General features: G+C 72.0%; 50 protein-coding genes. 30 read left to right on the top strand and 20 right to left on the bottom strand.

The features are described from left to right. Positions 1-61: 61 nt before the first annotated feature. On the top strand, positions 62-940 hold the full coding sequence (locus ACFYS8_RS35525; RefSeq protein ID WP_387649521.1) for a hypothetical protein: 879 nt from the start codon (positions 62-64) through the stop codon (positions 938-940). Positions 941-1,065: 125 nt separating this feature from the next. On the opposite strand, the gene ACFYS8_RS35520 is transcribed toward ACFYS8_RS35525, so the two are convergent. Continuing rightward, positions 1,066-2,499: a DUF2252 domain-containing protein gene (locus ACFYS8_RS35520; RefSeq protein ID WP_387649518.1), complete on the bottom strand. Its 1,434-nt coding sequence runs from the start codon at positions 2,497-2,499 to the stop codon at positions 1,066-1,068. Positions 2,500-2,645: 146 nt separating this feature from the next. On the opposite strand from ACFYS8_RS35520, the gene ACFYS8_RS35515 reads away from it, so the two are divergent. Next, the gene (locus ACFYS8_RS35515; RefSeq protein ID WP_387649515.1) at positions 2,646-3,047 is read left to right on the top strand and encodes a pyridoxamine 5'-phosphate oxidase family protein; all 402 of its coding nucleotides are present in this window, start codon (positions 2,646-2,648) and stop codon (positions 3,045-3,047) included. Positions 3,048-3,054: 7 nt separating this feature from the next. Here the strand turns inward: ACFYS8_RS35515 and ACFYS8_RS35510 are convergent, their stop codons facing one another. Beyond that, on the bottom strand, positions 3,055-3,831 hold the full coding sequence (locus tag ACFYS8_RS35510) for a methyltransferase domain-containing protein (protein WP_387649513.1): 777 nt from the start codon (positions 3,829-3,831) through the stop codon (positions 3,055-3,057). Between the two features lie 177 nt (positions 3,832-4,008). Further along, complete coding sequence (locus ACFYS8_RS35505; RefSeq protein WP_387649510.1) at positions 4,009-4,551, bottom strand: 2'-5' RNA ligase family protein; 543 nt, start codon at positions 4,549-4,551, stop codon at positions 4,009-4,011. Between the two features lie 137 nt (positions 4,552-4,688). Here ACFYS8_RS35505 and ACFYS8_RS35500 point away from each other — a divergent pair, with 137 nt between their 5' ends. Continuing rightward, on the top strand, positions 4,689-5,090 hold the full coding sequence (locus tag ACFYS8_RS35500; RefSeq protein WP_387649507.1) for a DUF2809 domain-containing protein: 402 nt from the start codon (positions 4,689-4,691) through the stop codon (positions 5,088-5,090). A gap of 167 nt (positions 5,091-5,257) precedes the next feature. Continuing rightward, a complete protein-coding gene (locus tag ACFYS8_RS35495) occupies positions 5,258-6,364 on the top strand; it encodes a chemotaxis protein (protein ID WP_387649505.1) in 1,107 nt (368 codons plus the stop codon). Positions 6,365-6,484: 120 nt separating this feature from the next. On the opposite strand, the gene ACFYS8_RS35490 is transcribed toward ACFYS8_RS35495, so the two are convergent. The 3 genes from ACFYS8_RS35490 to ACFYS8_RS35480 form a co-directional block, all read right to left on the bottom strand. Then, positions 6,485-7,213 (bottom strand): VIT family protein, encoded by a 729-nt coding sequence (locus ACFYS8_RS35490; RefSeq protein ID WP_387649502.1) that lies wholly within the window; start codon positions 7,211-7,213, stop codon positions 6,485-6,487. 122 nt (positions 7,214-7,335) lie between these two features. Continuing rightward, positions 7,336-7,956 (bottom strand): Clp protease N-terminal domain-containing protein, encoded by a 621-nt coding sequence (locus ACFYS8_RS35485; RefSeq protein ID WP_387649499.1) that lies wholly within the window; start codon positions 7,954-7,956, stop codon positions 7,336-7,338. A gap of 85 nt (positions 7,957-8,041) precedes the next feature. Then, a complete protein-coding gene (locus tag ACFYS8_RS35480; protein WP_387649496.1) occupies positions 8,042-8,620 on the bottom strand; it encodes an EF-hand domain-containing protein in 579 nt (192 codons plus the stop codon). Positions 8,621-8,758: 138 nt separating this feature from the next. Here ACFYS8_RS35480 and ACFYS8_RS35475 point away from each other — a divergent pair, with 138 nt between their 5' ends. Further along, positions 8,759-9,214, top strand: a complete 456-nt coding sequence (locus ACFYS8_RS35475) for a MarR family winged helix-turn-helix transcriptional regulator (protein WP_387649493.1) — start codon at positions 8,759-8,761, stop codon at positions 9,212-9,214. Between the two features lie 77 nt (positions 9,215-9,291). Continuing rightward, positions 9,292-10,350, top strand: a complete 1,059-nt coding sequence (locus ACFYS8_RS35470; protein WP_387649490.1) for a protein kinase family protein — start codon at positions 9,292-9,294, stop codon at positions 10,348-10,350. Positions 10,351-10,356: 6 nt separating this feature from the next. Here ACFYS8_RS35470 and ACFYS8_RS35465 read toward each other — a convergent pair whose 3' ends face one another. Continuing rightward, entirely contained in the window at positions 10,357-11,025 is a 669-nt protein-coding gene (locus ACFYS8_RS35465; protein ID WP_387649488.1) for a transglycosylase SLT domain-containing protein, read from the bottom strand. A gap of 549 nt (positions 11,026-11,574) precedes the next feature. Here ACFYS8_RS35465 and ACFYS8_RS35460 point away from each other — a divergent pair. Both ACFYS8_RS35460 and ACFYS8_RS35455 read left to right on the top strand, forming a co-directional pair. Further along, positions 11,575-11,937 (top strand): DUF6542 domain-containing protein, encoded by a 363-nt coding sequence (locus ACFYS8_RS35460; protein ID WP_387649485.1) that lies wholly within the window; start codon positions 11,575-11,577, stop codon positions 11,935-11,937. After that, positions 11,930-13,498: an LCP family protein gene (locus ACFYS8_RS35455; RefSeq protein ID WP_387649483.1), complete on the top strand. Its 1,569-nt coding sequence runs from the start codon at positions 11,930-11,932 to the stop codon at positions 13,496-13,498. Before ACFYS8_RS35460 ends, ACFYS8_RS35455 begins: the two co-directional genes overlap by 8 nt. 68 nt (positions 13,499-13,566) lie before the next feature. On the opposite strand, the gene ACFYS8_RS35450 is transcribed toward ACFYS8_RS35455, so the two are convergent. Both ACFYS8_RS35450 and ACFYS8_RS35445 read right to left on the bottom strand, forming a co-directional pair. Next, entirely contained in the window at positions 13,567-14,499 is a 933-nt protein-coding gene (locus ACFYS8_RS35450) for a M56 family metallopeptidase (RefSeq protein ID WP_387649481.1), read from the bottom strand. Between the two features lie 3 nt (positions 14,500-14,502). After that, positions 14,503-14,952, bottom strand: coding sequence for a BlaI/MecI/CopY family transcriptional regulator (locus tag ACFYS8_RS35445; protein ID WP_387649478.1), 450 nt, complete (start codon positions 14,950-14,952; stop codon positions 14,503-14,505). Positions 14,953-15,151: 199 nt separating this feature from the next. Here ACFYS8_RS35445 and ACFYS8_RS35440 point away from each other — a divergent pair, with 199 nt between their 5' ends. The 8 genes from ACFYS8_RS35440 (at position 15,152) to ACFYS8_RS35405 (ending at position 20,802) form a co-directional block, all read left to right on the top strand. Further along, complete coding sequence (locus ACFYS8_RS35440) at positions 15,152-16,216, top strand: glycoside hydrolase domain-containing protein (RefSeq protein ID WP_387649475.1); 1,065 nt, start codon at positions 15,152-15,154, stop codon at positions 16,214-16,216. A 56-nt stretch (positions 16,217-16,272) separates the two neighbouring features. Next, complete coding sequence (locus ACFYS8_RS35435) at positions 16,273-16,971, top strand: class I SAM-dependent methyltransferase (protein ID WP_387649472.1); 699 nt, start codon at positions 16,273-16,275, stop codon at positions 16,969-16,971. 101 nt (positions 16,972-17,072) lie between these two features. Next, positions 17,073-17,357, top strand: a complete 285-nt coding sequence (locus tag ACFYS8_RS35430; RefSeq protein WP_387649467.1) for a hypothetical protein — start codon at positions 17,073-17,075, stop codon at positions 17,355-17,357. A gap of 149 nt (positions 17,358-17,506) precedes the next feature. Next, the gene (locus ACFYS8_RS35425; protein ID WP_387649464.1) at positions 17,507-19,291 is read left to right on the top strand and encodes a hypothetical protein; all 1,785 of its coding nucleotides are present in this window, start codon (positions 17,507-17,509) and stop codon (positions 19,289-19,291) included. A 102-nt stretch (positions 19,292-19,393) separates the two neighbouring features. Next, positions 19,394-19,687, top strand: coding sequence for a hypothetical protein (locus ACFYS8_RS35420; protein ID WP_387649461.1), 294 nt, complete (start codon positions 19,394-19,396; stop codon positions 19,685-19,687). A 170-nt stretch (positions 19,688-19,857) separates the two neighbouring features. Further along, positions 19,858-20,019, top strand: coding sequence for a hypothetical protein (locus ACFYS8_RS35415; RefSeq protein WP_387649458.1), 162 nt, complete (start codon positions 19,858-19,860; stop codon positions 20,017-20,019). Further along, positions 20,016-20,324, top strand: coding sequence for a hypothetical protein (locus ACFYS8_RS35410; protein WP_387649456.1), 309 nt, complete (start codon positions 20,016-20,018; stop codon positions 20,322-20,324). Before ACFYS8_RS35415 ends, ACFYS8_RS35410 begins: the two co-directional genes overlap by 4 nt. A 64-nt stretch (positions 20,325-20,388) precedes the next feature. Then, a complete protein-coding gene (locus ACFYS8_RS35405) occupies positions 20,389-20,802 on the top strand; it encodes a hypothetical protein (RefSeq protein WP_387649454.1) in 414 nt (137 codons plus the stop codon). 28 nt (positions 20,803-20,830) lie between these two features. Here ACFYS8_RS35405 and ACFYS8_RS35400 read toward each other — a convergent pair whose 3' ends face one another. Further along, positions 20,831-21,385, bottom strand: a complete 555-nt coding sequence (locus ACFYS8_RS35400) for a hypothetical protein (protein WP_387649451.1) — start codon at positions 21,383-21,385, stop codon at positions 20,831-20,833. A 63-nt stretch (positions 21,386-21,448) separates the two neighbouring features. Then, on the bottom strand, positions 21,449-21,670 hold the full coding sequence (locus ACFYS8_RS35395; RefSeq protein ID WP_387649448.1) for a hypothetical protein: 222 nt from the start codon (positions 21,668-21,670) through the stop codon (positions 21,449-21,451). 82 nt (positions 21,671-21,752) lie between these two features. On the opposite strand from ACFYS8_RS35395, the gene ACFYS8_RS35390 reads away from it, so the two are divergent. Beyond that, a complete protein-coding gene (locus ACFYS8_RS35390) occupies positions 21,753-22,676 on the top strand; it encodes an AraC family transcriptional regulator (protein ID WP_387649447.1) in 924 nt (307 codons plus the stop codon). Positions 22,677-22,683: 7 nt separating this feature from the next. On the opposite strand, the gene ACFYS8_RS35385 is transcribed toward ACFYS8_RS35390, so the two are convergent. Further along, positions 22,684-23,085, bottom strand: a complete 402-nt coding sequence (locus tag ACFYS8_RS35385; RefSeq protein ID WP_387649444.1) for an NTP pyrophosphohydrolase — start codon at positions 23,083-23,085, stop codon at positions 22,684-22,686. A 288-nt stretch (positions 23,086-23,373) separates the two neighbouring features. On the opposite strand from ACFYS8_RS35385, the gene ACFYS8_RS35380 reads away from it, so the two are divergent. Further along, positions 23,374-24,051 (top strand): MHYT domain-containing protein, encoded by a 678-nt coding sequence (locus ACFYS8_RS35380; protein ID WP_387649441.1) that lies wholly within the window; start codon positions 23,374-23,376, stop codon positions 24,049-24,051. Positions 24,052-24,182: 131 nt separating this feature from the next. Here ACFYS8_RS35380 and ACFYS8_RS35375 read toward each other — a convergent pair whose 3' ends face one another. From ACFYS8_RS35375 to ACFYS8_RS35365, 3 genes are all read right to left on the bottom strand, one after another. Beyond that, positions 24,183-24,407: a GntR family transcriptional regulator gene (locus ACFYS8_RS35375; protein ID WP_387649438.1), complete on the bottom strand. Its 225-nt coding sequence runs from the start codon at positions 24,405-24,407 to the stop codon at positions 24,183-24,185. Positions 24,408-24,555: 148 nt separating this feature from the next. Next, on the bottom strand, positions 24,556-25,911 hold the full coding sequence (locus ACFYS8_RS35370; RefSeq protein ID WP_387649436.1) for an MFS transporter: 1,356 nt from the start codon (positions 25,909-25,911) through the stop codon (positions 24,556-24,558). A gap of 216 nt (positions 25,912-26,127) precedes the next feature. Continuing rightward, on the bottom strand, positions 26,128-27,894 hold the full coding sequence (locus ACFYS8_RS35365) for an oleate hydratase (RefSeq protein ID WP_387649434.1): 1,767 nt from the start codon (positions 27,892-27,894) through the stop codon (positions 26,128-26,130). A 219-nt stretch (positions 27,895-28,113) separates the two neighbouring features. Here ACFYS8_RS35365 and ACFYS8_RS35360 point away from each other — a divergent pair, with 219 nt between their 5' ends. Further along, positions 28,114-29,004, top strand: coding sequence for an NUDIX domain-containing protein (locus ACFYS8_RS35360; RefSeq protein ID WP_387649432.1), 891 nt, complete (start codon positions 28,114-28,116; stop codon positions 29,002-29,004). Between the two features lie 7 nt (positions 29,005-29,011). Here the strand turns inward: ACFYS8_RS35360 and ACFYS8_RS35355 are convergent, their stop codons facing one another. Further along, complete coding sequence (locus ACFYS8_RS35355) at positions 29,012-29,602, bottom strand: hypothetical protein (protein WP_387649429.1); 591 nt, start codon at positions 29,600-29,602, stop codon at positions 29,012-29,014. Positions 29,603-29,782: 180 nt separating this feature from the next. Here ACFYS8_RS35355 and ACFYS8_RS35350 point away from each other — a divergent pair, with 180 nt between their 5' ends. Beyond that, entirely contained in the window at positions 29,783-30,364 is a 582-nt protein-coding gene (locus ACFYS8_RS35350) for a hypothetical protein (RefSeq protein WP_387649426.1), read from the top strand. Here the strand turns inward: ACFYS8_RS35350 and ACFYS8_RS35345 are convergent. Then, positions 30,343-34,107, bottom strand: coding sequence for a helix-turn-helix domain-containing protein (locus ACFYS8_RS35345; RefSeq protein WP_387649423.1), 3,765 nt, complete (start codon positions 34,105-34,107; stop codon positions 30,343-30,345). The two genes, ACFYS8_RS35350 and ACFYS8_RS35345, sit on opposite strands and share 22 nt — an antisense overlap. A 246-nt stretch (positions 34,108-34,353) precedes the next feature. Between ACFYS8_RS35345 and ACFYS8_RS35340 the strand changes: the two genes are divergently transcribed. The 4 genes from ACFYS8_RS35340 (at position 34,354) to ACFYS8_RS35325 (ending at position 38,686) form a co-directional block, all read left to right on the top strand. Next, positions 34,354-35,097 carry a glycoside hydrolase family 25 protein gene (locus ACFYS8_RS35340; protein WP_387649420.1) on the top strand — a complete coding sequence of 248 codons (744 nt, stop codon included), beginning with the start codon at positions 34,354-34,356 and terminating at the stop codon, positions 35,095-35,097. A gap of 39 nt (positions 35,098-35,136) precedes the next feature. Next, positions 35,137-35,688: a hypothetical protein gene (locus tag ACFYS8_RS35335; RefSeq protein ID WP_387649417.1), complete on the top strand. Its 552-nt coding sequence runs from the start codon at positions 35,137-35,139 to the stop codon at positions 35,686-35,688. Positions 35,689-36,117: 429 nt separating this feature from the next. Further along, on the top strand, positions 36,118-38,082 hold the full coding sequence (locus ACFYS8_RS35330; RefSeq protein WP_387649414.1) for a putative Ig domain-containing protein: 1,965 nt from the start codon (positions 36,118-36,120) through the stop codon (positions 38,080-38,082). Positions 38,083-38,227: 145 nt separating this feature from the next. After that, positions 38,228-38,686, top strand: coding sequence for a hypothetical protein (locus ACFYS8_RS35325; protein ID WP_387649412.1), 459 nt, complete (start codon positions 38,228-38,230; stop codon positions 38,684-38,686). Positions 38,687-38,930: 244 nt separating this feature from the next. Here the strand turns inward: ACFYS8_RS35325 and ACFYS8_RS35320 are convergent, their stop codons facing one another. After that, complete coding sequence (locus ACFYS8_RS35320; RefSeq protein ID WP_387649409.1) at positions 38,931-40,334, bottom strand: amidase; 1,404 nt, start codon at positions 40,332-40,334, stop codon at positions 38,931-38,933. Between the two features lie 120 nt (positions 40,335-40,454). On the opposite strand from ACFYS8_RS35320, the gene ACFYS8_RS35315 reads away from it, so the two are divergent. The 3 genes from ACFYS8_RS35315 to ACFYS8_RS35305 all read left to right on the top strand — a co-directional run bounded on the left by ACFYS8_RS35315 (position 40,455) and on the right by ACFYS8_RS35305 (position 42,784). After that, positions 40,455-41,042 carry a TetR/AcrR family transcriptional regulator gene (locus ACFYS8_RS35315; RefSeq protein ID WP_387649408.1) on the top strand — a complete coding sequence of 196 codons (588 nt, stop codon included), beginning with the start codon at positions 40,455-40,457 and terminating at the stop codon, positions 41,040-41,042. A gap of 104 nt (positions 41,043-41,146) precedes the next feature. Beyond that, the gene (locus tag ACFYS8_RS35310; protein WP_387649406.1) at positions 41,147-41,476 is read left to right on the top strand and encodes a hypothetical protein; all 330 of its coding nucleotides are present in this window, start codon (positions 41,147-41,149) and stop codon (positions 41,474-41,476) included. 141 nt (positions 41,477-41,617) lie between these two features. Beyond that, the gene (locus tag ACFYS8_RS35305) at positions 41,618-42,784 is read left to right on the top strand and encodes a serine hydrolase domain-containing protein (RefSeq protein WP_387649404.1); all 1,167 of its coding nucleotides are present in this window, start codon (positions 41,618-41,620) and stop codon (positions 42,782-42,784) included. 180 nt (positions 42,785-42,964) lie between these two features. Here the strand turns inward: ACFYS8_RS35305 and ACFYS8_RS35300 are convergent, their stop codons facing one another. Further along, positions 42,965-43,237: a hypothetical protein gene (locus tag ACFYS8_RS35300; RefSeq protein WP_387649402.1), complete on the bottom strand. Its 273-nt coding sequence runs from the start codon at positions 43,235-43,237 to the stop codon at positions 42,965-42,967. A gap of 422 nt (positions 43,238-43,659) precedes the next feature. On the opposite strand from ACFYS8_RS35300, the gene ACFYS8_RS35295 reads away from it, so the two are divergent. Beyond that, a complete protein-coding gene (locus ACFYS8_RS35295; protein WP_387649399.1) occupies positions 43,660-52,893 on the top strand; it encodes a hypothetical protein in 9,234 nt (3,077 codons plus the stop codon). A 1,048-nt stretch (positions 52,894-53,941) separates the two neighbouring features. On the opposite strand, the gene ACFYS8_RS35290 is transcribed toward ACFYS8_RS35295, so the two are convergent. Further along, on the bottom strand, positions 53,942-54,400 hold the full coding sequence (locus tag ACFYS8_RS35290) for a MarR family winged helix-turn-helix transcriptional regulator (protein WP_387649397.1): 459 nt from the start codon (positions 54,398-54,400) through the stop codon (positions 53,942-53,944). Positions 54,401-54,462: 62 nt separating this feature from the next. Between ACFYS8_RS35290 and ACFYS8_RS35285 the strand changes: the two genes are divergently transcribed. Both ACFYS8_RS35285 and ACFYS8_RS35280 read left to right on the top strand, forming a co-directional pair. Then, entirely contained in the window at positions 54,463-54,831 is a 369-nt protein-coding gene (locus tag ACFYS8_RS35285; RefSeq protein WP_387649394.1) for a VOC family protein, read from the top strand. Between the two features lie 604 nt (positions 54,832-55,435). Then, complete coding sequence (locus ACFYS8_RS35280) at positions 55,436-56,080, top strand: hypothetical protein (protein ID WP_387649392.1); 645 nt, start codon at positions 55,436-55,438, stop codon at positions 56,078-56,080. Positions 56,081-56,327: the final 247 nt, after the last annotated feature.

Raw genomic sequence — 56,327 nt, 5'->3', positions numbered from 1 at the left:
GGGCAAATGCTGTGGCGGCGGGCCCGTGTGGAGCCCTACGCTGCCCGCCATGATCGACGGGGTGGATGCACGCCAACTGTACGAATCACTGATGTCCCGCGAGGGCGGGCGAACGACCCGAGACGTGCTCGACCGGTGGCTGGCGCGTGCCCAGGGCGGCTACCGCGGCGCCGTGGCGCGGGCGGGCGAGCACGCCACCCGCTGGTGGGAGGACGAGGAGTCCGTGCCCTCCGGGCAGTACCTTGTCTGGGAGTTGTACGCCCTCAGCCGGGTCAGCGACCTCCTGGTGTTCGACCACCAGCCGCCGTGCACCGACGGCAGGGAGGTCGAGCCGTGGCTGCACCTGCCGGTCTCCGCCTGCCGCGAGTTCTTCACCGGGCTCGGCATGACAGGCTTCGACGGCGACGGCGCGTTCGACCCGTTCCTGCACGAGATCGTCGAGGTCGAGCAGGCCGCCGACCCCGACGCGCCGATCGAGATCACCGAGGTGTGCTGGCCCGGCCTGATGCTCGGCCAGCTCCTGTTCGTCCGTGCGGGCGTGCGGATCCGGGCCGGCGCCCGCCACGCGCAGGCCGGCGTCGCCGACAGGTTCCCGCTGTACTGGACGTACCGCCGCCGCGGCCGCCGCGTCCACGACCGGTCGCACGGCTGGGGCTCCAACTCCCAGTGGCGCACCGACTTCCGCCTCGACTACCGCACCCCGGACGGCGACCACCTCAACGTCCAGGGCGACCGCCCGATCGACGGAGACCCCGAACTCGCCACCGACCACCCGCTGAACCTCAGTCCCGAGGAACGCGCCCTCACACCCGGCGAACGCCGCGACCTGCTCCGCAACCGCACCCTGCTGCGCGTACCCGAGGCCATTGACGTACTCGGCGAACCGAGCCGCTGGGAGGACGACCTCATCGTGTTCGAGTGGCGGCTGCCGGAGGCGTAACAGGCCTCACCGGAGCCCTGGCTCAGCCGACCCGGAGGCAGACGACGCCGGCGAGAGCGTCGCGGCCGGACGCTGGACCGGGACGAATCGCAGGTCACCGGGCCCGCCCCTGCCGCTCCCGGCGGTCAGCTCTCGGCTGGGAGGCGGCCGGTGCGGATCGCCGTGAGAAGGGCGGCGTGGTCGGCTTCGGACTGGTCGGCGTAGGTGATGGCGAAGGCGGTCAGGGCCTCGTCGAGGCGGTCGTCCTTGCCGCAGTAGCCGGCGATCAGGGCGGCGTCGGCGGTGTGGGCGTGGGCGCGGGCGAGGAGGGCGGCGGTGAGGCGGGCGTAGTCGTCGAGTTGGGCGGGGGTCAGGGCGGCCGGGTCGACGCTGCCCTTGCGGTTGCGGAACTGGCGTACCTGGTACGGGAGTCCGGCGACGGTGGTCCAGCCCATCAGCGGGTCCGACACCACCTGCATGCGCTTCTGGCCGAGCACCACCCGGCGGCCCTCGTGGCCGCCCTCCGCGGGTATCGGGAACCCGGCCCGCACCAGGTGCGGCAGCAGCACCGACGGGCGGGCTTCCTTCACCTGGAGCACCAGCGGCCCGCCCCGGCGGTCGGTCAGCAGCACCACGTACGAGCGGGTGCCGACACTGCCGGTGCCCACCACCCGGAACGCCACGTCCTGGACCTGGAACCGGCCCAGCAGCGGGTGCAGTTCCGCCGGCACGGTGTCGCGGTAGGAGGCCAACGCGCCTGCCACCAGGGAAGCTTGACGGTCCGTCACATCGGTCAGGATCGGCGGCGCCGGAACGAACCGCCAACCCCCGTCCTCCGTAAGGACGGTGGAGCGCGCCGCGAACTTCGCGCCGGTGTTGCGCAGCGCCTTCGCCGACACCGCCGCCAGCACCTCGCTCAGCTCGTGCGCGTCCGCGAACTCCACCAACTGGTGCTCGGCGATGGCGTCCCAGGCGTTCCACGCGTCCAGCGCCGGCAGCTTGGCCAGCCGCCGCACCGTCCGCCGGTAGGTCGCCGCCGCGTCGAACGCGGCCTGCCGGCAGGCGAGTTCGTCCGCGCCCAGCTGGCGACCGGCCAGGACGAGGCTCGCCACCAGCCGCTTCAGGTCCCACTCCCACGGGCCGACGACCGTCTCGTCGAAGTCGTTCAGGTCCAGCGCCAGCCGGCCCCGGGCGTCCCCGTACAGGCCGAAGTTCGCCGCGTGCGCGTCCCCGCACAGCTGCGCGGTGACGCCGCTCACCGGGGTGGTCGCCAGGTCGTGCGCCATCAGGCCGGCCGAACCGCGCAGGAACGCGAACGGCGACGCCGCCATCCGCCCGACCCGCAGCGGCACCAGGTGCGGCAGCCGGCCGACGTTCGCCGACTCCACCGCGGCCAGCACGTCGGGCCGGGACGCCGACAGCACCAGCCCGGCGTGCGACTCCAGCGGCACCCGCTCCCTCAGCAGCTTCCCGCGCCGCTTCGGGCCCTCCGGGTCCGGGGCCGAGGCGAACCCGTCCACCGTGAACCGCCGAGCGGAGAAAGACAGTTGCCCGCCCTCCCGGACCTCCACCGTCGCCACCCCGGACTCCCTCCGCCACCGCGCCGCACTCCGGCAGGGACCGCCCCCACCAGCGGTGACGCTACCCGGCCCGGCCCGCACCCCAGCGGGCGGGTCCGCCCCGGGCCGCCACGGAGCCGCCCGGGGGCCCGCCGTACCATGCGGGCATGGCACACGACATCCACAACCTCGACCCGGCCTACCTCGCGTTCTGGCGCGAGTACCAGCTGTGCACCCTCACCACGCTGCGCCCCGACGGCACCCCGCACGTGGTGCCCGTCGGCGCGACCTTCGACCCCGAGACCGGGATCGCCCGGGTGATCAGCAGCCGGGAGAGCCGAAAGGTCCGCAACGTGCTGGCCGCCGGCGAGGCCGGGCAGCGGGTCGCCATCTGCCAGGTGGACCGGGCGCGTTGGGCCACCCTGGAGGGCCGTGCCGTGATCCGGCAGGACGCCGCGTCCGTCGCCGACGCCGAACGCCGCTACGCCGAGCGCTACCGCCAGCCGCGCGAGAACCCGGAGCGGGTGGTCATCGAGATCACCGTGGACCGGGCCCTCGGCCGCGCCTGAGCGGTGTTCAGGCGCGCGCCGTGACGACGTGGAAGGTGACGGTGGCCAGGAACGGGCCGGTGGCGAGGTGCGCGAGCCAGCGGTCGGCGTCGGCGGGGGAGAGGTAGCCCGCGGCGACGGCGCGCCGGGTGACCCGCTGGAGGCCGAGGACCCGGTCGGCGGAGGCCACCTCGCGGAAGACCGGCGTCAGCGGGTGGACGTCGACCACCTCGAGACCGGCCTCGGCGGCCAGCCGCGGCAGTTGACTGCCGATCCGGGCGTTGCGCACCGCGTGGTCGGTGACGTACCGGGTGTACGCGGCGGTCAGCGACGGCTCCGGGTGGTCGATCGTCAGGGTGCCCCAGTCCGGTTCGCCCAGCACCAGCAGGCCGCCGGGACGCAGTACCCGGCGGGCCTCGCGCAGCGCGAGCGCCGGATCCGCGACGTGCTGCAGCACCCGGTCGGTGCGCGCCCGGTCGCAACTGGCGTCCGCCAGCGGCAGGTCGTGCACATCGGCGAGCCGCACCGCGACCTGGAACAGGTGCGCCGTCCGGTCGGTGGCCGCGTCGGCCGCCTCCCGGTCGTGGTCCACCCCGTACACGGTGCCCTCCGCGCCGACCGCCTCGGCCAGCGCCGCCAGGTCCGTGCCCGGGCCGCACCCCAGGTCCACCACGGTGTGGCCGCGCTCGGCGGCGAGCGCTGTGAGCATCGTCGCCTTGTAGGCGAGACCGAGATCCGAGACGGCCAGTCGATCCAGGTAGGCGATCGGGTGGGGCGGCACGGTCTCGAACACAGGGGAGGTCATGACCGGAAGTCAATCAAACCCGGACTCGCCAGGGAAGCGTCTTTCGCCAGGACAAGGGGCGTACGCCGGGGAGGTCAGGGGGAGCGGCAGCGCGTTCGACGGGGGAGCCGTGGCGCATTCCCGACCCTGCGCCGGACCGGTCGTCATCGGCTCCGCGGAGCCACCGGCGGTAGCGCGTCAGTGGCTTCGCGGAGCCACCGGCGTCAGCGGGACGGTGAGTTGGGTCTCGGAGTCGAACGTCCGCGCCGCGTCGAAGGTTCCGGTCAGGTCCGGGTGGCGGCCCAGCAGGTCGTGGGCCTGCGCGAGGGCGTCCGGTTCGAGGCGACGGGTCAGGCCAAGGTGCGGCATCCAACGGCCCGGCAGATACAGCGGATTGGGGTCGGGGGCGGCGGCCAGCAGCCGCCACACCTCGCGGTGCAGCTCCACCAGCTCCGGGCTCGGCACCACGCCCCAGGCCAGCACCCGCCGCCGGCTGCGCGCGCTGAACGACAGCAGACCGGTGAACCGGACCTCCAACGGCAGTGCGGCGGCCAGGAGTTCACCCAGCTCCGCGAGCTGCTCCGGTTCGACCGCCCCGCACGCCGCCAGCGTCAGGTGCGGCCGGTGCGCCGGGTGCGGATTGTCCGCCAGCGAGTCCACCCCGCCGTCGGCCAACTGCCGCCACACCGTCCGCACCGCCCGGTCCAGCGCCGGGGCGCAGGTCAACTCGATGGTTCGCATGCCCCCACCGTAGGGCCCGCCCCGGGCGCACCCGCGACCGACCCGTGTGATGGGCTGTGCGGATGCGCACCAGCGACCCGCACCCGCCACGCCCACCGCACCCGTCCGAGCCCCACCGTCCGCTGCTGGAAAGGACATTGACGTCCAGTCAGATGCGCAGCCGCGCCCGCTGGCTGCTGGCCGCCGCGGCCGTCGTCGCACTCGGCCTGGTCGCCCCCGGCCTGCTGCCGTCCGCCGCCGGTGCGCTGCTCGGCGGGGCGCTCTACACCGCGCTGCTGCACACGCTGCTGATGGCCGCCGCGCCCCGCCTGCGGCCGTGGACCGCCGGTGCCGCCGCGCTCGCCACCAGCTTCGCCGTCGAGACGTTCCAGCTCACCGGCGTCCCCGAGACGCTCGCCGCACACAGCCGCCTGGCCCGGCTCGCCCTCGGCACCACCTTCGACCCGTCCGACCTGCTCGGCTACACCCTCGGCGCACTCGCCGCCGTCGCCGCCCACCTCGCCGCCCGCCGCCTCGCCGGGGGGCGCGGCCGGCAGTAGGCGGGGGAACAGCCGAACACGGCGTGTCGGCCGGGCCGGCGGGGGGACGCGCCGCAGGGCAGATGGGTACATTTGGGACATTCTGGAGCAGAGCACAGGCTTCGCGCGTCCACGCACAGCAGGCCGAACCGCCACAGAAGGCCGAACCGCCTTCGGAAAGGGTCTCCATGCACCCCGCCCTCAGCCCCGCCGTCCTCGCCGAGCTGCGCCGGCCGCGCCCGTACCCGGCGGTGTCGATCCTGATGCCCACGCACCGGCGGGAGCCGGACAACGCGCAGGACCCGGTCCGGCTGCGCAATCTGGTGGCCGAGGCGAAGGAGCGGGTCCAGGCCGATCCCCAGGTCGACCGCGCCGTCCGGATCGACGTGCTGGGGCAGCTCGACCAGGCCCTCAAGGAGGTCGACCTGGTGCACGCCGAGGACGGCCTGGCGATCCTCGCCGCGCCCGGCGAGCACCAGGTGTGGTCACTCGGCCGTACCGCCGCCGCCCGGGTGGTCCTGTCCGACACCTTCCTGACCCGCAACCTGGTCGCCGCGCAGATCGCCGAGCGCCCGCACTGGGTGCTCGCCGTCGCCGCCGACCGGGTGGTGCTGTGGGGCGGCATCGACGAGCGGGTGACGGAGGAGACCGGCTACGGCTTCCCGCTGATCCGGGAGTACGAGAAGCACGAAAACCCCGACCCGGAACGCCAGGAGCAGATCGGCGACACCCCCAGCACCTTCCGCGACGAGGAGACCAAGACCTTCCTGCGGCAGGCCGACACCGAGATCGCCAAGGTGCTGGCCGCCGACCCCCGCCCGCTGTTCGTGTTCGGCGACGCCCCCGCGCTCGCGCTGCTGGACGCCGTCGGCCCGATGGCCAAGGAATCCGCCGCGCAGGTCCCGCACGGCGGCCTCGCCCAGCTTGGCGCCGAGAAGGTCCGCCAGGTGGTCGAACCCGCCGTCCGGGCCCACGCCGACCAGGAGATCTCCGACGCGCTCGCCCAGCTCGACAAGGCCCGCGGCCGCAAGGCTTTCGCGGCCGGACTGGACGAGGTCTGGCAGACCGTCGGTGAGGGCCGGATCGCACTGCTGGTGGTCGAGGAGAACTTCCGCACCACCGTCCGCGACGACGGCGACCACCTGGTGCCCGCGCAGGCCGACGAGCCCGGCGCCCGCGAGGACATCGTCGACGAGGTCATCGAACGCGCCCTCGACGCCGGTGCCACGGTCCGCTTCGTCCCTGACGGCACGCTCTCCGACGCCGGACGGATCGCCGCCGACCTGCGCTACTGAACGTCCGTCAGGGGCCCGCACCGCGGCAGCACGCGCGGGACGGGCCCCTGACGCACGTCCGGGCTCACTCGGTGGACGCGCCCAGCACGCGCGGTACGGGCTCCTGACGCACGCCCGGGCTCACTCGGTGGACGCGCCCAGAATCGTGCCGACCGCGTACGTCACACCCATGGCGATGGCGCCGCCCACCACGTTGCGCAGTACCGCCCGGCGCGGATCCGCGTCACCCAGCCGGGCGCTCTTCCAGCCCGTGAACACCAGCGCGGCCAGCACCGCCACCACGGTGATCCAGATCCGGTACGAGGGCGGCGGCAGCACGATCGCCAGCAGCGGCAGCAGCGCACCCACCGTGAACGCCGCGAAGGACGCCCACGCGGCGTGCCACGGATTGGTCAACTCGTTCGGGTCGATGCCGAGTTCGGCCTCCGCGTGGGCGCCGAGCGCATCGTGCGCGGTGAGCTGCACCGCCACCTGGTGCGCCAGCTGCGGATCCAGGCCCTTCGCCTCGTACAGGCCGGCCAGCTCCACCAGCTCGGCCTCCGGCGTGTGCCGCAGCTCGTGCCGCTCCTTCGTCAGCGCCGCCTGCTCGGTGTCCCGCTGGGTGCTCACCGACACGTACTCGCCCGCCGCCATCGACAGCGAACCCGCCAGCAGGCCCGCCAGACCTGCCGTCAGCAGCTGCGTCGAGGTGGCGTTCGCGCCGGCCACGCCCACCACCAGGCCCGCCGTCGACAGCACACCGTCGTTCGCGCCGAGCACCGCCGCGCGCAGCCAGTTCAGCCGCCCGCCCAGCCCCGGGTCGTGCGCCTCGTCGTGATCGGCCGGGCCGAGCCCGTGAGAAGCGGTCATGCCCCCAGTCTGCCCGCCGATCCCCGGGCGGACCCGTAGCGGCCGCCGGACAGCGGAGAACGCGTCGCCGGCGGGCGGGCGGGCGGCTCAGGCGGTGGCCGGGCGGAGGCTCAGGCGGTGGCTCAGGCGGTGGCCAGGCGGCGGGTCAGCTCGCGGTGCACCTGCCGGGAGGTCAGGCCCAGCGTGTGCAGGGCGATCCGGCCCGGGCCCTGGTGGTCCTGCTCCAGGACGCTCAGCAGCAGCCGCTCCGTCAGCAGACCCGCCCCGGCCGACGGGTCGGTGAGCCGGCGGTACACCCCCTCCGTACTCGAGGCGAACGGCGGGAACTCGCCGTCCGGCACCGGGAACCGCCACCACTTGTGGCCCTCCCACGCCTGCGCGATCGCCGACTCCAGGGCCTCCTGCGAGACCCCCAGCCCCGCGAGCACCGCCGCCGCCGTGTCGTCCACGGCCGTCAGCGCCAGCAGCAGGTGGCCGGTGTTGGTCTCCCGGTGCCCCAGCTGCCGGGCCCGTTGCAGGGCCCCGTCCAGCAGCGCGTCCGATTCGTCCTCCGCCGCCTGCGCCTCCTCGCAGCAGGCCTCGGTCGGGTCCGCCGCCGCGAGGTAGTGCTCCACCAGGCGGTGGCCCAGCTCGGTCAACTGCCTTGCCAGGCGCTGTGCGTGCGCGATCCGCTGCATGTCCCCGGCGCCCGCCGTCTCGGCGTCGACCCGGGCCACCCACCCCGCAAGATCCAGATCTGTCATGTCCACCAGGCTGCCCGGGGCCCGCCGCCCGGTCAAATCCGCCCGAGGAATGGTCAACGGCGCCCGAGAGCCGTGCTGTTGGAGGTCAGAGCGTGGTCGGGTCCGGGTGGCCCTGCGGGCTGCCGGTCCACCAGTTCCCCGGCGCCTCGGGGTCGCGGCTGCTCCAGTACTCGACGATCGCGGTGACGAACTCCTCGGCGGACAGGGCGCCGTCGCCGTCCCGGTCCAGATGCGCGAACGCGGAGTCCGCGTCGATGCGCCGCAGCTGCGGGAAGTGGCCGTGCTGGAAGGCGAAGAACTCGTCCGCGTCCAACTGCCCGTCGCCGTCCGCGTCGGCGATCGCCAGGAACGCCCGCGCCAGACCGCCGAGCACCGCCTCGGCCGCCGCCGGATCGTCCGCCAGCGCCGCCGTGGACTCCAGGAACTGCGCCCGCCCGATCGCTCTTACGCCGGCGGGCAGTTGGGGCAGATGTACCTCGCGCCAGATCGCCAGGTACGCGTCCACGATCCGCTGCTCCTGCGGCGATCCGGCCGGGTGCCCGAGCGAACGTGCCACCGACCGGCCCATCAGGACGTGGTCCTGCTCGGTCAGCAGGCCGTCGCCGTCCGCGTCGAGGTGGTCGAAACCGTGGGCGATCTTGGCGATGAGCAGGTCTTCGGACATTGATGACCCTCCGCTGGCCGGAAATTGACGGAGAGTCAGTTTAGGTGATGGGGTGGGGGCGGGGCTTGACCTCAAGCGCGCTTGAACTTTTAGGGTCGGACGTACCGCAGTGATCGACGAGACGGGGAGGGCCCGGCCATGGAGTACTCGCACAGCGACGCCGAACTGATCAAGCAGCCCATCGGCTACTGGAGTTGGGCGGCCTACAATGCGGTCGTCAGCCGAACCCGGGGCGCGCTGGCCGAACTCGGGCTCACCCAGCCGCAGTGGTGGGTGCTCGCCCAGCTGAACAACCCCGACGGGCCGCGCGTCCGCACCGAGGTGACCGACCTGCTGCACGGCTACCTCGACGCCGGACGGGAGGTCATGGAGGCCGAGATCGAGGGGACCGTCGAACGCGGCTGGACCACCGAGTCCGACGGCCGGCTCGCCCTGACCCCCGAAGGCCTGGCCGTGTTCACCAAGGGCGCCGCTCTCCAGGACGAACTGTGGGCGGAGCGCCACGCCGGCATCTCCGACGAGGAGTACCTGACCACGATCAAGGCCCTGCAGCGGTTCATCCACAACACCGGCGGCCAGGCCTGGCACCACTGACCGGCCGGCTCCTGCGCCGTTCCGGCACCCTGGCGGTAGGCTCGGCCGAACGAGGGTGCCGGACGGGGGAGTTGTCGATGCGTGACGCAGAGGATCCGGCGACGGACGCGCGGATCAGGGCCTACGGGACGGCCGCCACCGCGCTCGCGCTGCTCGGCGACCGGCAGCTCGGCGAACTGCTCGCCGCCGCAGGGGAGTCGGCGCCCGGTGGGTCCGGAGTCGGCGGGCGGACCGGCGCGCTGGAGATCGACGGGATCCGGGTGTTCGTCAAACGGGTGCCGCTCACCGACCTGGAACTCGCGGCGGGCAACGTCCGCAGCACCGCCAACCACTTCGAACTGCCCGGGTTCTACCAGTACGGGATCGGCTCCACCGGCTTCGGCGCCTGGCGCGAACTCGCCGCGCACACCCTCACCACCCACTGGGTGCTCGATCGCGCCCACGAAGGCTTCCCGCTGATGTACCACTGGCGTGTTCTGCCCGACACCCCGGCCGACGGCTTCCTGGACCAGTTCGGCGGACTCGACGCAACTGTTGCCCACTGGGACGGGCACCCGGCCGTGCGCAGGCGGCTGGAGGCGCTCGCCGGCGCCACGCACAGCCTGGTGCTCTTCCTCGAACACTTCCCGCACACCCTCGCCGACTGGCTGCACCACCACCCCGACCGCACCGGCGCCCCGCACCACTGGGCGGCGGGCGAACTCGCCCGCGGCGCACGGTTCATGAACGAACGCGGCTTCCTGCACTTCGACGCGCACTTCACGAACGTGCTCACCGACGGCCGCCTGATCGCCTTCGCCGACTTCGGCCTCGCGCTCAGCGAACGCTTCGACCTCACCCCCGCCGAGCGCCGCTTCCTCGCCGGACATCGCGGCTACGACCGCCACTACACCGCAAACCACCTGCTCCAGCACCACCTGCTCGACCGCTACCGCGGCGACACCGCCCGGACCGACTTCCTGCGCGACTGGCTCGCCGGACACCGCCCCGCCACCGTCCCCGCACCCGCCGCCGACCTGCTCGACCGGCACGCCCCGACCGCCGTGGTGCTGGACGGCTTTCACCGCCGCCTGCGGGCCGAGAGCAAACTGACGCCCTACCCGCTCGCCGAACTGGAGCGGGCCTACACCCCCTGACGCGCGTCAAGAAGCAATCGCGGCAGCCGACTTGTCCCAGTTGTCGTGCAGCCGGTCCAGGTACGACCGGGCCTCCGGGCCCGGGTGCGCGCCGCGCGCGAACGCCAGCATGTTGCCGGCACCCGTGTTGTAGCCGAGCGCCATCAACTCGTTGCGGTTGTACGAGGCCGACCACTTCGCGGGCAGCTGCGCCGAGAGGTCGTGCAGGTGCCAGGCGGCCGCCCGGACCGCCAGCGCCGGGTCGTCCGGCAGGTCCTCCCACGGCCGGTCGGCGAACGGGCGGCCCTGGCGGGTGTCCTCGTACGCGGCGCGGTGCATGTTGGCGACGCCGAACGAGGCCTCCGGCTTCATCTTCTGCCAGGCCCGCTCGACGTCCGGCCCGTGCGGCTTGTACGACTCGTTGAACAGGATCGCCATCAGCAACTGGGGGTCGATGCCCGCCTCGGCGGCGTACTTGCGCACCTCCGGGGCGAACCGCGGCGGCGCGTAGTCGGCCGAGCCGCGCGGTGTGGACGAGGAGTCCGGCGAGGGGTCCTGCGAGGCCGGGCCACTGGCCGAGGCCGCGGGCGGGGTGGCGGACGGGGACGCGGAGTCGTCGCCGCGTTCGTACACCCAGATCGCGAGGACCGCCAGGGCCAGCACCGCCCACGGCCATTTCGCGCCGCGCTCCGCCACCGCCGGGCCTCCTTCTGTTCCGGGCCGCTGCCCGGCCGCCGGTCCGTCGCCGACCGGCGACCGTGTCCTGCCGACGGCCTGCCGCGTTCTGCCAGGTGTCGCCCACGGCGGGTGGCCCGCCGCGACGACCTGGGGGTGAGCTTACGTACCCGGACGGGATTTGTATGCTTCGCTCCAACCTCTACATGCGTGTAGAGGAACCGAACGGCGTCCGGTGCGCGTCTGTCAGGCCGAACCGGCCGAACGTCGCGCCGACGACGCGGCAGTGGACAAGGGGTGACCATGACGGGGCGAAGGCCAGCGGGCTCGCGCAGCGGAACGCCGCTGTGGCGGGACGAGAACGGGCAGCGGGCGGCTGCGCCGACCCCCGAACCGAGCGGGCGCCGGGCGAGCGAGCGTCCGGTACCGGGCCAGCGTGCCGCGCGGCGCACCGCGGAGCAGCGGCGCCCGGCCGGCGGACGACCGGCTGGCGGACGACCGGCCGGCGGGCGCGGGGCGGCCCCCCGGCGGGCCGACGGCCGCCGGGAGACGGCCGCCGCGCCGAACCGGATGCCCGCGGTGCTGCCGGCGCTCGGCCTGCCCGTACTCGGGGCGCTCGCCGACGAGATGTTCGGCGACGGCCTCGGCTGGCTGTACGCGACGTGCGCGGTGGTCGGTGCGGCGATGGCCGCGCTGGTCGCGACCCGGCGCGGCTGGTGGTGGATCGTCAGCGGGGCGCCGGTCGTCACGCTCACGGTGGCCTGCGCCGTCGACTACCTGGCGCACGGCGACCACTACCAGGGCGCCGGACTCGCCACCCAGGGCCTGAAGCTGGTCAGCGGCCAGTTCTGGCCGATGATCGCCGCCCTGGTCGCGGCGTTGCTGGCCGCCGCCGTCCGCACCCGCCGCACCCGGAAGGTCCACCATGGCTGAGCAGCGCAGCACCCGGCGGACCGGCACCCGCCTGTCCCGCACCGCCCCGCTGGTGATCGCCGGCCGCACCGTCGCCTGCGGCGTCTCGCTGGCCGTGCTCGCCGTCAGCGGCTTCGCCTGGTACACCGTCAACAACCTGAACGGCGTCACGCGCTCGCACGCGCTCGACGAGGCGAAGAAGAACGCCCCCAAGCACCTCGACAAGTCCATCAACATCCTGCTGATCGGCCTGGACAGCCGGAAGGACATGGACGGCAACGACCTGCCCAAGGAGTTCGTCCAGGACGAACTGCACGCCGGCTCCAGCGAGATCGGCGGCTACAACACCAACTCGCTGATCGTGCTGCACATCCCGCCCAGCGGAAAGGTTCAGGCGGTGTCCATCCCGCGCGACGACTGGGTGCAGACCTACGGCGCCGACGGCAAGATGCACAAGGTCAAGGAGGCGTACGGGTACGCCAAGGACGCCGCCGAGCAGCAGCTGCGCGCCAAGGGCGTCAAGGGCGCCGACCTGGAGCACCAGAGCCGGGAGGCCGGGCGCTCCGCCACCATCCAGACCGTTCAGAAGCTGCTAGACGTCCCGATCGACCACTTCGCCGAGGTCAACCTGCTCGGCTTCTACGACATCGCCAAGGCACTCCAGCCGATCACCGTCTGCCTGAACAAGCCCGTCAACGACCCGATCGTCTCCCGGGTCACCGACAGCAAGGGCAACGTGATCAAGCCCGGCGGCGGCACCGGCCTGCAACTGCCCGCCGGCGAGAGCCAGTTGGACGCCGCCCAGGCGCTGTCCTTCGTCCGCCAGCGGCACAACCTCACCAACGGCGACCTCGACCGCACCCACCGCCAGCAGGCGTTCATCGCCTCCGTCGAATACAAGCTCAAGCAGCAGGGCGTGATGGACGACCTGGGCAAGATGCAGTCGCTGCTCGACGTGGTCAAGAAGGACATCGTGATAGACGACGACTGGCAGATCCTCGACTTCGCCCAGCAAGCCCCCAACCTCACCGGCGGGAACGTCGAGTTCAACACCCTGCCGATCGACAAGTTCGCGAACATCGGCGGCCAGGAGGTCAACCAGGTCGACCCGGTCAAGCTGCGGCGCATCGTCAAGCAGCTGTTCGGCCAGGCCACCGACCCCGCGCCCGCACCCGCCGCCACCAGCGACGCGCCCACCACCGCGCCGCCCGCCGACGCCGCCAACACCACCGTGGACGTCCTCAACGCCTCGTCCGTCACCGGCGCGGCCGGGGACGAGTCCAAGGCGCTGGTCGCGCTCGGCTACCGGGCCGGGAAGGCCGCCACCGCCGACGCCAAGCCCAAGACCACCACCGTCAAGTACGGCGCCGGGTCCAAGGACGCCGCCGAACAGATCGCCGCCCGCTACGGCGTCACCGCCACCGCCGGGACCGGCATCGCCGCCGGCCACGTCCAGGTCACCCTCGGCACCGAGTACACCGCCCCCGGCGGAACGGGCACCCCTGCCGACCCCAGCCCCAGCGCGACGCTCCAGATGCAGGGCCCGCCGGTCAAGGCCGGGGGAGTGCCCTGCGTGGACTGACACCCCACCCGAACAGAAGAACGGCCCCCGCCAAGTGGCGGGGGCCGTTCTCGCAGGTCGACCGCCGTCTACCAGGGCGTGGCGGCCTTCACCAGGAGGAGCAGGGCCACCGCCGCGTTCAGGGCGAAGACCGCCGAGGCGGCCGTTCCCGCCGCCGCGACCATCGCGGCCAGCCCGGCCGGGCTGGCCGGCGGCGGCCAGGACAGGCCGAGCGCCGGGCTCAGCAGCGCCGTCACCCGGCGCGGGACCGGGCCCGGCGCGGCAAAGGCCGCGAACGACGGCGACGGACCGGCGGACCGGGTGACGAGGGCCGCCCGGGCCACCGCGCGGGCCGTCAGCCGGCGGTCACCCACCGATCCCGCCGCCTCCTCGTCCGCCCACCGCTCCGTCGCATAGCTGATCGCCTTCTGCAACGGACGCAGGAACGGATTCACACAACTCGCCAACTGCGCCGCCAGAAGGTAGCGGTGATGCCGGTTCGCCAGGTGCGAGCGCTCGTGCGCCAGCAGCGCCCGCTGCTCGTCCAGGTCCAGCGAATCCATCATCGCCGTCGACACCACCACCCGGCCGGGCACCCCCGGCACCGCGTACGCGTACGGCTCGGCGTCCGGCAGCACCACCAGATCCGAATCCAGCGGCATCGGCGCCAGCGCCCGCTGAGCCCGCGCCCGGATCCGCAGATGACGGCGCAACGAACGCGAACACGCCGTCAACACCGTCACCAGACCGACCACCGCGGCCGTACCCACCTCCTCGTGGAACGGCACCGCCGTACGGATCTCAGGATCCGACCAGTTGTCCGGCAGCGGGTTGCCCGGAATCTGCGCGGTGCCCACCACGAACAGCAACCCCAGCGCCAGCGTGCTGCACACCGCCATCGACACGCCGATCCAGCTCAGCAGCCGCACCGCGTTGCGCGGATGCAGATGATGCTCGGCCAGCCGCGCGATCGGCCACGACGTCAACGGCAGCACCAGCGGAAGGAAGACGAAGAAGCCCATCGATCACCGCCCGCTGCCCGGGCCCGCGCCGTCCTGCGGCGGGTCCGTCGCGTTCAGCAACGAGCGCAGCAGCTGCTCGTCCTCCGGCGTCAGCGCCGTCACGAAACTCGCCAGCACCGCGTCCCGGTCCGGCTCGGTGTCGAGCAGCCGGCGCATCCGCCGGGCCGTCAGCCCCGCCGCGTCCGCCGCCGCCGACCACACGTACGCCCGGCCCACCCGGCTGCGCGACACCGCCTGCTTCGCCAGCAGCCGCGACAGGATCGTCATCACCGTGGTGTACGCCAGCTCGCCGCCCAGCTGCTCCTGCACCCAGGACGCCGTCACCGGCCCCGGCGCGCCGTGCAGCACCGTCAGCACCTCGGTCGCCAGCTCGCCCTGCCCGCGGCGCCGACGGCCGCCCTCCTCGCCGTCACCGGACTCGCCGCTCTCCGGATCGAGGCCCGCCAACTCCATCGGAGACTCCCTCCGCCGCGGCCGCCCCGCGCTCGACATGGACTTCATCACCCCCATCCTAGGGGCCGCCCGTTCCCGCCCGAGGGTTGGGAAAGGATTGGGAAAGCGTTTACCGGCGACCGGTTAGGGTGTGCGCCACCCGTGGTGATCGTTTACCGCCGCGCCCCACCCCCCACCCCGTTCCACCAGGAGAGATCCCGTGTCGCACCGCCGCGCCCGCACCTCACCCCGCCGCCCCCGCGGCCGACGCGCCGTCCTGCTCTCCGCCGCCACTGTCCTGGTCATCGGCAGCGGCGTCGCCGCCCTCGCCGCCACCAGCAAGGACCACCCCGCCCCGCACGCCGCCGAACCCGCCGCGAGCACCCCCACCGGCACCGACACCATGCCCGCGCCCGGCGACAGCGCCTCCGCCTCCCCCTCGGCGTCCGCGTCCGCGTCCGGATCGGCCTCCCCCTCGGCCTCACCGGCGCCCTCCGGATCCGCCGCGGCCTCCGCCAGCGGCTCCGCCCCCGCGCCCACCCGCAACGCCGCACCCGCCGCCAAGCCCGGCACCGCACCCGCCACCTTCACCGGACTCGCCTTCGACACCTGCACCGCCCCCGCCCTCGCCACCATGACCGCCTGGCACGGCACCTCCCCGTACGGCGCCGCCGCCGTCTACATCGGCGGAAAGAACCGCGGCTGCGCCCAGCCCCAGCTCACCGCCGGCTGGGTCAGCTCGGTCAACTCCATCGGCTGGAAGCTCGTCCCGCTGTACGTCGGCGCACAGCCCCCGTGCCAGACCGGCAGCAGCCCCGAGAAGATCACCGCCGACACCGCCACCACACTCGGCACCAGCGACGGCAACGACGCCGTGGCCAAGGCCGCCGCCCTCGGCATGCGGGCCGGCAGCACCCTCTACCTCGACATCGAGGCGTACAACACCGCCGACACCGGCTGCGCCGACGCCGTCCTCGCCTACACCCAGTCCTGGAACCGCGCCGTGCACAACTCCGGCTACTGGGCCGGGTTCTACGGCTTCGCCTCGTCCAGCGCCGCCGGCATCGCGCAGGCCGCCGGCGCCCCCGACCTGCCCGACGCCCTCTGGTACGCCCGCTACGACGGCGCCGCCGACACCACCGGCAGCTTCCCGTTCGCCGCCGGCCTCTACACCGGCCACCGCCGCGCCCACCAGTACCAGGTCAACCAGAAGGAGAGCTACGGCGGCGCCGCCCTCACCGTGGACCGCAACGCCTGGGACGCGCCCGTCGCCGTCGTCGGATGAGCCTGCGGGGACGGTGAGTTGACGGCACGTCCGGCGCCGTGGACTACCGTCCCCGTATGCACAGTGACACCACGGACCCCGGCCTGCGGGCGATGGACAGCACCGCCGGATACGCCGACGCCGCCGAAGCCCTGGTCGAACAGTACGAGAGCGTGAGCTTCGCGGAAGTCCACCGCGAAACGCTCCACCTGTACCCGGCCGGGCCCGCCGCCGTCCTCGACATCGGAGCCGGCAGCGGACGCGACGCCGCCGCCCTCGCCGCCGCCGGCCACCGCGTCACCGCCGTCGAACCCACCGCCCCCATGCGCGAACTCGGCCGGGCCCGGCACGCCCGGCACCCCATCGACTGGGTCGACGACGCCCTCCCGCACCTGCCCGGCCTCACCGCCCGCGCCGACCGCTACGACCTGATCCTGCTCACCGCCGTCTGGATGCACCTCGACGCCGAACAGCGCGCCACCGCCATGGCCACCCTGGCCGGCCTGCTCGCCGACGACGGCCGGATCGTCCTGTCGCTGCGCCACGGCCCCGTCCCGCCCGGCCGCCGGATGTTCCCGGTCGACGCGTCCGAGACCGTCGCCCTCGCCCGCGCGAACGGGCTCGCGCCGCTGCACCTCGCCCGGCGCGAGGACCCGCACGCCAGGGCGGGCGTCAGCTGGACCTACCTCGCGCTGCACGCCGACCGGACGTCAAGTGCCGCCCCCGGGAGGCAGGGTGCGCCGGGCCTGGACGAGGACGGTGTCAGCAGGTCGTAAGGTGGAGACGCCCGGCGCCCGGCGGGTCGGCCGCGCGGCGTCGGCACCCATCACCGGCACGGCCACAACGGCCGAGCACCGAGGGAAGGACGACCTGCGCCATGGCAGCTGACATCCGGGTGGAGTTCCTGGGGGACCGCGAGTACCTGGTCCGGGTCGAGGAGGGGGCGGCCCAGGCCTCCACCCAGATCCGGGTCACCGACACCGTGCTCGAGCGGACCGGACTCCCCGAGGCCGACGAGCGCCGGGTGGTGCATGAGACCGTGGCGTTCCTGATCGAGCGCCAGCCCGTCATCGACATCCCCCCGATGATCGACCTGGACGACCTCGCCGACGCCTACGGCGACAGCTACCTGGAGGAGCTGGAGCGCCGCCTCGGCCGCTGACCGGGAGGAGAGGGCGGCCGGAGCCTTCGGGCCCGGCCGTCCGACTTGGGCGGGTATCCGACGAAGCGTCGGAAAATGGTTCGACAGGGGGCCGGGCGGGCTGGCAGGCTGCGGGCCATGAGCTACCGAATCGAGCCTTCCGTTACCCGGTGAGCGCCACCGACCAGCGCCCGCCGGCCGTCCTTCACGACCACGCCCGGCTGCTGCTGAGCGATGCCCTCCCACCCCGGGGCGGCCACGCCCTGCCCGGCCCCGCGGCCGACAACGACCGGTCGCGGCTCACCAGGGACGAGGCCGAGCACGCCGTCCGCGCCGCCCTCACCCCGCTGCCGGGCGACGCCGGCACCGTGCACCACCGCCTCGCCGAGCTCCGGCTCGCCGCCCGTCACTTGCCCGCCATCATGACGGTCGTCGACCAACTGTTGTTCGACGATGCGGCGGCAGCCCGTGAGCTGGGGCGACAACTGGTGCGCACCGCCACGAGCGTGCCCGCAGCCGCCGTCGGCATCACTCTGCTCGGCCGCCTCGGCGACGCCACGGACGTGTCCGGCGTGCGCGCGCTCGGCACCCTCCGCCCGCTCGGAGGTCCGGCCGTCCGTGCCCTCGACCGGCTCGACCGCCCCACCGCCGCCGCTCTCTCGCTCGCCCTCGACAAGCACCCGGAGGACGTGCAGCCGCTGGTCGACGCGCTCTGGACGGGCGACCGACCCGCCGTCCGCACCGCCCTCCGCGCCCTGCCCGCCACCGTCCCGCTCTCCGCCGGCACCGCCCGCCGGATCACCGAAGCCACCCACCTGCCCGACCTGCTCGACCGTCACCCCGACGACAGCGAACTGCTGGCCGTCGCCGCTCACCTGCTGGTCCGGCTCGCCCACTCGCACGACGACCCCACCGAACTGCTCGCCCACCCCGACGCGCCGCGCCTCTACGAAACCGTCATCGCCCGCGCCGCCGAGCTGCCGCACACCCTCGACACCGCGGCCACCCTGCTCTCCCTCGCCCTCGACCTGTCCAGCGGCACCGCCGTCCTGCTCGACTGGCCCCCCGGCCGGCGCGCCGAACTGCTCACCGCACTCGACGCGTTGACCGCCGCGTCCGCCCACGTCGCGTACCGCCGGGAGCGCGACCGCGTACAGCGGCGGCGCGCCATGTGGATCCGCCGCACCGGCCGCCACCCGTTCGAACACCCCGCCGCCCCCGAGCCGATCCGGATCGAAGTGGTGGCCACCGACCCGGTCGAACGGCTGAGCCTCGAGACCCGGGTGCTCATCGACGGCCGCCCGATCGTCCCCGCCCTGTTCCGGGACGGCCCCGCGCTCACCCCCGCCCTGCTGCTCGACGAGGGCCGGCTGCGCGCCCGACCCGAGCCGCACGAAGTCCAACTCGCCGAAGCCACCTGCACCGGAGGCTGCTGCGGCGAACTCTTCGTCACCATCCGGCGGGACGGCGAACACGTGGTGTGGGAGAACTGGCGCCGCACCATGGGCGGCCGGGCGGCCTTCGACCCGCCCACCCACCGCTTCGACGCCGCCACCTACGACGCGGCGATCGCCCGGGCCGAGGCCGACGCGTCCTGGATGTGGCACGCCCGCGACATCGCCCGGCTGATCAAGGCCGCCCTGATCTCACGGCCTGAGCTGATGCGCCGCTGGGACGCCGAACGCGGCTGGATCGGCACCAGCCCCGACGAGCCCGACACCGTGGAGATCCTGTTCTGGTACGTCCCCGGGCAGGGCAGCGGAAACCCCGACCGGCCCGACCGCCCGCTGGGATTCCGCTGGACCGTCAAGGACGACGGCTCCCCGCCCGAGTCCCAGGCCGCGACCGTCCTGCGGCGGCTGGCGGCGGAGGACCCGAAGCGCTACGCCAAGGTGGTCGCCGGGAGCAAGGGGCGCGCCGAGGAGCTCGGATACGCCTGGCCGTATCCCAATTGACTTTCCGTCAGGGATTCCTGTCCCAGGCATCGGATGAAGTGTCCGGCTCCACCGGGATTGCGGGATTTGCGCAGGTGAGGGCAGGTCCCGCAGGCTCTACACATGAGCACACCCGTGTACCGGGGCCCCGCCCTGCTGCTGGCCGACGGACTGGAGATCCCGGTCCAGGCCGACCTGACCGGAAACGTCCCCGAACTCGGCCTGCCCGGCTGGACCGGCATGCTGGAGAGCGCGGACACCCGGTTCAGCGCGGGCAACGTCCGGTCCGGGCGACTGCGACTGCCCGGCGGCTGGGAAGGCGGCTTCGCGGTGATGCGCCGGCTGCTCGGCGTCTCCACGGTGTGGATCCGGGGCAACGACGTCGAGGCGTCACCGGCGGACTGGCCCACCGCCTGACAGCGCATCGACGGCGTGGCGGCGTGGCGGGGGCGCTCGGGAGGCGCGGGGCGCGCGCGGGCGGCGCACGGCGTGCAAGGCCGGTGCACTGCAAATCCGAGTGGACCAACGGCGAATCGCTGTCGCTCACCGGGGTCGGCACGCTACGGTCTGTGCTCTGGAGGTGGCCGATGACTGAGCAGCAGACCTGCCCGGGCTGCGCCGGGGCTCGCGGCACGGAGAAGACCGAACACTCCGTGGAGACCGACGGACAAGGGTGGCAGCAGCCCGTGCAGCGCACCTTCTGGTCGCCGTGCACGGTGTGCGCGGGCTCGGGGGTGGTGCACCGATGAGGCTGGTCTTCGTCTGCCAGAGCTGCGGCTGCCACTACCTGGTGCCACCCGCCCTGCACTACCCGGACGGCGGCCGGGCCAGCGCCGTCTGGTGCTCCGTCTGCCAGCTCGCCGCGGCCCGCCGCGGCGCCAGCGAACCCACCGAACTCGCCGCCGTTGCCGTCCTGTTGGCCGTCCGCGCCTTCAAGGCCGCACTCGCCGCCCGCCCCACCCGCGACCAGCCCCGCCCCGACCGCCGCCCCACCCGCCCCAGCACAAGCTCCCGCGGCCGCACCCGCCCCACCACCCGCACCCGCCTGGCCTGAACAGGGGCCGGGGAGCGGGAAACCGCTTGGGACGGGCGGAACGTGACGCGTACGCTCTCGGAGCATGTGCTACCACGCGTTCAACGGCGCCTTCCGGCACTACGTGTGCGTCACGTGCCGGCTGGCCTTCAAGGGGAGCACGTGGCCGATCAGGGAACGGGTCTGTCCCGGCTGCCGGGGGCAACTCGTCTTCGCCGGTTACGACTTCGCCGCGTCCCGGCGGCGTGACACGAAAGCCTGGTCCGTCGTGGCGGCCGTGCTCGCGGAGGGGCTGACGTACGACCACCGGCCGGGGTGCGGCTGCTCGCGGCTTCCGTCGTTCCGGCCCCGGACCAGGGCCCAACTGCGGGTCCGGCGGCGCGCGGCCGCGCGGCTCGGGGTGCCGCTCGCGGTGACGCTCGCACGACGCGACGCGTTCACGCCGGAGGCCCGCGACGAACAGCCGCCGGTGGCGGCGGCCGAGCGCGAGATGCCCTGAGCGGGTCGTGCAGCAAGGCAGCGTCGCGTCATGGTCGGCCGCCGAGCCCCAGTTTCCGCACTCCGAACGGCGAGAAGGTCATGTGGGCGGCCCAGCCGTGCACGATGAGCGCGATCTGCGAAGGCACCGGCGTTACCGGGTAGACGACTCTGCCCCGCGACCAATTCGCCAGCAGCCCCTCGGTGGTGTCGACGGCGGTGACCACCATGGTGACCCGGACGCCCTCGTCGCCCCAGGTGTTCCACAGAGCCCAGCCCTCGGTCCTGGCCTCGACGCCGAGGCGGGCGCACGCCTGCTCGTAGGTCTCCGTCATGCCCAGGGGCATCGCCCCGGGGCGCAGCAGGAGGACGCCCGCGACTTTCAGCCCGGGGCGGTCCTCCTCGTCGAGGCAGCCGTCCCCGGGGAAGTGGTAGTGACGACGCGCTCGGGCCAGTGCGTTCACCGCGCGCTGCAGGCGAGTCGCCTCTTCTGCTTCGGGTTCGAAGGACAGCCAGCCTTCGGCCGACGCGGCGTTCGTCACTGCGGCGGCGAGACGCTCGATCTCCCGTAGGTGTTCGAGTTCGGAGAGTTCGGGTCGTGGCACGGTGGTGAGTGTCGCAGCGGCGCACGGCCCTCGCACTCCAATTTCTCCGGACAGGGCAGGAGGTCAGGCCCGGCAGCCGGCAGCCGCCGCCTCGGTGACGAACCGGTCGAGGAGCGCGGTGACGCCGTCGAGCGCGGGCGCCCAGGTCGTCGGGTCGTCGAGGTCGAAGCGGACGTCGCCGCCGGTGCGGGACGCGGTGCGGACGGGCAGGCCGTCGGCGGACAGGCGGCGGGCGATGCGGCGGTCGGTGGTGCCGGTGCCGCCGAGAACCAGGACGTTCTTCATACCCTCAGCCAACCCGGCCGGTGTCGGACGATCCATGGGAGATCGTCGCGAAAACCTTCGCGATCGTCTAACGTGACGTCACATGGACGTCCTGAGCGACCTGCTTCACCGCGCCCGCGTCACCAACGCCCAGGTCCGGCAACTGGTCCGGCGGCCCCCGTGGTCGACGACCTTCGCCGACGCCCCGCCGCTCACCGTCGTCGCCACCCTCGGCGGCCGGGCCACGGTGCGGCTCGACGACGACCCGCAGGCCGCGCACGTCCAGCTGGCCGCCGGAGACATCGCGCTGATCAGCGGCACCGCGCAGTACACCATCGCCGACTCGCCGGAGACGCCGCCGCAGGTCGTCGTCCGCGACGCCGATGCCCCCGCTCGGCATCCGCTCGCGCCGCGCACCCGCGGCGACGGGCTGCCCGGCGCCACCACGCTGCTGCGCGGCGCCTACGAACTCCGTGGCGACGTCGCCGAACGCCTGCTGGGCACCCTCACCCCGCTCGCCGTCGTCCCCGCCGGGCCGCGCACCCGCGCCGTCCTCGATCTGCTGGCCGCCGAGACCGCGCACGAGGCACCCGGCCAGGACGCCGTGCTCGAACGGATGCTGGACCTCGTCCTGGTGCTCGCCCTGCGCGAGTGGTGCGCCCGCCAGGACACCCGAGTGCCGTCCTGGCACCGGGCGCTGGCCGTCCCCGCGATCGGCGACGCGCTGCGCCTGCTGCACGAGAACCCCGCCCGCCGCTGGACGGTGGCCGAACTCGCCGCGAAGGTCGGCCAGTCCCGGGCCACCTTCGCCGCGCACTTCACCGCCGCCGTCGGCGAACCCCCGCTCGGCTACCTCACCGGCTGGCGGATGACCCTCGCCGCCGACCAACTGCGCGACACCGACCGCACCGTGGCCGCCGTCGCCCGCGACGTTGGCTACGAGGACGCGTTCGCCTTCAGCACCGCCTTCAAACGCGCCCGCGGCGCGAGCCCCGCCAACTGGCGCCGCGCCCAGCGCTCCTCCTGACCGCCGGCTACATGTTCGGCCGGCGGACGGTGCGCGGGCCCAGGGGAGTGGCGCCGAGAGCGGTGACCCGCTCGCGCAGGCCCCGGTCGGCGGTGACCACCAGGCAGCGGCGGGACGGCTCCTCGGCGACCAGGTCGACGATCCGGTCGTCACCGCTGCCGGGAGCGGACTCCACCAGCACGCCGGGCACCGACTCCACCCCGCGGGCGGCACCCTCCACCACCAGAACGACCGTCAGCGGCCCCGGCAGCTCCGGCAGCCCGTCGCGGGCGACCATCACCAGTGAGTCGCGGAGCCGCTCCGCCGCCCCGCGCCGATCGCGCCACCAGCCGTCCGGGACCGAGCCGACCACGTTCGCGCCGTCCACGATCAGCAGGGGCGGCGGCTCGGTCTCGTTGTTGTTCTTCACGAGCGTCAAGAGTGCCACGGCGCGGGCAGATGGAGGAGTGGTGCGATCAGGGAAAAGGCGGAGTGAAGGGGCATTTGACTGGTGGTACGGACCTGTAGTTACCAGGGGGTATTGTCTGTGCGGCAATCCCGCACCAGCATTTCGTTTTTTTGATCGGACCCCCCTCTCATGAATCACGGCACCATGGCCCACCTCGATGGTTTTCAGTACGGGTGGGTGAACCCGGTCGTCGCGTATGTCATCGCGTGCGTGGGCGCCGCCATCGGACTGCGGTGCACGGCCCGGGCCATGACGCTGCCACAGAAGAGGCGGGCCGGCTGGCTGGCGCTGGCGGCCGGTGCGTTCGGGTGCGGAATTTGGTCGATGCACTTCATCGCGATGCTCGGATTCATGGTCGACGCCTCGACACTGGTGTACGACATTCCGCTGACGCTGCTGAGCCTGCTGGTCGCGGTGGTCGTGGTCGGCCTCGGCATCGGCTACGTCGGCTACCGGGGCAGCGGCACCGGCACCCTGCTGATCAGCGGCGTGCTGACGGGGTGCGGCGTCGCGGTGATGCACTACCTCGGCATGGCCGCCATGCAGGTCGAGGGCAAGGTCTCCTACGACACCCTGCTGGTCGTCGCCTCGGTCGCGATCGCGATCGCCGCCGCCACCGCCGCGCTGTGGATGACCCTGCACATCAAGGGCCTGACGGCGGCACTCGGCGCGGCGCTGATCGCCGGCATCGCCGTGGTCGCGATGCACTACACCGCGATGGCCGCCGTCACCGTCACCCTGGACGGCCGGGCCGGCGGCGCCGGCGTCCCCGCCTCGCAGTTCGCCCTGCCCGTGGCCGTCGGCATCGTGGTGGTGCTCGCCGTGGCCGGCCTGGCGATCGCCTTCTCCCCGCAGGACCCCGAGCCCGGCACCGTCCCGGCCGCCGAGCCGATCCGGGTCGACCTGTTCGGCCAGGAGCGCCCCTGAGACGTGCCCTACGGGCGGTCGCGACAGGCTCCGCGACTGCAACGGGGTGCCGCCCCCCGCCTCAACGCCCCCCGCCTCAACGCCCCCGCCTCAACGCCGCCCGCTCCGGGCGGCGTTCGGCGTTCACGTGGTCAGGGCCTTCCAGTCACCGTCCACCGGTCGCCCGGCCGGGCCTCGATCAGCCCCTCGGCCGCCAATGCGCGCAGAACGGCCACGACCGTCGGCCGGGCCGCGCCGTACGTCTCGGCGATGTCGCGCACACGCGGCAACTCCGTCATCGTCGGGTCGGCGGCGATCTCCGCCCGAAGCACATCGCCAAGGACGACCAACACCCCGCTTCGAACTTCCTCCGACATGTCGTCACTCCATTCATCGGCCGGCTCCGGCTGAACCGAACGATGCACTGCCGTGCAGGCCCGCGTCCAGAGCCGCACCGGGGTCGGCAGCGTCTGGTCCGCCGGCGTTCGCCCACCGCCGTCGGCGACGCGTTCGGGGTGGTGGAGCTCAGCTCGAAGTGACGGACGGCGCGGGCGAGTCGATGGCGACGGTGCTCGCGGTGCCCAGCCGGGCCGCGCTGAAGTGGCGCTGTGCGTACGCGGCGACGGTGGTGGCGGCGCCCAGGGCGAGCCAGCCGAGGGGGCCGGTCGCGAGGACCGCGCCGGTCAGGAGGAGGGGGCCGGCTGCCTTCTCGGTGGACTGGGCCATGCCGGCCACGCCGAGGTACTCGGGGCGGGCCCGTTCCGGGGCCAGGGCCACCGACAGCTCCCAGGAGACCACCGAGCGGATCAGTTCGGCGAAGGTCACCAGCACCGCTGCGACCAGCAGCAGCGCCGAGGCGAGGACCGGCCCGGTCCCGTACGCCGCGGCGGCCGCCGCGCAGCAGCCGAGCAGCGTGAAGCCGTACACCGGCACCGCGCGCACCGCCTGGCGGGGCGTCCGGACGGCGGCCGAGACGCGGAGTTGGGCGGCCACCACCAGCACCGTGTTGATCGCCAGGAAGGCCGGGACGAGTGCGTGCGGCGCGTGGGTGGCGTGGATCAGCCACAGTGGCAGGCCGACGTTCAGGATCGCGTCGTCGATGGTGAGTGCGCAGTCCAGGGCGACGAAGCGCAGGTAGCCGCCGTCGCGCCACGGGCTCGGGCGGGGCCCGGTGCCGGCGTTCGGGGCGGGTTGGCCGGATCCGGCGACCACCCGGCCCTCGTGGCGCGGCTCCCGGATGCCCGCCACCAGGGCGGCCGACAGCAGGAAGGAGAGCACGTCCGCGAGCAGTAGCGCCCGGTACGCGGCCGGGGTGCCGACCGCGAGGCCGATCGCGGCCAGGCCCGCGCCCGCCGCGTAGCCGGCGTTCATCGCCGTCCGGGACAGCGCCCGGTACACCGAACGCCGGTCGCCCGCCGCGTCGGTGGCGAACAGCATCTCCATCGCGCGGGCCGCCCGGTCGCCCAGCGCGGTCACCGCGACCAGGGCGAGCAGCGCGCCGAACGAGGAGCAGAGCAGTATCGCCGCGAGCGCCACCGACCGCAGCAGGTGGCACCCGATCAGCACCGGCCGGCTCCCGAGGCTCGCGGCCAGCCGCCCGGCGAGCGGCGAGCCGGCGATCCCGGCCACCGAGGCGACGCCGAGCAGCAGCCCGACCTGGCCGGCCGTCAGCCGCTCCACCTCGGTGAAGTACAGCACGCAGGCCGCTGCCCACACCCCCGACCCGGTCCGGTCGGTGAACACCGTCAGCAGCATGGTCCGCCCGGCCGCGCCCCCTGGCGGGTTGCGCAACTGGGCCAGCAACCCCGCCCCGCCGTCCCTGCTTCCCGTCGCCATCGCCGCCACCCCGTCCACGCCGTCGTTCTTCCGTACCGGGAGCACTCTGCCGGAGAAGTCTCTCGATATCAAGATGCTTGATGTCGAGATGTTGTGCGACGGGGGTGCGGCGGAAGTGTGGCATTGACGGTGTGTGATGCCTGGGGCGTTCACCCACGCGTGGACCCGCAGGGCGTCGAGGTGGCCCGTTCGGTTCGACGCACCGAGTAGTCGCGCCGGTGCCCCGGACCCGATCGGGTCCGGGGCACCGTATGCGGAGGGTCACTCGGGGAGCAGGTTGTACTCGCTCAGCAGCTCGCCGATCTCCGAGGTCTCCAGCCGCTTGTTCAGCCGCTTGCGCAGCGCGTGGGGGCCGGGCAGTGCCACCGGCTTGCCGTCGCGCAGCCGGCTCGCCGCGTTCAGCAGCGCCCGCACGTCGTACGTCGAGTTGAACACCTCGGGGATGCCGCGCTCCACGCCGAGCAGGCGGTACGCGGCCTCCATGCCGGTGCGCACCGAGTACTCGGTGGTGAAGATGCAGTCCCGGTCGCCGGCCTCCGCGAACTGGCCGATGAAGGCAAAGTTCACCGCGCCCGGCGGCACCACGTCCGGCCGGTCGCCGGCCTGGCGGGGCATGAAGAACGACGTCACGTACGGCATCATCACCGGCACGCACTTGGCCGCCTCCGCCGCCAGCTTGTCGATGTGCTCCACCGGAACGCCCAGGTGGTACAGCCACTCGCGGGTGATCTCCTCGCCGGTGCACTCCTGCATCGGCTTCTTCACGTAGTCGCCGGGCACGTCCACGAACAGCGAGTACAGCCACACCACGATCTGGTCCTTCGGCTGCTGCTTGAAGTGCGGCTGCCGGTTGACCGTCCAGCTCAGCAGCCAGGACGAGTCGCGGGCGGTGACGATGCCGCCGGTCACCACCCGGCCCGAGAACGGGTCGCGCTTGCAGACCTTCTGGATGTACTCCGGGATCCGGTGGTCCAGCGTGGTGACCGTCGCCGACTCCCACTTGGTCTGCGGGACGTGCGCGCCGAACACGTCCGGACGGCCGAAGTCCGGGTGCTTCGCCGCGATCCGCCGCCACAGGTCCCAGGCCGGCGCCGGGCCCTCCTTCAGCTTCGCCGGGGTGTGCTGGTCGCCGTTGTCGGAGTTCTCGGTCAGCGAGCCGATGGTGGTGAACAGCAGGTCGTCGGCGGTCAGTTGAACCCCGCCCGGCTCACCGCCGGAGACCCAGTGCAGCGCCGTCGCCTGCTTCCGGCCGTCCGTGAAGGAGAAGTCGACGTCGGTGACCTCGGTGTCGTACTGGAACACCACACCCTGGTCCATCAGCCACCGCACCAGCGGCAGCACCAGCGATTCGTACTGGTTGTACTTGGTGAACTTCAGCGCCGAGAAGTCCGGCAGACCGCCGATGTGGTGCACGAAACGGTGCAGGTAGAGCTTCATCTCCAGCGCCGAGTGCCACTGCTCGAAGGCGAACATGGTCCGCCAGTACAGCCAGAAGTTCGACGACAGGAAGTCCTCGCCGAACACCTCGTCGATCCGCTTGCCCTCCATCTCCTGACGCGTCGCCAGGAACACCTTCAACAGGTCTCGCTGCGCCCGGTCATTGAGCGCGAACAGGCCGTTGGTGCCGGCGTCGCGGCCCTGCTGGTGGGTGACGCGCTGGAGGGAGAAGTTCGGGTCGTCCTTGTTCAGCCAGTAGAACTCGTCGAGGACACTGGCCCCCTCGATCTCGATCGACGGGATCGAGCGGAACAGGTCCCACAGGCACTCGAAGTGGTTCTCCATCTCGCGGCCGCCGCGGACCACGAACCCGCGCTCCGGCTCCTTGATGCCGTCCAGCGCGCCGCCCGGAATCCGCTGCTGCTCCAGGATGGTGATCCGCTCGCCCGCCAGTTGTCCGTCCCGGACCAGGAATGCCGCGCCCGCCAACGACGCCAGCCCCGAGCCGACGAACCACGCCCGCTTGCCGTCCACTCCCGCGGGCTTGCGCGGCCGGGCGAACGCCTCGTAGTTGCCGCTGCTGTAGTACATCGACGCACTCCCTCATCCGTTCCACGGGCCGACCAAGATCGCCGGCCCCAGGTCCCACCCAACCCGTCCTTACATCCGCGCGCACGGCGGGTTGCCCGCATTGCGCCGTCTGGGTGAATTTGGCTGCCGCAGGGTTCCGGCGGATCCCGCGCCGGGCATTGGCATGCGCCGCACCGCTGCCTAGGGTCGAAGACAGGCGCACGCGGACAGGGGGACACCGTGACCGGATACCACGACCTCAGCGAACCCATCGGCCAGTACCTGCGCCGGACCGCCCTCACCAGCAGCCACGGCGCCCTCTACTTCACCGACCGGCACGGCCACCCGTTCCACCTGCGCTCCGCCCACGACCCCGACCGCTGGCAACTGCCCGGCGGCGACACCCGAACCGGCGAAACCCCCTGGCAGAGCGCCCGGTCGAGGGCCCGCGAGCAACTCGGAATCGACGTCGAAACCGAACGCCGCCTGCTCGCCGTCCTGCACCACGCACCCACCACCCAGCGGCCACTCGCCGCCACCGACTACATCTTCGACGGCGGCACCCTCGACGACGACCAACTGCACCGCATCCGCCTCACCACCGCCCACACCGACTGGGCCGTCGACACCCTCTGGCGCTGGCGCAACCGGATGCGACCCCAGGACCACCGCCGGCTGATGCTCGTCGACCGCGCCCGCCGCGCCCGCACCACCCTGTACGCCGAGGACACCGACCCCGGCGCCGACGCCTTCGAAGGCGTCCTCGTCCTCGTCACCACCCCCGCCCGCGACCGCGTCCTGCTCAACCTCCGCGACGACCACCCCGGCATCGCCTGGCCCGGCCACTGGGCCCCCATCGGTGGCTGGCGCGAAGGCCACGAAAGCGCCCACGACTGCGCCACCCGCGAAATCCGCGAAGAAGCCGGCATCACCGTCACCGCGCTGCGCCCACTCGACGCGCCGCGCCACCCGCTGATCGCCGACACCACCACCGTTCTGCACGCCGTCTACGACGGACCCGAGGGCGCCCTCGTCCTCGGCGAGGGCCAGGCCGTCCGGCTGGTGCGCCGGGAGGAGATACCCGCCCTGCGCACCCCGCCGTACCTGGCGCACTACCTGGCCCACCTCTGACGCGCCACTACACCTCCTGGACGACCACGCCGTCCGCGTCGCACACCCGGATCCGCAGGCCGAACTCCTCGCGCAGCGCCGCCGCCTGGGCCGGGGTGGCCAGCAGGTGGAGGTCGTCCCCGCAGGTTTCGTCGGCGGGGACGGGGTGGAAGACCCGGGGGTCCGCACCGCCCGGCTCGAGGTCGCCGATGCCCAACTCGATGGCCCCCAGGTCGAGGTAGTCGTCGGACGGCTGGTCGATCCACCACGACTTCGCCACGCCGTTGACCTTGAAACGGAGCTCCCGGGTGTCGCCGATCTCGCCGACCAGTTCCACCCCGGTGACCGTGACCGCGCCGCCGATGATCCGTGCCGCGTTCCTGAGGACGGACTCGTAGGCGCTCTCCGCGAAGTCGACGTCCTCGCCGTGCGCCCGCACCGCGACGCCGCACTCGTCCAGCACCCCGGCCAACTCCTGGGCGCGCCGCTCCGGTCGGGGCTCGCCCCAGGCCGCGGTCGACGCGACCTGCTCGTCCGCCGTCTGACGGTCGATCATGCCGAGTCCGTGCAGGCGCACGACCAGGCGCTGGTAGGTGTTCATCCCCGTGTTGTTCTCCATGCCCGGGATCCTGACATCCCGTTAGGACAGAGCCGGCGCATGTTCCGTGGTGGATACGGGAGTTGGCGAAATGTCAATAGTCGGTATCCGGACGTTTGGTGTGATGGGTGCGCCAGGTGGATAGGCTTGCGGGCAGCACGGCCGGAACGGCCGCTTCACCGAGGGGGAATCCACACCGAAATGTCGTACCTGCGCACCTTCCTGCCCTGGATCGTCTTCGCGGTGATCCCGTCCGCCCAGTGGCAGTGGGCCGCCCTGGCCGGTCTGGTCGTCGCCTCGGCCGTCATCCTCCAGCAGCGCAGGGCCGGAGCCGCCTGGGACGCGCTGATCATCGAACTCGGCTCCGCGCTGTACTTCGCCGCGCTCGCCGTACTCGCCTTCGCCGACCCGCACTCCGGCATCCGCGACTACTCCGCGACGCTCTCCTCCGCCTGCCTCGCCGTCATCGCCGGCACCTCGCTGCTGATCGGCAAGCCGTTCACGCTCGGCATCGCCAAGCGCAGCACCCCGCCCGAGATCTGGCCGCTCAAGCCGTTCATCCGGGTCAACGTGATCATCACCTCGGTGTGGACGGCCGCGTTCGCGATCACCGCCGTCGTCCTGGGCGTGCTCGCCCACGCGGGCCACGGCCACTCGCTGGCCTCGCTGCTGGTCCAGCTCGCCGGGTTCGCCGTGCCGATGGTCTTCACCGTCCGCTACGTCGCCCTGGTGCAGTCACGCCGGCCCGACGGCCCGTCGGGTCAGCCGCAGTCCGGGCGGTAGCCGACGGCAGGCAGCAGCCGCGACCACTCGTCGCGGGGGAGCGGGGCCCGCAGCACCGCGCAGGCCCGCGCCACCGCGGCGTCCGGCGACAGGCTCCACAGCGGGGCGGTGCCGTCGTCGCCGCCGACCAGGGCCCGGCCGTCGGGCAGGAACGCGAGACCGTTCAGCGACTGCGCCGGGCCGGTGAGGGTGGTGGCCGGGGCGTTCGGGTGCGCGGTGTCCCAGCGGCGCAGCCGGCCCTCGCGGCCGACCGCCGCCAGCGCCCGGCCGTCCCGGGCGAACGCCAGCGCCAGCACCGTGTCGTCCAACGAGCGCCGGGCGGTGTCCAGTCGCGCACCGGTGCGGGTGTCCCACACATTCACCAGCCGGTCGTTCCCGGCGGTCGCCAGGTAGCGGCCGTCCGGGCTGACGGCCAGCCGGCGCACCTGATCGGCGTGCCCGTAGGCGCTGGCGCGGACCGGCCGCCCCGGATCGGCGACGGTGAGCAGGCGGACGAACTGCGAGTCACCGGCGAACGCCAGCTCGGCGCCGTCACCGAGGAACACCAGGGCGTGGACGCGGTCGTCGTTCGCGGGCCGGCGCTCCTGCAACGGCGAGCCGTCCGGCGGGCCGAGCAGCAGCCGGCCGGATCTGGTGCCCACCGCCAGCTGCGACCCGTCGGGGCTCAGCGCGACCGCCGACACCCGGCCCGTCACCCGCAGCGAGGCCCGCACCGCGCCGTCCGCCGCACCGCGGACCTGCACCGCGCCGCTGTCGGTGCCGCTCGCCAGGGCGCGGCCGCCCCGGTCGAAGGCCAGCGCGGTGACCGCGCTGCCCGACGGACCCGTGACATCGATCGGACGCGGCACCGGCCCGCCCACGTCCCACAGCGCGAGCCGGCCGTCGGCGGTGCCGACCGCCGCCCGGTCCCCGGCCGCGGCGACGGCCGTGACCTGTGGATGCTCCGGCCACGGCGCCAGATCCGTGCCCCGCCGCAGATCCCAGACCAGCACACTGCCCGGCGGCGAACCGAACGCGGCCGAGGTGACGACGGTACGGCCGTCCCGGCCGATCGCCGCGCCCAGCACGAACGTCGGATGGCCGTGCAGCTCGGCCGCCACCCGGCCGGTCGCCACGTCCCACACCCGGGCGGTGGCGTCGTCGCCCGCGGAGACCAGGGTGGCGCCGTCCGGCGTCAGGTCCAGCGCGTTCACCGAACCGACATGACCGGGCGGCAGGTCAGTGGCCGGCCACTGCTGCGGCCCGGTGTCCGGGGCCCCCGCATGCCACAACCGGATCCCGCCCTGCTCGTCGCCGACCGCCAGCAGCCCGCCGCCCGCCGCGAACGCCAGCGACCGGGGCGACGGCGAGCGGCCCGCGAACACCACCGGCGCACCGCCGTCCCGCCGCGGCGGCGCGTCCACGTCCCGCACCAGCACCGCGCCGCCGACATCCGCCGAGGCCAACTGGTGGCCGGCGCCGAACGCCAACCCCTGGATCGCGCCCGCATGGTCCGCCAGCGTCCGCACCGGCGGCGCCGCACCCGCGTCCGTGCGCCACACCCACACCTGGCCCAGCAGCGCCTTGTCGCCGGAGCCCGCCGCCAGCAGCGCGCCGTCCCGGCTGAACGCCAGCCGCTTGGCCTTCGCCGGCCTGCCCTCGCCGTTCACGGGCATCACCGGGGCGGGCAACGGCGCCCGGTCGGCCACCCGCCACAGCAGGATCCGGCGCCGCTCGTCGCCCGTGAGCGCGGCGGCCAGCACCGACCCGTCCGGGCCGAACTCCAGATCCTGCACCGGATGCCCGACCTCCCCCTGGAGCTCGGCGACCCGCGCGGTGGTCGCGGAATCCCACAGCGTCACCCGGCCCTGCGCGTCACCCGTGGCGACCAGCTTCCCGTCCGGGCTCAGCGCCAGCCCGTTCACCCCGTATTCGAAACCCGGGATCCGCCCCGCCAGGTACTGGCCCTGGGTGCTCAGCACCGCGTCGTCCGCCTCCCGGCGCAGCTCCGGAACGCCCGCCTCGGCGATCCGGCGCGCCGCCACCGACTGCCACAGCGCCCCGTACGGGTCGCGGGACGAACTGCGCTGCGCCTCGGAGAGCAGCACCAGTGCGCTGCGGCCGTCCGTCGCCGCTTCCGCCCGCTCGTGCTCCTGCCGCAGCAGGTCGCCGGCGAGCGCCGCCGCGACCAGCAACAGGGCCAGAATGCCCGCCAGTTGACGCCGGGTCCGGACCCGGCGGCGCTCCGCCCGGCGCTCCTGGTCGGCGCGGTGCGCGGCGGCGGCCAGGAAGTCCCGCTCCACCGGTGCCAGTCCGCGCCCGCCGTCGGACGCCGCCCAGGCCCGGACCACCTCCAGCCTGCTGCCCCGGGGCAGCAGGGCCTCCTCGCGGCCCGACGCCGCCCAGTTCTCGGCGTCCTGGGTCAGCTGCTGATGCAGTCTCAACTCGTCGCGGCTGTCCTCGATCCAGCCGCGCAGCCGCGGCCAGGCCCGCAGCAGCGCCTCGTGGGAGAGCGTCGCGCCGGCCGCGTCCAGGGTGATCAGCCGGTCGTCCGCGAACGACGCCAGCACCTGCTCCACCTGGCCCGGCTCGGCGTCGGCCGCCGCCAGCTGCGACAGTTCGGCGCGCCGCCGCGACACCTGACCGTCCGGCCCGAGGTGGACCAGCCGCAGCAGCACCCGGCGGGCCGCCACCCGGGCCGGACCGTCCAGCCGCGACCAGGCCCGCTCCGCCGTCAGCGCCACCGAACCGTGCAGGCCGCCGATCGCCCGGTAGCCGGACAGCGACAGCGCCCGCCCGCAGCGCTGCTGCCACACCGCGCGCAGCGCGTGCGCGAGCAGCGGCAGCGCCCCCGGGTCGTAGGCGCCGCTGTCCGGGGCGCCGGCCGCGGCGCCGTCCAGGCCCAGATCGGCCAACAGCACCTCCAGCAGGCCAGGCTCCAGCTCCAGCCGGGCCGTGCGGGCCGGTGCGGTGATCGCCCGGCTCAACTCCTCGGCGCTCATCGGCCCCAGCGCGAGCTGACCGCGGCGCACCGCCGCCAACACGCCCTGGTGCGCCAGCGCGTGCCCGTACAGGTCGGCCCGCAGGCCCAGCACCACCAGCCGGTTGCCGTCCGGTCCGGCCTCCTCGCACAGCCGGTCCAGGAACGCCCGCCGCTCACCCGGATCGGCGCACAGCGTGAACAACTCCTCGGCCTGGTCGACGATCCAGACCGGGCAGGCGCCCCGGGCGAGCGCGTTCAGCCGCGCCATCGGTTCGGCAGTGGGGGAGAAGACCTCGGCGTCGACCGCCCCCAGCGCCGGCAGCGCGCCGCGCCGCAGGGACGGCACCAGCCCCGCCCGCAACAGCGAGGACTTGCCCGCACCCGACGGGCCCACCACCGCGACCGGGCCGCCCCGGTCCGCCAGTCGCTCGCCCAGCAGCGCCAGCAACTCCGCGCGCGCCCGGTCCCGCCCGTGGAACCAGCGCTCGTCCTCCGCCCCGAAACTCGCCAGCCCCGGGTACGGGCACTGACCGCGCACCGCCAGCTCCAGCAGCGCGCCACCCGTCCGCAACGCCTGGTCGCAGGCCCGCGCGAACGCCGCCGTGGGCGGCTTGTCGCCGCTCTCCACCTTGCTGATGTGGCTCTTGTCGTAGTGCACCTGACGGGCCAGCTTCTCCTGCGAGAGCCCGGCCGACTGCCGCCGCTCCCGCAGCACCGCCCCGAACCCGGCCCCGCGCCCACCCTGCCCGGGCACCCGCCCGCGATCGCCCTCGGTGCTCACCGCGACCCCGCCTCCCTCGACTCCACCCCACCCAACGAGCCCGCCCGACCCCGGACACGGGGCGCCGCGCCACCCGGGAGGCCGTCAGGAAACGGGCAGGTGGGAGGGGTTGTCGAGGTGCCGGGCCCGGACGACAACCGGCAACCGGTGCGCGGGCGGCATCCGGCGGGCAACGCTGTCACCGGGGCCGCAGCAATCACCGCCGCACTGACGCTCCGTCACCACCGCACCCAGGAGGACCTGCCCATGACGCCCACCCGTCGCGCCGCCTGCTTGCTGGCGCTCGCAGCATTCGGACCGGCCGCCCCCGCCGACGCCGCCGGCGGCCCTCAGACCTACACCGTCCGCGGCTTCGACAGCTCGCACCACAACCACGAGACCACGAACGGAGAGAAGGCCTACGACTGGCCCACGATCGCCCACGACGGCCAGCAGTTCGTCTGGCTCAAGGCCACCGAAGGCACCGGCACCGTCGACAACTGGTTCACCCGAGACCTGGCCGGCGCCCGCTCCGCCAACCTGATCCACGGCGCCTACCACTACTTCCGCCCCGACCAGGACGGCGCCGCCCAGGCCGACCACTTCCTCGACACCCTCCGCGGCGCCGGCCACACCGGCACCAAGCCGGGCGAACTGCCACCCGCCGTGGACGTCGAGGCATGCACCCGTGACGGCCACCGGCTGCAACTCGCCCAGCTGGGGGCCTTCCTCCGGCGCGTCGAACACGCCACCGGCAGCGCACCGGCCGTCTACACCCGCCGCGACATCGTCGACGACTGCCTCGGCGGAACGAAGGACCTGGCCGGCCACCCCAGCTGGCTCGCCCGCTACGGCACCACCGAACCCCGCCCGCTGCCCGGCGCCACCACCTGGGACTTCTGGCAGCACAGCGACCACGCCCAACTGCCCGGCACCGCCGGCCTCCCGATGGACGCCGACGTCTTCCACGGCGACCGCGCCGCCCTGCGCCGCCTCGCCCACCTCGGCTGACCGAACCTCAACCCCCCACCCCGAAAAGGAAACACCACCATGAACCGCACCCACCGCCGGAGCATCACCGCCCTCGTCCTGCTCGGCACCCTGGCCCTCGGCACCCCCACCCTCGCCACCGCCGCGGACACCGTCACCACCACCCGGGCCGCCGACGCCCCGAAGACCACCCGCGCCGAGGAGATCCGCCGCGCCAAGGCCTGGCTGACCGCCGACCACGGCAAGCCCGTTCCCTACAGCCAGCACAAGACCTGGTCGGACGGCTACCGCCAGGACTGCTCCGGCTACGCCTCGATGACGCTGCGCCTGCCCAAGTCCGGCCCGAACACCGTCGCGCTGAAGAACGACGGCTGGACCAGGGCGATCAAGATGTCCGAACTGCGGCAGGGCGACCTGGTCATCAAGGCCAACAGCAGCGACCCCGACCACCGCCACGTGGTCATCTTCGACAGCTGGGACAACAGCAAGCACACCTCCTACCACGCCTACGAGCAGGCGGGCGGCGTCGGCACCCGCTACACCACGCACACCTACGGCCTCAAGGACGGCGACGGCTACCACGCCCACCGCCCCGCCAACCTGACGGACTGACAACCCACCGGCCGGGCTTCTTCACTGCGACCAGAATTCAAAAACCTCGCAAAGGGGCGGTACTGAATTCCACCCGAACAGCCAAGAACAGGGATGCCAACTTGAAAACTGTTGACGCCGCCGGAGAGTGAAGCCCCGCACCGGCACGCGCCTCCACCTGCGTGAACAAGGTTCCTGAGTTTTCCCTTAACCGGGTCCATTGACTGTCCATCGGCAGCTCTGCTTTGCTTCAGGCCGCAGACGGACGACCGGCCCCGTACGAGGCTCCGTCAATTCGCCTGCCGCCACCGGAAATACGGAATGCCGCGTATTTCCGTGGGCGGCAATCGTTCCCGGTCGTGCCCCACCGTCCGCTCCCGCCCCCAGGTTTATCGGCCGCACTGCGCCCCACCGAGGTACGGGCGGCCGGAGGAGAGAGGCTCCCCACCCATGGGTATGACCCCCACCGCCATGCGTTCGAGGATGGCGGCGCTGACCGCCGCCGCCTCGCTCGCGCTCGCCGCCGCCGGCCTCGCCGCCACCGCGGCCCCGGCGAACGCCGCCACCCCCGAGCCGGCCGCCGTGCCGTCGGTCTCCGGCCAGGCGCACCACGGCTCCGCCGGAACCGGAGGCGTCTCCAACGAGTTCAACCCGTTCGCCCCGGCGCAGACCAACAGCACCGTCCCGGGCGTCAAGCAGCACGCCAAGCAGAAGCAGGACCAGATAGCCCACCAGCTGCAGGCCGCGGCCACCGGCCAGCAGACCCTGTCCTACGGCGGCGGCGTCGACGGCATCGGCGTGCAGAGCGGCCACTCCAAGGTCTACCTGGTGTTCTACGGCAACCAGTGGGGTTCCCAGGGAACCGACGCCAACGGCAACCTGACGTTCTCCAACGACGCGGCGGGCGCCGCGCAGGCCGCGCAGAACATGTTCAAGGGCATCGGCACCAACGGCGAGACCTGGTCCGCCGACCTCACCCAGTGGTGCGACGGCCCGAACGTCGCCTCCGGCGCGGTCTCCTGCCCGTCGAACGCCGCGTTCATCCCCTACCAGACCGGCGGCGTGCTCTCCGGCGTCTGGTACGACAACGCGGGTGCCTCCCCGGCCTCCTCCACCGGCCACCAGCTCGGCGTGGAAGCCGTCAACGCGGCCGCCCACTTCGGCAACACCACCGCCGCGGCCAACCGCGACGCGTACTACGTGGTGCTGTCGCCGAAGGGCACCAACCCGGACAACTACCAGAGCCCGACCCAGGGTTACTGCGCCTGGCACGACTACAACGGCGACACCACCCTCACCGGCGGCGCCGTCACCTCCAACTACGGCGACATCGCGTTCTCCAACCAGCCGTACAACATCGACATGGGCTCCTCGTGCGGCGTCGGCTTTGTCAACTCGCCCGGAACCCTGGACGGCTGGACGATGACCCTCGGCCACGAGTGGCACGAGATGATGTCCGACCAGAACCCGGCCGGCGGCTGGACCAACCACGTCTCCGGCTCCTCGTACAACGGCCAGGAGAACTCCGACGAGTGCGCCTGGCTCCAGCCCGGCACCGCCGGCGGCGCCGCCAACGTCAGCTTCGGCTCGTACGGCACCTTCGCCGAGCAGGCCAGCTGGTCGAACGACACCAACTCCTGCGCCATCACGCACGCCATCCTCACCCACGGCGGCGGCACCACCAACACCGTCACGGTGACCAACCCCGGCACCCAGAGCGGCACCGTCGGTACCGCCGCCAGCCTGCAGATCCACGCCACCGACTCGGCGTCCGGCCAGACCCTGACCTACGCGGCCACCGGCCTGCCGGCCGGCCTGTCGATCAACTCCTCGACCGGCCTGATCTCCGGCACCCCGACCGCCGCGGGCACCTCCTCGGTGACCGTCAGCGCCACCGACACCACCGGCGCGGCCGGCTCCACCAGCTTCAGCTGGAGCGAGGCCGGCACCGGCGGCGGCACCTGCACCGCCGGCCAGCTGCTCGGCAACGCCGGCTTCGAGACCGGCACCGCCGCGCCGTGGACCACCAGCGCCGGCGTGGTCGACAACTCCACCTCCCAGCCCGCCCACAGCGGCTCCTGGAAGGCCTGGCTGGACGGCTACGGCTCCGCCCACACCGACACCGTCGCCCAGACGGTGACCATCCCGGCCGGCTGCAAGGCCACCTTCAGCTTCTGGCTGCACATCGACACCGCCGAGACCGGCACCACCGCCTACGACAAGCTGACCGTCCAGGCCAACTCCACCACCCTGGCGACCTACTCCAACGTGAACGCCGCCACCGGGTACGTGCAGAAGTCCTTCGACCTGTCCTCCTACGCGGGTCAGAGCGTCACCCTGAAGTTCACCGGCACCGAGGACTCCTCGCAGCAGACCAGCTTCGTGATCGACGACACCGCGCTCAACGTCTCCTGACGCGGTAACAGCCTCCCCCAGGGGGCGCCGGGGCGGGCCCACCACGGGCCCGCCCCGGCGCCGTTGCGCAGGGGATCCAGTAGGGCCGCCGCCGCGTCCCATCACCGCACGCCCGCCGGCCCGACCCGTTCAGAGAGACGAAGCCATGACCCCGAAGCTGATCAAGACCGCCGCAGCCGCCCTGCTCGCCCTCGCCCTTGCCGCGCTGAGCGCCTGTGGGTCCGCCACGACCACCGCCGCAGGCCCGGCGACCGCCTCCACCGGCGCCACCGCCTCCACCGGTCCCGTCGTGCTCGACGAATCCGCCGACCGCACCCACATCACCGTCGCGCCCGGCACCATCGTCCGCACCGAGCTCCACAGCACCTACTGGTCGCCCGCCACCAGCACCGACCCCGGCCTGCTCGCCCCCACCGACGAACCCTCCACCGCCGCCGCGCCCTCCTGCCGCCCCGGCAGCGGCTGCGGCACCGTCACCACCGCCTTCACCGCCCGCACCGCCGGCACGGTCCGGCTGACCGCCCACCGCAGCAGTTGCGGCGAGGCCAAGCCCTGCCCGCCCGGCGGGCAGGACTTCACCGTCGACGTGGACATCACCGGCTGACGGTTCCTCAGGCCCCGCCCCCGCGCGCGTCGTACGCCGCCCGGGCGGCGGCGATCTCCCGCTGGTGCGCCTCCGTCCAGGTGACCAGCGAGCGGATGGTGGAGGCGTTCCGCGCGGCGCTGCTGGTGCCGGTCGCCGCGACGGTGCTCGGCGCCCTGGTCGCCGCCGTCGGCGCGGTGCGACGCCGCGCCTGACGCCCCCACGGCCCCGGCGGGTTGCGGCCCGCCGGGGCCCGGAGATTGCCTCAGAACACCGGGTCGACGGGGGCGAGGATGCCGAGCCGGTCCTCGATCTGCTGGGCGGCGGCGAGGCACAGGTCCTCGCGGAACGGCCTGCCGACGAGCTGGACGCCCGTCGGCAGGCCGTCGCCCACGCCGGTGGGCACCGCGACGGCGGGGACGCCGACGAAACTGGTCACCGAACTCAGCGCCATGGCGGCAGCGACCCGGTCCCGGCCCGCCTGGTCGCGCGACTCCAGACCGGGCTCGACCGGCGGCTCAGTGAAGACCGGGCCGAGCAGCAGCGGGTACTCCGCGATGAACTCCGCCCAGGACCGGCGGATGTTCGTCCAGGTGCCCATCAGCGCGATCAGCCGGGCGGCGTCGACCGGCGGCACCTTGCGCATCGCGAAGCCGATGTAGCGGTCGCCGCCCTCGCCGAGCACCTGCCGGACGGCGGGCCAGGCGGGCGCGAACTCGGTGTTGGTGAGCTGCTGGTAGGCCTCGAACGCCTCGGCCATCCGGGGCGCGTCGGGCACCTCGCGCACTTCGTACCCCGCGTCCGCCAGCGCCCCGGCGGCCCGCTCGACGGCCCGGCGGACGGTCGGGTGGACGCCGAGCCCGCCCGGGTCGGTGACCACGGCGACTTTCGGCGGAGCGTCGAACGGACGGCCGTACAGCGGCGCCGGAACGGCACGCGGATCGCGCGGGTCGGGCCCGGACAGCGCCTCGTACGCGATCCGCAGGTCGGCCACCGTCCGGGCCAACGGGCCGTCGTGGACCAGCAGTTGGGAGGCCGGCCCGGGGTCGTCCGGGCCCAGGATGCGCTGGTCGGCGGCGAACCGCCCGGCGGACGGCTTGAGCGCCGCGACGCCGCAGAACACGGCGGGGATGCGGACCGAGCCGCCGGAGTCGTTGCCGAGCCCCAGCGCGGCCATCCCGGTGGCCACCGCCACCCCGTCCCCGCCGCTGGTGCCGCCGGGCGTGCGCCCCGGGTCCCACGGGTTGAGGGTCTCGCCGTACAGCTCGCTGCGCGGGTGCATGCCGGACAGGATCAGCGTCGGCATGTTGCTGTGGCCGAGCGGGATCGCCCCGGCCGCCCGCAGCCGGGCCACCGAGATCGCGTCCTCCGGGGCGATCATGTGGGCGAAGCGGGGCGTGCCGAACGTGGTCGCCACCCCCTCGATCCGGATGCACTCCTTGACCGTGAACGGCACCCCGGCCAATGGACCGAGTTCCTCGCCGGCGGCCCGGCGCCGGTCGAGCAGGCGGGCCTCGGCACGGGCCCGGTCGGCGAGCAGCTGGGTGATGGCATTGACCCGCGGGTTCACCTCGGCGATCCGGTCGAGATGGGCGTCCACCACGTCGAGCGCGGACGCCTCGCCGCTGCGGACGGCAGCGGCGAGCTCGGCGGCGGAAAGTTTCCACATGGATCCGGTCCTCCTGGGTTTCTCGGTCGGTTCCGATGCGGTTGCATCGGAACCGAGCCGCACTCTAGCCCGCGAACCGATACACTCGCATCGAATAAAATCGACGGGAGGCCCCAACAGATGCCCAAACAGGTCGACCACGAGGAACGCCGCCGTCAGATCGCCGACGCCGTCTGCGCCCTGATCGACGAACAGGGCATCGAAGCCGCCACCCTCCGCGACGTCGCCGCCCGCGCCCAGGTCTCCATGGGCGCCGTCCAGCGCTGCTTCCGCACCAAGGACGAGATGCTGCACTTCGCTCTCGCCCACATCGGCCACCAGGTCACCGCCCGCGCCCACGCCAGCCTGCTCGCCGCCCCCGCCCAGTCCCCGGCCAGCACCGTCGGCCACCTCGCCCGCGAGATCGCCCTGCTCCAGACCCGGCACCGCGCCCAGGCCCGTACCTGGATCGCCTTCCTCGCCGCCGCCGCCGTCCACCCCACCCTCGCCGCCGCGCTGCGCACCAGCTACACCGACCTGGAGACCTTGCTCACCGGGCTCATCGCCGCCGCCGGAGACCACCCCGATCCCGCCCACGAGGCCCGCACCCTGCTCGCCCTCACTGACGGCCTCACCGCCCACGTCCTGATCGGCCACCGCACCCCCGAAGAAGCCGAACACCTCCTGCACACCCATCTCGCCCGCCTCTGGGACCGCCCCGCCGATTGACGCGGGCTCCTCGCTGCCGCACCGGAAAACCCGGTGACACCCGCGCGCCGCCCCCACGACACTGTCCGCGGACCCACCGCCCCCCGAAGTCGAAAGGCGCCACCATGGCACTCGCCAAGAAAGGCACCCGCCGCATCGTCGTCGACGGCGCCGAATACCGCTGGCACGCCAGCCGACGACACCTCTGCTGCGACTACGAAGGCGGCACCCTCGGCTACGTCGCCGAGGACGCGAACCGCCCCGGAACCACCCTCGTCGTCGAAACCGGCCGCCGGGCCCGCCTCGAGCCCGACCCCACCCCGACCGACCTGGTCCTGCCGCGCGAAGTCGCCCACGGCATCCGCACCGCCCGCGCCCAGGGCTGGAACCCCACCGCGAACGGCTCACCCTTCATGCTGAGCCTCTCCGCCACAGAGCCGGATCAGGGTTCCTGATACACCGTCAGGACGACAGGCGGCGAACGGCACTCCTCCTCGGAGGCGACGGCCGCCCCTTCCTGGAGGCGACGGAAACCCGCAGAGCCGCATGGTCTTCTGGAGCGGACCGGCACTCCGCCCCGCTCAAGGAGACACCTCGTGAACTCGCCACCCCCGTACCGTCGTTACGCCTTCGCCGTTGCCGCCGCGGCCCTCCTGCTCGGCGGACTCGCCCCGTCCGCCCACGCCGCGTCCGCCCACGCCGCGCCCGCCGAGGCCAAGGCGCCCGCCGAGGCCAAGGCGGCCGACATCGTCCAGCAGCGGCTCGACGCGCTGGTCACCGGCGACCACGTGCCCGGCGCGCTGGCGGCCGTCCGGGGCCGGGACGGCCGCACCCGCGACTACACCGCGGGCGTCGGCGACCTGGCGACCGGCGCGAAGGTCCCCGCCGACGGGCAGGTCCGGGTCGGCAGCAACACCAAGACCTTCGTCGCGGTCGTCGTCCTCCAGCTGGTGGCGGAGGGCAAGGTGGACCTGGACGCCTCCCTCGACACCTACCTGCCCGGCCTGATCCACGGCGACGGCATCGACGGGCGGCGCATAACGGTCCGCCAAGTCCTCCAGCACACCAGCGGGTTGGCGAACTACACCGAATTCCTGGAGTTCTCCCGGGCCGACCAGTACCTGGAGCCGCGCGAACTGCTCGACATCGCCCTCGCGCACCGGCCGGACTTCGCCCCCGGCGCCGGCTGGAAGTACAGCAACACCGGATACCTGGTGGCCGGACTGATCGTCCAGAAGGTCACTGGGCGCCCCGTGGGGGAGGAGATCACCAAGCGGGTGATCGACCGCGTCGGCCTGCGCCACACTTACTTCCCCGCCCCGGGCGAGCTGACCATCCGTGAGCGCCACCCCCACGGCTACGTGGTCGAGGAACCCGGCACCCCGCCCCTCGACATCACCGAGATGGACTCGTCCTGGGCCTGGGCGGCCGGCGCGATGATCTCCACCAACACCGACCTGAACCGCTTCTTCTCCGCCCTGATCGGCGGTCAACTGCTGCCACCGGCCCAGCTCGCGCAGATGCGGACCACCGTCCCGGCCGAGTACATGGGCCCCGGCGCACGATACGGCCTGGGCCTCGCCAGCCGCCCGCTGCCCTGCGGCGGCCTGTCCTGGGGCCACGGCGGCAGCCTCCCCGGCTACGTCACCCGCGGCGGCGTCACCGAGGACGGCCGCGCGGCGAACGTCGCGGTGACCGAGGCCCCGTCGCCGGAGGTCCAGCAGCGCGTGGCCGACGCCGTCGACGCGGCGCTCTGCCGCTGAGCCGTCCCGGCCTCCGTGGCCGGGGGGCGCTGCGTTGCTGAGCCGTCCCGGCTGCTGCCCCGGAACACGCATCGACCCGCGGTCGCTCGGCCACGGAGGCCGGGACGCGCGGGTCGATGAGTGTGGGGCGGGCGGTTGTCCGGCGGGCGGGGCGTGCCCGCCGGACACCTGGCCCGGCTTCTAGAAGTGGGCGCCGGACTCGATGAAGGAGCCGGAGACACCGTGGTCGTCCGCCCAGATCCACCGCTTGCCGTGCTCGACCCCGTCCGGGCCGACGAAGGAGAACGCCTCCGCGAAGCCGGCCCCTTCCTCGTTGGCGATGAACTGGGACTTGCTCCAGTGGGCGCCCGGACCCTCGTGAGGACCCTCGTGGGCGGACGCGAGCCCGGCGCAGCCGATCACGAGAGGGGCGGTGAGAGCGCCGATGGCCAGGACACGCTTGAGAGCACGCATGAAAGTTCTCCTCCGAGAAGTTCGATGGCCGGCGGGGCGCGGTGGTGGGCCCCGCCGATTCCAGAACGACATGGGACGCGGGGGCCCGCAATGCGGCCGTGCGTCCATGTGGTCGCTAAGGCGAGCACTCGGTCCTGCGCCCGCAAGGGGAGGGACGGAACGAAGGTTCACCCCTGGGTGCTCGCCCGCGCAGGCGAATGACGCCCGTACCCCCAGCAGTTTCCTTTCTGCTGAACAATCACCGGCGGTCTGCCTCACCAGGTCTGACGTCAAGTCAGTCCGAGCTCCTCGGAGAGCCTGACACCAAGTCAGGGTGCTGCCGTTTCCGGCGGCATCCGCTGCTCGAGCATCCGAGCGATTCGATAGGTCCACTGATAGTACAAAGCGATAACTGCGAGTAGTGGCTGCACATAGTCAAGGGCATGACGAGACTCTTCCGCGGACCGGGTCGGCTCAGATCCCGAACGGCCCGCTTCATCAGTGCCGCAGCCACCCTGGGCCTGATCAGCGCAGGCCTGGCCGGCTCATGGGCCCAGGCAGCAGCGCCAACCCGCCACCACGCCGCGCCACCGGAGCGTCTCCGGGCCCTCGGCTCCACGCTGCTGAACGAGGACTTCACCGGCGCCACCGCGGACTCGAGGTTCGTCGCAGTCGGCGCGGCCTGCCTCACCGGCGGACCCGTCACGAACCCCCTTCCAGGGGGCGGCCACCAGCTGACGGGCTGTCCGACCCCGGAGATCGGGCCGGTGCCGCCGCTGGACAGCGCACCGTTCGGCTACCTGCGGATCACCGACTCCGCCAACGACGAGAGCGGCGCGGTGCTGTTCGACCAGGCGCTGCCGGCCAACGCCGGTCTGGACGTGCACTTCGACCAGTGGCAGTACGGCAGCACCACGCCCGCCACCCCGGCCGACGGCATCTCGTTCTTCCTGGTCAACGGTGACGTCACACTCACCCACCCGGGAGCGTTCGGTGGCAGCCTCGGCTACGCGCAGAAGCTGCCCGGCGACAATCCGGCCGAACCGTTCCTGCCGGGCGTCGACAGCGGCTACCTGGGCGTCGGACTCGACGTGCTCGGCAACTACTTCGGCGACTGGGAGCACCGCGGCAACGGTTGCCCGCCCGGCGAGCGCTCCCCCTCCGGCACCGGCTTCTACATCCCGGCGCCGGGCGCCAACATGGTCACCGTCCGCGGGCCCGGCGACGGCGTCGAGGGCTACTGCTTCCTGACCGCGACGACCAGCAACTTCACCACCAGCGGCCCGTGGCCGTCCACCCTGCCGGGCACCCTGCAGGGCCCGCTGACGTTCCTCCCGCCGGATGTGACGCCGCCGCAGGCCCAGACGCTGCTCGAGCCGTCCCGCCGCCGGGTGCACGTCCACCTGACCCCGTCGCCGAACCCGCTCCTGACCATCGGAGTCGACTTCAACGACGGCACGGGCGAGCACCAGGTGCTGAGCACCCCCGCACCGCAACCCGTCCCCTCCACCTACAAGTTCGGCTTCGCCGGCTCCACGGGCCTGTTCACCGACGTGCACCTGATCCGCAACGTGGTGATCGCCACCGAGGAGCCGCTGCCGGAACTCAACCTGGTCAAGCAGGCCCACCGGCCGCTGCCCGCCGACCTGACAGTCGGCACCCCGGTCCCGTACGACTTCGTCGTCACCAACTCCGGGAACGTGGACATCGACAACCTGGTGGTCACCGACCCGAAGATCGGCGGAATCACCTGCCCGGTGAGCACGCTGGCGGCCGGCCAGACAGTCACCTGCACAGCGGTCTACGTGGTCACACCCGAAGACGGGGCCGCCGGTCACATCCCCAACACCGCGCAAGCCAGCGGAACCACACCCGGCGGCCCGGTGACCTCACCACCCTCCTCCGAGGACATCCCAGTGGTGGAACCGCCGGGCCTCGAGGTCATCAAGCAGGTGGACACCCCCGGGCCGTTCAACGTGGGCGACACCATCCCCTACACGTACGTCGTGAACAACACCGGCGGCACCGAGATCACCGACCTCTTCCTGCAGGACGACCGGGTCACCAACATCACCTGTGACTTCACCACCCTCGCCCCACGCGGCAGCCCCGGGGACGTGACCAAGTGTCATGGAACCTACGTGGTCACGCCGGAGGACGCGGACCTGGGAGAAGTCACCAACCACGTGACGGCGCACGGCACAGCCAACGGCGAGCCGGTCGACTCCCCGGAGACAGACGCGACAGTCCCGGTCATCAGCCCCTCCTCGGTCTCCCTGGCCAAGGAAGCGGACACCCCCGGCCCCGTCCACGTCGGTGACACCGTCAACTACACGTACACCGTGACGAACACCGGCCAGACCGTCCTCGACAACGTCTTCGTCACCGACGACCACTCGACGGACATCATCTGCGACACCACCACCCTCAACCCCACCGAGAGCACCCTCTGCCACGGCACGTACCTCGTCACCGAAGCAGACCTGGCACTCGGCCACCTCACCAACAGAGCCCAGGCCGTGGGCACCAACCCGCTGGGCGAAGAAATCTTCAGCCCACCGGAAGAAGTGACACTGCCCGTCGTGGGCATCGCCGAGCTGACCATCGAGAAGATCGCCGACAGCGCCGGCCCGTTCCACCTCGGTGACACCGTCAACTACACCTACACGGTGACCAACACCGGTACCGCCGTGGTGCACAACGTCAAGGTCGTGGACGACCACGTCCCAGCCGTGACCTGTGACCTGACGACGCTGCTCCCGGAGCAGAGCACGCTCTGCCACGGCTCGTACGTCATCACTGCCGCGGATGTTGCGGCCGGTCACGTGACCAACACGGCCCACGCCGACGGCACCGACCCCGAGGGCCTGCCGGTGCAGAGCCCGCCCGGCGAAGCCACCGTCCCGGTGGTGGGCGAGGCCGAGTTGACCATCCAGAAGACCGCCGACAGCGCGGGCCCGTTCCACCTGGGTGACACCGTCAACTACACGTACACGGTGACCAACATCGGTACGGCGGCCGTGCACAACCTCAACGTCGTGGACGACCACATCACGCCGGTGGGCTGTGTGACGACAACGCTCAACCCTGGTGAGAGCACGCTCTGCCACGGCTCGTACGTCATCACTGCCGCGGATGTTGCGGCCGGTCACGTGACCAACACGGCCCACGCCGACGGCACTGACCCCGAGGGCCTGCCGGTGCAGAGCCCGCCCGGTGAGGCAACCGTCCCCGTTCTGGGCATCGCCGAGCTGTCCATCGAGAAGACCGCCGACAGCGCCGGCCCGTTCCACGTGGGCGAGACCGTCAACTACACGTACACGGTGACCAACACCGGTACGGCCACCGTTCATGGGCTCACCGTGACCGACGACCATGTCGCGGCGGTGACGTGTGACACGACGACGCTGGACCCGGGCCAGAGCACGCTCTGCCACGGTTCGTACGTCATCACTGCCGCGGATGTCGTGGCCGGGCACGTGACCAACACGGCTCACGCGAACGGCACCGACCCCGAGGGCCTGCCGGTGCAGAGTCCTCCCGGTGAGGCCACTGTTCCGGTGGCGGGTATCGCCGAGCTGACCATCGAGAAGGTGGCCGATTCTGCTGGTCCGTTCCATGTGGGTGAGACCGTCAGCTACACGTACACGGTGACCAACACCGGTACGGCGGCCGTGCACGCGCTCACCGTGACCGACGACCACGTTGCGACGGTGACCTGTGACACGACGACGCTGAACCCCGGTGAGAGCACGCTCTGTCACGGTTCGTACGTCGTTACGGCGGCGGATGTCACGGCCGGTCATGTGACCAACACCGCTCACGCGAGCGGCCTCGACCCCGAGGACCAGACGGTGCAGAGCCCGCCTGGTGAAGCGACCGTCCCGGTGGTAGGCGAGGCGCTGCTGACTCTTGAGAAGGAGGCGGATTCCGCCGGCCCGTTCCACGTCGGTGACACGGTTTCGTACACGTACACGGTGACCAACACGGGTACGGCGGCGGTGCACAGCCTGACTGTCGTTGACGACCATGTTGCCTTGGTGACGTGTGACGCGACGACGCTGAACCCCGGTGAGAGCACGCTCTGTCACGGTTCGTACGTCGTTACGGCGGCGGATGTCACGGCCGGTCATGTGACCAACACCGCTCACGCGAACGGTACGGATCCTGAGGGTCAGGAGGTGGTGAGTCCTCCTGGTGAGGCCACTGTTCCGGTGGTGGGTATCGCGGAGCTGACCATCGAGAAGGTGGCGGACAGTGCTGGTCCGTTCCATGTCGGTGACACCGTTGCCTACACGTACACCGTCACCAACACCGGCACCGCCGCGGTGCACAGCCTGTCGGTCGCGGACGACCATGTCGCTGTGGTGACGTGTAACACGACGACGCTGAACCCCGGTGAGAGCACGCTCTGTCACGGTTCGTATGTGGTGACGGCGGCGGATGTCACGGCCGGTCATGTGACGAATACGGCTCATGCTGAGGGTATGGACCCTGAGGGTCAGACGGTGGTGAGTCCGCCCGACGAGGCGACTGTCCCGGTGTTGGGTATTGCGGCGCTGGTCATTCAGAAGGCTGCGGACTCTGCTGGTCCGTTCCATGTGGGTGACACGGTCGACTACACGTACACGGTGACCAACGTCGGTACGGCGACGGTGAACAACCTGGCTGTGTCGGACGATCACATCGCGGGGGTGGACTGTGACAGGACGACGCTGAACCCTGGTGAGAGCACGTTCTGTCACGGTTCGTATGTGGTGACGGCGGCGGATGTGACGGCCGGGCATGTGACGAATACGGCTCACGCGCACGGCACGGACCCCGAGGGTCAGGATGTTCAGAGTCCTCCGGGTGAGGCGACGATCGACATCGCCGGTGACGCCGTCCTGACCATCGAGAAGACGCCGGACAGCGCGGGCCCATTCCACGTGGGCGACACCGTCGCCTACACGTACACGGTGACCAACGCGGGCACCGCTCCCGTGCACGACCTGGACGTGAGCGACAATCTCATCTCGCCCGTGACGTGCGACCGGATGACGCTGCCCGCCGGTGAGAGCACGCTCTGCCATGGCACGTATGTCATTACGGCGGCGGATGTCACGGCCGGGCATGTGACCAACACTGCGCATGTGAGCGGTCTCGACCCGGAGAACGAGCCGGTGGTGAGTCCGCCCACTGAGGCGACTGTGCCGGTGGTGGGCGAGGCCCAGTTGTCCATCGAGAAGGTGGCGGACAGCGCTGGTCCGTTCCATGTGGGTGAGACCGTGAGCTACACGTACACGGTGACCAACACCGGTACGGCTGTGGTGCACAATCTGACCGTTACGGATGACCACGTTGCTGTGGTGACGTGTGACGCGACGACTCTGAACCCGGGTGCGAGCACGCTGTGCCATGGTTCGTATGTCGTGACGGCGGCGGATGTCGCGGCGGGTCATGTGACGAACACGGCGCACGCGGAGGGCACCGACCCCGAGGGTCAGACGGTGCTGAGTCCTCCTGGTGAGGCGACCGTTCCCGTGGTGGGTATCGCGGAGTTGAGGATCGAGAAGGTGGCGGACTCGGCCGGCCCGTTCCATGTCGGTGAGACCGTGAGCTACACGTACACGGTGACCAATACCGGTACGGCGGCGGTGCACAACCTGACCGTCGCGGATGACCACGTTTCATCGGTCACCTGCAACGCGACGACGCTCAACCCCGGTCAGAGCACGCTCTGCCACGGCAGTTACGTCATCACCGCTGCCGATGTCCAGGCCGGCCACGTGACCAACACCGCTCACGCGAACGGCACGGACCCCGAGGGTCAGCCGGTGCAGAGCCCGTCTGACGACGCGACCGTCCCGGTCGTCGGCGAGGCGCAGCTGTCGATCGAGAAGACCGCGGATTCCGCTGGTCCGTTCCACGTCGGTGACACCGTCAACTACACCTACACCGTCACGAACACCGGCACCGCCGTCATTCACAACCTGACCGTGTCGGACGACCACGTCGCCGCGGTCACCTGCAACACCACCACGCTCATCCCGGGTGCGAGCACGTTGTGTCACGGCAGTTACGTCATCACCGCTGCCGATGTGCAGGCCGGTCACGTGACCAACTCCGCTCACGCGAACGGTACGGATCCGGAGGGTGAGCCGGTGGTGAGTCCTCCTGATGAGGCCACTGTTCCGGTGGTGGGCGAGGCCCGGCTGTCGATCGAGAAGACCGCGGATAGCGCCGGCCCGTTCCATGTGGGTGAGACCGTGGCGTACACGTACACCGTGACCAACACCGGCACGGCCGTCATCCACAACGTCACGGTCGCGGATGACCATGTCGCCTCGGTCACCTGCAACACCACCACCCTGAACCCGGGTACGAGCACGTTGTGTCACGGCAGTTACGTCATCACCGCTGCCGATGTGCAGGCCGGTCACGTGACCAACACGGCTCACGCGAACGGTACGGATCCGGAGGGTGAGCCGGTGCAGAGCCCGCCTGACGAGGCGACCGTCCCGGTGGTCGGTGAGGCGTCGCTGTTGATCGAGAAGACGGCGGACAGTGCGGGTCCGTTCGAGGTCGGTGACACGGTGAACTACACGTACACCGTGACGAACACCGGCACCGCCGTTGTCCACAACCTCACGGTCGCGGATGACCACGTCGCGTCGGTCACCTGCAACACCACCACCCTGAACCCGGGTGCGAGCACGTTGTGTCACGGCAGTTACGTGGTGACCGCGGCGGATGCGGCGGCCGGCCACGTAACCAACACCGCTCACGCGAACGGCACCGACCCCGAGGGTCAGCCGGTGCAGAGCCCGCCTGACGAGGCGACGGTTCCGGTGGTGGGCGAGGCCCGGCTGTCGATCGAGAAGACCGCTGACAGCGCCGGCCCGTTCCATGTCGGTGACACCGTCAACTACACCTACACCGTGACGAACACCGGTACGGCCGTCGTCCACAACCTGACCGTGTCGGATGACCACGTCGCCTCGGTGACGTGCGACGCGACGGCCCTGAACCCCGGGCAGAGCACGTTGTGTCACGGCAGTTACGCGGTCACTGCCGCGGATGTGGCGGCGGGTCATGTGACGAATACGGCTCATGCGAACGGCACCGACCCGGAGGGTGAGCCGGTGCAGAGCCCGCCCGATGAGGCCACTGTTCCCGTGGTGGGCGAGGCCCGGCTGTCGATCGAGAAGACGGCGGACAGCGCCGGCCCGTTCGAGGTCGGTGACACCGTCAACTACACGTACACCGTCACCAACACCGGCACCGCCGTTGTCCACAACCTGACCGTGACGGATGACCATGTCGCCTCGGTCACCTGCAACGCGACGACGTTGAACCCGGGTGCGAGCACGCTGTGCCACGGCAGTTACGTGATCACCGCTGCCGATGTTCAGGCCGGCCACGTGACCAACACGGCGCACGCGAACGGCACCGACCCCGAGGGTGAGCCGGTGCAGAGCCCGCCTGACGAGGCGACGGTTCCGGTGGTGGGTGAGGCCCGGCTGTCGATCGAGAAGACGGCGGACAGCGCGGGTCCGTTTGAGGTCGGTGACACCGTCCACTACACGTACACCGTCACGAACACCGGCACCGCCGTCATCCACAACGTCACGGTCGCGGATGACCATGTCGCCTCGGTGACGTGTAGCGCGACGACGCTCAACCCCGGGCAGAGCACCACCTGCCACGGCAGTTACGTCATCACCGCTGCCGATGTGCAGGCCGGTCACGTGACGAACACCGCTCACGCGAACGGTACGGATCCGGATGGTGAGCCGGTGCAGAGCCCGCCTGACGAGGCGACCGTCCCGGTGGTCGGTGAGGCGTCGCTGTTGATCGAGAAGACCGCGGACAGTGCCGGCCCGTTCGAGGTCGGTGACACGGTGAACTACACGTACACCGTGACCAACACCGGTACGGCCGTCGTCCACAACGTGACTGTGACGGACGACCACGTCGCCTCGGTGACGTGTAACGCGACGACGCTGAACCCCGGGCAGAGCACGTTGTGTCACGGCAGTTACGTCATCACCGCTGCGGATGTGCAGGCCGGTCACGTGACGAACACGGCTCACGCGAACGGCACGGATCCGGAGGGTGAGCCGGTGCAGAGCCCGCCTGACGAGGCCACTGTTCCCGTGGTGGGTGTGGCGTCGCTGTCGATCGAGAAGACGGCGGACAGTGCGGGTCCGTTCCACGTCGGTGACACCGTCCACTACACGTACACCGTCACGAACACCGGTACGGCCGTCGTCCACAACATCACCGTCGCGGATGACCACATCGCGTCGGTGACCTGCAACAGCACCACGCTGAACCCCGGGCAGAGCACGTTGTGCCACGGTAGTTACGTCGTGACCGCGGCGGATGTCCAGGCCGGTCACGTGACCAACACGGCGCACGCGAACGGTACGGATCCGGATGGTGAGCCGGTGGTGAGTCCGCCTGGTGAGGCGACTGTTCCGGTGGTGGGTGTGGCGTCGCTGTCGATCGAGAAGACCGCTGACAGCGCTGGTCCGTTCCATGTCGGTGACGTGGTCGACTACACGTACACCGTGACCAACAGCGGCACCGCCGTCATCCACAACCTCACCGTCGCGGATGACCATGTTTCGTCGGTGACGTGCAACGCGACGACGCTGAACCCGGGTGCGAGCACGTTGTGTCACGGCAGTTACGTGATCACCGCGGCGGATGCGGCGGCTGGTCACGTGATGAATGTGGCGCATGCGAGTGGCGTCGACCCCAGTGGTGACTCGGTGGAGTCTCCGCCGGGTGAGGTGGATGTTCCGGTGGTGGGCGAGGCCCGGTTGTCCCTCGTGAAGAAGGCCGGCGCGGCGGGTCCGTTCCGTGCGGGTGACACTGTCACCTACACGTACACGGTCACCAACACGGGTGCTGTGCCCGTGCACGGCATCACCGTCACGGACGACCACGTCACCGCGGTGACCTGTGAGGCGACCACGCTGAACCCGGGTCAGAGCACGGTGTGCCACGGCTCGTACACGATTACCGAGGAGGATGTTCAGGCCGGTCGTGTGACCAACAAGGCGACCGCGAACGGCACGGATCCGGAGGGTCACCCGGTGGTGAGCCCGCCGGGTGAGGCGACAGTGGAGACCGTCCCCGGCGCGTCGTCGCTGTCGATCGTGAAGGAGTCCGACGTGTCGGGGTCCGCGAAGGTGGGTGACACCATCACCTACACGTACACGGTGACGAACACCGGGTCGACGGTGCTGACGGACGTCTCGGTCAGTGACGACCGGGTGTCCCCGGTGGTGTGCGAGTCGGCCACGCTGGAGCCGGGTGCGAGCACGACCTGCCGTGGCACGTATGTGGTGACCGGCGAGGACGCGAAGGCCGGTCATGTCACGAACGTCGCGACGGCTTCGGCGCGGGATCCGCAGGGGCAGCTGGTGGAGTCCCGGCCGGTGTCGCTGTGTGTCACGGTGTCGGAGTGCCCGGAGAAGGAGAAGGGCGAGGGCTGTGTGAAGGTGCCGCGTCCGGGTGGTCCTTCGAAGCCGCCGCACGCCGGTGGTGGGGGTCATCTGCCGGACACGGGTTCGCCCGTGGGTCTCGCAGCGGCGGGTCTGGCCGGTGGCGGTCTGCTGACGCTGGGCGGTGTGCTGCTGTACCGGGCGCGTCGCCGTGCGGACGCGGACCGGTTCGTGGGGTAACACCCGCGCCTTTACCGCTCGTTCGGTGAAGGGGACCGCCCCCGGGGCTTTCGGGCTCCGGGGGCGGTCCCGCGTCGTGTGGGGGCGGAGGGCGGGTGTGCGTCCAGTGGTTCCTGGTTCCGTTTCTCCAGGAGTTCTCGCGGGCCGGGGACGGCCCGCGGCGGGACGGTCGGGCTCGGGACGGTCGGCGTGGGCGCTTCGGTGTTCGGGGCGGGGGTGGTCTGTTCGTCGGGTGGGGTGGGGATGTTCTCGACGGGGCGTTCGGACATGTGCGGGGCCAGGGGCCAGGTGGCGCCGGCAAGGCGGCGGTGTCCGGCTTTGCGTGGGGCGGCCGGTGAGCCGGACCGTTCCGGCGGAGCCGGCACTGCGGGGTGGTCGGGCCGTGGTCCTGGCGCTCGCTCGGGGTTCGGGTGGATCTGGGTGAGTAGTCCGCGTAGGCGGTTGGTGATGCGGGTCGCTTCGCCGGCGAGGTTGTCGTCGAAGCCGGTGGTCGTGTCCGGTGCGGCGGTGGTCTCGTCGGTGAGTTCGATGTCGTGCGGGGTGCGGGGTGCGGGGTGCGGGTGGGGGGGCTGGTCGTGGATTCTCTGCTGTCGGGTCGCTTGGTACCTCCCGGCACCGGGTCCTGTGACCGCCGTCCGCATGCCATCAGCGCGGTCTTACAGATCACGGGGCATCATCGAGGGTTCACTTACGTTCGCCCGTCCCGTCCGGCCTTCCCCTCGAGTGTGGCTCCTCGATGGCCGAGGTGCTCTTGGGCTTGAACGCTCCGCGTCACACCTCGCCGTTACCGGCGACGCATGGGAGCGCGGGGACGGGCCTTGGACACTGGCCCGAAGTTCAGCCGATCGATACCTCGTTCACGTGGCTGTCCTCACTTATCTGGAGCGACCTCGTGTCGCACACTGTGCTTCGTAGTTGGCCGACGTTTTCCGGGTGGTTGGCCAGGCTGTACGCCGACGGTGCGGTCGGGGTCTGTCGGTTTTTGAAGGTCGCCGACGCGGATTTCGGGCTCGGCTGCGCTCTTTGTCGGAGCGCGTCGCGGAACGGGCTATGCGTCCTCGTTGTCGCTGTGCAGGGAATGGATCATGCTCCGCAGGATCCGGAACGCGTCTGACTGCTCGGTGGCGGTCAGGCCGGCCAGCATTCTGGCCTCGACGGACCGGACGGCTGCGCTCGCCTTCTGGAGGCTTCGTCGGCCGCTCGCTGTGAGCCGCGTGGGAAGCGCCTTCCCGACGGGTGCCTCCGCGGGTCTGGTCACGTAGCCGTCTCGTTCCAGGGCCTGGAGTAGCACGTTCATCGTCTGCCGTGTCACGAACGCGCCCCGCGCGAGCTCGGAGTTCGACAGGCCCGGTCGTTGCGCCAGCAGCTCGAGGCAGGAGTAGTGCGTCACGCTCATCCCGAGCGGCCGCAGTACTTCCTCCATGGCCGCGCGAAGGGCGCTCGACGCTTCTTTCAGCAGGTAGCCCAGTGACGTCTCCAGGTGGACGCCGACACCTTCTTGACTCATGTCAGTATTCTGACATACGTTGATGCATGTCAGAAAACTGACATGACCGAAGGAGTGTCCTCATGCCCGTTACCGGCCCCGACTTCATCTCGCTCCAAGTGCGTGACCTCGATGCTTCGCGGGCGTTCTACGAGCAGTACCTGGGCCTCGTCCGCTCGCCGGCCGGACCTTCGCACGCCGTGGTCTTCGAGACGAAGCCGATCGCGTTCGCACTCCGCGACGTCGTTCCCGGAACCGACCTCGCATCCGTCGCTCGGCCTGGCGTCGGTGCCGCGATCTGGCTCCACGCCACCGACGTCCAGGCCATCCACGACGCGCTCGTCGCCGACGGTCGCGCCGTCGTCTCCGCGCCGGTCGACGGCCCCTTCGGTCGGACCTTCACCTTCGCCGACCCCGACGGCTACCAGGTCACGCTCCACGACCGCGCTTGATCGACCGAACCGCGCTTGATCGACCGAACGCAACTGGACGATCACCGGTGGTTGCGTCCCGCCGCCCTCCTCGCCCACCGCCGCTGACCAGTGGCCGACCAGCCTGCTCGGACTGGCCGTCAGGGCGAGAAATTTTGGCCAACTGGCCTGCAAAGTGGCCAACTACCGTGCACGGTGTGTCTGTGCGGCGTAGTTGGCCGGTCGGCCAGGCTGTACGCGGGGCTCTGAGCCGGGTGGTGTTCAGCCGTACGTGGCGCCTGGTCCGGGCCGCTGTGGTGGGGGTGCGTCTGGAGGGTCTGCCATGGCCTGCAGGGGAGCGAGCCCTGGGTCTGGTCGGCGTTGTGCGCGGTGGACGGGTCGTTCGTTCCGCTGGAGCTGGGGCCTGACGATGGCTGCGCGCTGGATCTGTCGGACGGGTGGGCCGGTCGGTGGACGGTGGCGTGGAATCCCACCGGTGCCGAGGTGTGGTGTCCGGTCAGTGAGATCACGGGCGCTCCGGTGCAGGCCGTGGGCGTTCCAGTGCAGGCCGCTGAGCCGGTCCGTTCGGCACTTTGGCCGGCATCTTCGCCAGGGTCACCGCGCCGGGCTGGAGCTGCTGGACACAATGGAGAGTCAGCACGGGTTCGAGGGCCTGGAGGAGCGGAAGTTCCTGCGGGTGCCGGATTTCGCGGGGGCGGTACGGGGTGTGGTGCCGCAGTCGTTGCGGCTGCGGTTCACGACGGTGGGTGGCCGGGCCCGCTCGCACATCCCGGACTGCCTGGCGGTGATGCAGGGCGGCTGGTGGCTGGTCGATGTCCGCCCGGTCCACTTGGCCGTGAAGGCGGAGGACCGGGCGGGTTTCGCGGCGGCGCGTGAGCTGGCCGTCGACCTTCGGGTCGTCACTGCGCTGATCTTCATGGCATGGCCCGCGACGGGGATCCGCGCGGCCACCCCCGAGCTGGCCCGGGCACTGGGCGAGGAGGCCCGCCAGCGGCAGCTCGACTACGTAGAACGGTCCGCGGTTCCCGGCAAGCAGGCCAGCGCGACCAAGTCCTACAGCGACCCGCCGGCCATACCGCTGGTCGCAGCTGCCGTGTTTGAGATGGCCGACCGCCTCCTCCGCAGCCCGGATGAGTCCGCCGCCTCGGCAGCACTCGGGCCGCCGGCGGCCGAGGCGCGATACGTCAGCCGGAAGGTCGGCTACAGCATCCGCCGAGGGCCGGGCACCTCGACCGCACTCCAGACTGTCCTCCTCGCTCACCACCCCTGACCCCTGGCCAAGAAGCCTGCTCAGACTGGCCAACTAGCCCGAAAGCTCTGGCCGACTAGTCTGAAAAGTGGCCAACTACCGTGCAAAGTCACTATTCGACGCCGAGGTCGATGCCGTTGGTGTGGGTGGTGTCCATCCCGGTCACCTGTCGCGGTCGTGGTCGTGGTTGTGGTGGTGGTTGTGGTGGTGGGGTGTGTTCATGTCGCCGGTGGTGGGTGTGCCGGTGGCGGTTTTGTAGCGGAGGAAC

Source organism: Kitasatospora sp. NPDC004615, assembly GCF_042873545.1.
Classification (GTDB): Bacteria; Actinomycetota; Actinomycetes; order Streptomycetales; family Streptomycetaceae; genus Kitasatospora.
Note: the sequence above shows the minus strand (reverse complement) of the source record. Positions and strands in the feature narration are given on the sequence as shown.

Bases quoted from the DNA above. Each gene is read 5' to 3' on its own strand.
- ACFYS8_RS35515 (WP_387649515.1), top strand. From the start codon at position 2,646: ATGGCACACGACATCCACAACCTCGACCCGGCCTACCTCGCGTTCTGG.
- ACFYS8_RS35510 (WP_387649513.1), bottom strand. From the start codon at position 3,831: ATGACCTCCCCTGTGTTCGAGACCGTGCCGCCCCACCCGATCGCCTAC.
- ACFYS8_RS35505 (WP_387649510.1), bottom strand. From the start codon at position 4,551: ATGCGAACCATCGAGTTGACCTGCGCCCCGGCGCTGGACCGGGCGGTG.
- ACFYS8_RS35495 (WP_387649505.1), top strand. From the start codon at position 5,258: ATGCACCCCGCCCTCAGCCCCGCCGTCCTCGCCGAGCTGCGCCGGCCG.
- ACFYS8_RS35490 (WP_387649502.1), bottom strand. From the start codon at position 7,213: ATGACCGCTTCTCACGGGCTCGGCCCGGCCGATCACGACGAGGCGCAC.
- ACFYS8_RS35485 (WP_387649499.1), bottom strand. From the start codon at position 7,956: ATGACAGATCTGGATCTTGCGGGGTGGGTGGCCCGGGTCGACGCCGAG.
- ACFYS8_RS35480 (WP_387649496.1), bottom strand. From the start codon at position 8,620: ATGTCCGAAGACCTGCTCATCGCCAAGATCGCCCACGGTTTCGACCAC.
- ACFYS8_RS35475 (WP_387649493.1), top strand. From the start codon at position 8,759: ATGGAGTACTCGCACAGCGACGCCGAACTGATCAAGCAGCCCATCGGC.
- ACFYS8_RS35470 (WP_387649490.1), top strand. From the start codon at position 9,292: ATGCGTGACGCAGAGGATCCGGCGACGGACGCGCGGATCAGGGCCTAC.
- ACFYS8_RS35460 (WP_387649485.1), top strand. From the start codon at position 11,575: ATGCCCGCGGTGCTGCCGGCGCTCGGCCTGCCCGTACTCGGGGCGCTC.
- ACFYS8_RS35455 (WP_387649483.1), top strand. From the start codon at position 11,930: ATGGCTGAGCAGCGCAGCACCCGGCGGACCGGCACCCGCCTGTCCCGC.
- ACFYS8_RS35450 (WP_387649481.1), bottom strand. From the start codon at position 14,499: ATGGGCTTCTTCGTCTTCCTTCCGCTGGTGCTGCCGTTGACGTCGTGG.
- ACFYS8_RS35445 (WP_387649478.1), bottom strand. From the start codon at position 14,952: ATGGAGTTGGCGGGCCTCGATCCGGAGAGCGGCGAGTCCGGTGACGGC.
- ACFYS8_RS35435 (WP_387649472.1), top strand. From the start codon at position 16,273: ATGCACAGTGACACCACGGACCCCGGCCTGCGGGCGATGGACAGCACC.
- ACFYS8_RS35430 (WP_387649467.1), top strand. From the start codon at position 17,073: ATGGCAGCTGACATCCGGGTGGAGTTCCTGGGGGACCGCGAGTACCTG.
- ACFYS8_RS35420 (WP_387649461.1), top strand. From the start codon at position 19,394: ATGAGCACACCCGTGTACCGGGGCCCCGCCCTGCTGCTGGCCGACGGA.
- ACFYS8_RS35415 (WP_387649458.1), top strand. From the start codon at position 19,858: ATGACTGAGCAGCAGACCTGCCCGGGCTGCGCCGGGGCTCGCGGCACG.
- ACFYS8_RS35410 (WP_387649456.1), top strand. From the start codon at position 20,016: ATGAGGCTGGTCTTCGTCTGCCAGAGCTGCGGCTGCCACTACCTGGTG.
- ACFYS8_RS35405 (WP_387649454.1), top strand. From the start codon at position 20,389: ATGTGCTACCACGCGTTCAACGGCGCCTTCCGGCACTACGTGTGCGTC.
- ACFYS8_RS35395 (WP_387649448.1), bottom strand. From the start codon at position 21,670: ATGAAGAACGTCCTGGTTCTCGGCGGCACCGGCACCACCGACCGCCGC.
- ACFYS8_RS35390 (WP_387649447.1), top strand. From the start codon at position 21,753: ATGGACGTCCTGAGCGACCTGCTTCACCGCGCCCGCGTCACCAACGCC.
- ACFYS8_RS35380 (WP_387649441.1), top strand. From the start codon at position 23,374: ATGACGCTGCCACAGAAGAGGCGGGCCGGCTGGCTGGCGCTGGCGGCC.
- ACFYS8_RS35375 (WP_387649438.1), bottom strand. From the start codon at position 24,407: ATGTCGGAGGAAGTTCGAAGCGGGGTGTTGGTCGTCCTTGGCGATGTG.
- ACFYS8_RS35365 (WP_387649434.1), bottom strand. From the start codon at position 27,894: ATGTACTACAGCAGCGGCAACTACGAGGCGTTCGCCCGGCCGCGCAAG.
- ACFYS8_RS35355 (WP_387649429.1), bottom strand. From the start codon at position 29,602: ATGGAGAACAACACGGGGATGAACACCTACCAGCGCCTGGTCGTGCGC.
- ACFYS8_RS35350 (WP_387649426.1), top strand. From the start codon at position 29,783: ATGTCGTACCTGCGCACCTTCCTGCCCTGGATCGTCTTCGCGGTGATC.
- ACFYS8_RS35340 (WP_387649420.1), top strand. From the start codon at position 34,354: ATGACGCCCACCCGTCGCGCCGCCTGCTTGCTGGCGCTCGCAGCATTC.
- ACFYS8_RS35335 (WP_387649417.1), top strand. From the start codon at position 35,137: ATGAACCGCACCCACCGCCGGAGCATCACCGCCCTCGTCCTGCTCGGC.
- ACFYS8_RS35330 (WP_387649414.1), top strand. From the start codon at position 36,118: ATGGGTATGACCCCCACCGCCATGCGTTCGAGGATGGCGGCGCTGACC.
- ACFYS8_RS35325 (WP_387649412.1), top strand. From the start codon at position 38,228: ATGACCCCGAAGCTGATCAAGACCGCCGCAGCCGCCCTGCTCGCCCTC.
- ACFYS8_RS35320 (WP_387649409.1), bottom strand. From the start codon at position 40,334: ATGTGGAAACTTTCCGCCGCCGAGCTCGCCGCTGCCGTCCGCAGCGGC.
- ACFYS8_RS35315 (WP_387649408.1), top strand. From the start codon at position 40,455: ATGCCCAAACAGGTCGACCACGAGGAACGCCGCCGTCAGATCGCCGAC.
- ACFYS8_RS35310 (WP_387649406.1), top strand. From the start codon at position 41,147: ATGGCACTCGCCAAGAAAGGCACCCGCCGCATCGTCGTCGACGGCGCC.
- ACFYS8_RS35300 (WP_387649402.1), bottom strand. From the start codon at position 43,237: ATGCGTGCTCTCAAGCGTGTCCTGGCCATCGGCGCTCTCACCGCCCCT.
- ACFYS8_RS35295 (WP_387649399.1), top strand. From the start codon at position 43,660: ATGACGAGACTCTTCCGCGGACCGGGTCGGCTCAGATCCCGAACGGCC.
- ACFYS8_RS35290 (WP_387649397.1), bottom strand. From the start codon at position 54,400: ATGAGTCAAGAAGGTGTCGGCGTCCACCTGGAGACGTCACTGGGCTAC.
- ACFYS8_RS35285 (WP_387649394.1), top strand. From the start codon at position 54,463: ATGCCCGTTACCGGCCCCGACTTCATCTCGCTCCAAGTGCGTGACCTC.
- ACFYS8_RS35280 (WP_387649392.1), top strand. From the start codon at position 55,436: ATGGAGAGTCAGCACGGGTTCGAGGGCCTGGAGGAGCGGAAGTTCCTG.